This is a genomic window from Rossellomorea sp. SC111 (assembly GCF_024733565.1).
GTDB lineage: Bacteria > Bacillota > Bacilli > Bacillales > Bacillaceae_B > Rossellomorea.
Genome location: NZ_JANIOC010000020.1, coordinates 1 through 57671, shown reverse-complemented (window position 1 = coordinate 57671; position 57671 = coordinate 1). Strand labels below are relative to the sequence as shown.

Here is a 57671-nt window from a genome sequence, read left to right as displayed (position 1 = left end):
CATTTTTAAAGATTCTGTCCATATGTTAAGAAGGAGTATGCGTTCGTTTCATATTCAATCCAACTTGACGTTTACCATTTTAATGAAGATGATAGAAGATCCGAATACGAGCAATAAGCGGAGAAAGCAACTGGATCGAAACGTCAGAAGGCTGAATGAGTATGCGAGAAGCGTGGCAGGTGACATTAATGAGAATGATTTAAAGAAGCTCTGGCCTGGTATCGAAGCTTCACAACTTCGTTTATATGTGTTTGACACAGAAATGCTGATTCAGACGTTAACGGATTCCTTGAAAAAGCTGAAGGATTTGGAAGCATTGGAGGTTATCGAACTCAGGCGTTTATTAGTATGGGTTCTTCGCTCTCTCCGTGACGCCGAGGTATTGGCCCAGGATTATGATCCCCGTTCCCTTGAAGAGGCAGAAAAAGCCATCCAGGCCCTGCGTCTGGTTTTGTCGGAGGTTCTGAATGAAGAAGGGAAAACTGAAGGATGGGTCTATCTCCTGAGACGGATCGAGTCCATTGCGAATCATGTCCTGGAAGCGGCCATTACGATTCAGGAATCATTGAATGTGTCTGAGTACAAGGAGTCCACTGTAGAGAACGATACTGAACCGGAGGAAGAGGACAAAGAAGATGAGTCTGAAGAGAACAAAAGATTAAAACCGTCGACGCGTAAAGCGATACAAGCCCTGGTAGCGGGAACGCTTGCGATTATCGTCGGGGAGCTGATTGCACCTGCACAGCCGTACTGGGTCCTTTTGACGACCTTTATTGTTCAAATTGGTACTGAAACGGTAGGCAGAACGTATATGAAGGCTTTCCAACGGTCGATCGGAACGGTAATCGGGGCCATCATCGGATTCGGAGCCGCCAACCTTGTATCCGGAAATTCACAGCTGGAGGTTGTTCTCCTGTTTGCGGTCTTGTTCCTCGCCTTTTATCTTTTCCCTGTTTCCTATACATTGATGAGCCTATTCATTACGATGCTTATCGCCTTTATGTATGACCTTCTCCTCGGTGGAATCAGCATTCAGCTCATGGGGGCACGTGTCATCGATACGATTGCAGGAGCCGTGATTGCCCTGATTGTCTCCGCGTTTGTATTTCCAAAAAGAACAAAAGACAAAGTTGCCGATAGCTTTGATGATTTCTTTGGGGATCTTCAAGGATATGTTTCTTCCTATATTAAAACCTTTACGGTCCCGGAAGATAAAGCGTTGACAGATCAGGCGTTTGATCTGGATCAGAAGCTCCAGGCGATCAAGGATGAGGCGCAATCCCTTCTGCAAAGGCCCGGATCTTTGACGAGGTCGGGAGTGGGGCGCTGGATCACGGTGGTGACGGCCATTAATTATTACGCAAAGCATCTGCTTGCTTCCTCCCACCGAAAGGTACCGGCCACTGTTTCAGAGGAACTCAGCAGTGCATTTTCAGAAACGGAAGAAAAAATTTCTCAAAACATCGAGACGCTTCGGCGATTATTAAAAGAACAGGAAAGTGCTCCTGTCATGTGGGATTTAAGCCCTGAGAGGGAAAGAATTGAAACCCGGGCTCCAAGCTGGCGTAAGTCCCAGGTGGATCTTATCCACCATTTCTACTATGTGTGGAGGATCAATCAATCGATCGTGGCACTTGGAGTGGAACTAGGGGCAGAGGTAAAGAAAGGGTAAAGCGGAATCTGCTTTACCCTTTTCTATGTTGCTAGCAGTTTTTTGTCAGTTATTGTTTTAACCTGTCAAAATTCGGGAAGAGCATACCATCGACATGAATTTGAGGTGGAAGAATTGACAACGAACAGTTTATTGCTGACAAAAGAAGATATGACAAACCCTGAGCTTGTCCCTCAATGGGTTATAGAAGAATATAAGAACTTTCATGAGGTTGTAACCGACCGCACGTTTCCTTGTTACTTCGGCATGACCGGAGAGAAGAAGGGAGAGCTTCGGTATTCCTATATCAGTCATGACAATTGGGAGCATCTACCCCAAACGATTCAGGAGTTCATCGACTTGTTTGATGTGCCTGAAGGTGAGCGCCTGATCCGTCACGGCTTCTTTTTATTTGTGGAACCCGAGAGCGAGGAGAGGTCCGTCCCTCATTACAGGGATTATTTCTGGAGAATCCTGCAGTTTCTCCACGGTGAGGATAAGGAGGATTGGCCAGAAGATTATCCAGAGGATCCGAATCATCATTTGTGGGCATTTTCCTTTGCTGGGGAACCTTTCTTTGTGTTTGGTAATGCTCCTGCCTACAAGCAGCGAAAGACCAGGGATCTTGGGAATAGTTTAGTACTCGGGTTTCAGCCGAGAAGGATTTTTGAAGGATTGGAAGGCACGTCCAAGGGGGGGATCATGTCCAGGGAAAAAGTAAGGGAGCGTGTCGAGAAATGGGACGGCTTACCGAAGCATCCGAATATCAGTCATTATGGGGACCCGGAACATCGTGAGTGGAAGCAGTATTTTATTGGGGACGACGTGGAACCGATCGAAGGGAAATGTCCATTCCATCATAAATAAATGAAAGAGTGCCGGAATGTTTCCGGCACTCTTCGTTAATATATATCCACATTTCCACTGGACACTGAAACATCAATGGTATATTTCCCAGAGCCTGAGACCCCTGAAATATCCCCATTTTCTATCTTTTGATCTTTTAAAGGAAGATTGCAGGAAATATCCCCGCTGCTTGCCTTCCCATTCAGCTTAAAGCTTGCTTCTTCCGGCAGATCAAGCTTCACTCCTCCTGAGCTCACATCGAAGTTCAGGTCGCCCTTTAAGGAGTCCATGGTGACCGTTAATTCACCTGAGGATAAATCGCCTTCAAGGGGACCTTCAAAGTTTGATAATTCTACATCACCTGAACTGATTTCCACTTTTCCATCCTCTGTAGTTAGGCCGTTTACCACCAAATCCCCTGAAGAGCCATCATGTTCGAACACATTTGTCTCGATGTTTTCAAGCTCCATATTCCCTGATCCCATGTCAATGGACAATTCATCGAGCTTCCATTTCTTTGAATCAGATTCTCTCGCCATCACGAAATTGCCGGAGCCGATATCGACTTCCATGCTTTGGTCATACTCTTTCGGAACATAGACTGTTACGTTTGATTTACGATTGAAGCCGATCCATTCGTACCATTTATGCTTGACCGTAACGTCAATCGTATCTCCTTTCCCGGCTAACGTCATCGTTCCTTTTCCATCAATCTCAACCTTTACCTCATTTTTGTCTGTCGGTATGACTTCTGTGTCGCTGTTTTCCAGGTCAAGGTCGAGATGTTTGATTTTATTTTACTGCAGGGAAACGAATAGGGATTGATAACACAGGGGAAGCCAGGGATTATCCATGGCGGTTTTGGATTAGTGACAATCCATTTGTATCACGGTAGTCTTTCTTTATGAATTTTCTAATAATTTACAAGAAATACACCCCATAAGTACTAGTTATGTGGTATATTTTTCTTATAAGATAAATATCTTTATAAACTGACCATTCGACTGGGGGCTTTGAACCTAAATGATAGATGGGCGCTTACATTTAGGGGAGCCAGTAGCGCAACCGACCACATGCGAACGCGGGTAATGCGTTTTTGTGTGGTTTTTTTGTGGGTAAGACCAAAACTAGAGAGAGAGTATAGGGGTCCTATGAACATCTTTACTATTTTTCAAGACGACTTTATCTACCATGATTTTCAGCCATTGTATGATATGGGTGAACATCGAACCCTCTATGCTTATGAGGGTCTTTTGCGAAATAAGTATAATGAAAATCCTGAAAGTGTATTTCAATCTGCCATGAAGGCCAATATCTTGTACAAACTGGATACGCTGTCCATTTCAAAAGCCCTTGAAAGTTTTTCGGAGAATGGGATCAAGGACTGCAAGCTGTTTCTTAATATTTATATCACCACCATTCTGCATCCCAGCTTTCACACATATTTTTCCGACCTTATGAACCGCCACCCTGACATTAAAGGACGGCTTGTGCTTGAAATTAATGAATCCAGTGCGGAAGAACTATGGCAGAATCCGTTGTTGAAAGAGTCTTTAAAGGAACTGAAGCAATATGGTGTCTGGTATGCGATTGATGATTTCGGGCAGGGGACATCTTCCATCAAGAAATCCATTGAGTATGAACCGGAAATCATCAAGCTCGACCGTTATTTCGCCATGAACCTGGCACAGGATGAAAAGAAACAGCGGTTCCTCTCTTTTTTCAGCCAATTCTACGGAAGTGATACGTTGATTGTCTTAGAGGGAATTGAAACAAAACAGGATATGCAGGTGGCAAGGGAAATCGGAATAACCATTGGACAGGGCTTTTATTTGGGAAAACCGAGCCGGTTGCTGGCGTAGACCGAAAAGAGTGACTCTGACTTAAAAGAGTCACTCTTTTTGTCATTGAATTGTCAGATTTGAAATAAAATTGAAAAATTTTAACATTTCTATTAAACTGAGGAAAAAGAGAATAAAGGGGATTCAATGTATGAAATATCTCACGTTTCCGATCAGGTTCTTCTTTTACTATATTCTCGGTCTAATTGGGATTTTAGCCGTGAGTATCGCGCCTGTAGTGTTCAAGGAGAGAGGGTTATATAATGTTGTAGGCTACTTGGAGGAGTTCATCAAGTTCATCTTTGTTTTCATGGATGGGGCAAACTGGAGTTATTCATATAAGGGGGTTACCGTCGATTTTCTTGATATGCTGTGGGGACCATACCTGTATTCACTTCAAATTATCGTGGGAGCCTTGGGGATAGGGCTTGGTATCGCCTTTATTCTTACCGTCTTCACCGTATTTTTACCCCGGCCGATCACATCGGCACTCAAGAAAGTATTAAATCTCCTGGAGACGGTGCCTGATTTAATGTTCGCGTTCATGCTCCAGCTGATGATTGTCTATGTGTTTAAATATTTCGGTGTAGAACTCATGAATTTCACAGAATTCGGGGAGGAGAAGATCTTTCTTGCCCCGATGATTACGCTGTCCATCATTCCGATGATTTCCTTCTTCCGTATCCTCATTTTCATAATGGAAGAAGAGTTGCTGAAGCCTCACATCGAATTTGCCCAGAGTAAGGGGATGTCGAAAGGGCGAATCCTCTTTTCACATGTTTTGAAAAATATTTCACCCAGTCTTTTCTATCATGGAAAGCTGATCATCTGGGGGATGCTGTCGAGTCTGTTTATCATTGAGACCATTTTTAACATGAGAGGCATCACCTATTACATCATTCAGGATTTCAGGCCGATGGTGATCGCGATTTCATTGATTATGATCTACACACCTTTTTTCATCGTGTATCAAGGTGTCTATCTATGGATTAATCACGAGAGCAGCGAAGATCATACGAAATATAAACGGGATAAAATAAAATGGACGGAATGGAAGATATGGGGATTTCTTTCAACCATCCGCAGGCTGTGGTGGCAGCATATGCATAATGGCAAGTTCGCTATCGGATTCAGTGTGATATTTGGTTTGATTGCTGCCAGTTTCCTCTATTCAGGGTTGAAAGAAGAGCCGATCAAACAAATTCAATTTATGAAAAATGACGAAGGTAGGATCATCAGTGCCCCTCCTCATAAACCATTTGGGGAGATGATCCTGGGATCCGATTTCTTCGGATACAGTATTCTCGATCAGCTTATTGTAGGGGCAAAGTATACTCTGTTGTTTGCCTTGATTGTTGCTTCACTGCGTGTGATCGGCGGATTCTATCTGGGTATTGCCTATCATTTCCATTTGAAAGAAAGCAGGAAGAACTGGCTTGACCGGATAGTGGATTCCATTCATTTTCTTCCTTTGAGTCTTATCGCTTACCTCTTATTAAGACCGGTCCTTTGGGGGCTGCCTGTGTTAGGTTGGGATCACTCGATCTTTGAAAGACTGGTGTTCGAAGCCGTTGTCTTAACGATCCTTGTACTGCCGTTGACGACTGTGTTAATCGGGAATGAACTGAAACTAATAGGAAAGCAGGACTTTGTCCTATCAGCAAAGCTCCTTGGGGGGAGCAATAAGCATTTGCTCTGGACGCATTTATTCCCTCACTTGGCACCGCGGATGTTCATCATATGGGGGCAGCAATTCATCCAGACGCTTCTCATCCTTGTACATCTCGGATTATTTCATCTTTTCCTCGGGGGAACGATCATTACCGGCGGACTGGTTCCGGATCCTCCGAAATCGGGAACATTTGAATGGTCCGGCTTGATCAGTTCCACAAAGAATTCCCTTATGACCGGCAAGTACTGGATTGTCATTGCCCCACTTGTTGCCTTCATGATTGCGATCATCGCCATGCAGCTCATCGTTCAAGGGGTTAAGGAAATCCAGCAAACGAAAGTCGGGGTGCTGGTGAATAACAAACCGATCAAGGTGAAACGTAAAACAGTTAAAAAGAAAACCAACCGTCCAGCGGTGGAAGAATTCCAGTTTGTCCGAAAGCAAACCTTTAAAGGATAAGGAGGAGACGAAAGGTGAGTAGAAAGAGTCCTAAACTTCCATTGACTGATAAGGAGAGGTCTGCCCTCCGCAAAGCAAAGATACGACTCGGGGAGATACATGAATTCTCTCCTGAAACTCTCGGGGAGAAACTAAACATTACGATGGAGAGATCCCGTTACTTAGTCGGCATGTCCATTTTTCAACAGATTCCTTCCATAGGACCCAACATGGCTCATAATGTTGTAGAAGATCTTGGATTTTATACCCTGGAAGAAATAAAGGAAGAGAAGGGTGAAGACCTTATCAACGACTTAGAAAAGAAGTACGGTGTTTGGATGGACCCATGCGTGGAAGACTCACTCAGATGTGTCGTCCACCACGCCAAGCACCCGGGAAGCAGCAAGAACTGGTGGGACTTCACAACACAAAGAAAAACATATCGCCAAACTCACGGCTACCCGGGAGACCGACCCACGAAAGCCTGGGATCAATAGGTCCGTCCCTCCTGAAGCCCAAGCCGGGAAGCATGATCGTGCTTCCCGGCTTTCTTTTTTGCTGATTGGATAGGGACGGACCTCCATTCGTATATCCTCCTCAAAATGGACATCATAAAGGAAAAGGAGTGATGTGAGATGAGAACCTTTGTTATCTGTATTATACTTATGACTTTCTCGATTCAATCGTCAGCATCTGCAAGAAACATTCTTCCCCTCTCCGCCCATCAGAATGAACTCGCGATTGTGATCGATGACCTGGGAAACGATATGAAAGGGACAGAGGAAATTCTGAGCCTTCCTGCCACGTTGACGATTGCCGTCATGCCTTTTCTTCCAACGACCAGGGCCGATGCGGAAAAAGCCCATAAAAATGGACATGAGGTCATTGTCCACCTTCCTATGGAACCGATGTCGGGGAAAGCGAGCTGGCTCGGGCCGGGAGCAATCACGACTTCTCTTTCCAATGAAGAAATCAGGAAGAGAGTGGAGCAGGCCCTGGAAGAGGTTCCTTATGCAGTGGGGGTCAATCACCATATGGGATCGAAGGCTACCGCCGATGAACGGGTCATGAGGATTGTGCTCGGGATATGCAAGGAAAGGGGTTTATTTTATCTGGATAGTAAAACAACAGGGAAGAGTGTCATTCCGAAGCTTGCAAAGGAATTGGGCGTCCCCTACCTTGAAAACGAGTTATTCTTTGATGATGTCTACACCATTCAGCATATCGGGAAGCAGGCGAGGCTCCTTTCAAAGGAATTGGACAGTGATGATGCAACGATCGCAATCGGACATGTGGGAGTAACAGGCATGAAGGTGGCCACCATGTTAAAAGAATTTCTTCCCCTTTATGAGAAAAAGGCATCGATCGTGCCACTATCCGATCTCATACCGGAATACCATTTGATTGATGAAAGCATGCCTTGATGGTGTGCTTTTTTGTGGACTTTTAAAAAAGAAAGGATAAAACGATGCTTAATTTTTTGAGGAAAGAAAACTCTCCTTTATAATCAGTAGGTAAGAAGGAGATGATTCGAAATGGATTATGCAATTGTGACCGGAGCAACAAGGGGCTTAGGTGAGTCCGTCGCCAGACTCTTTATTGAAAAGGGCATCGGCATCCTCAATATTTCCCGTTCAGATAATGACAGCTTACAAAAGCTTGCACGGGAAAAAGAAGTGCCGTATGAGTTCTTTCCCTGTGATCTTTCTCAATCAGGACAAACGGAAGCCGTTTTCCATGAAGTGGGGACAAAGGTTTTTAAATCTGAAGCAGAGAAGATATATATCGTTCAAAATGCCGGAGCGGTAACACCGATTAATCCGTCGGGCGAAGTGGAGAATGAAGCAATGGAAACGAGTGTCAACGTTAATTTGCTGTCCCCTATGATCGCCACCAATGAATTGATCAAAGCAGCCAAAGACTCCGACTCGAAAATGATCATGGTCAACATCAGTTCAGGTGCAGGAAGCCGTCCCGTTTACGGATGGAGTACGTATTGTGCAACGAAAGCCGGAGTCAATATGCTCACCGAAACCGTGAGCCTGGAGCTCTCTAATAAGCATAGCCGTCATCAGGTCATCGCATTCAGTCCAGGAGTGATGGATACGGATATGCAGGGGGAAATCCGTTCGTCCTCCAAAGAATCCTTTGCAGATGTTGAATCATTCCAGCGATACAAAGATGAGGGGATGCTGCGCAGTCCGGATACCGTTGCAGGTGCACTGGTGGATCTCATAACCGAGACCGATATTGAAAATGGAAAACTTTATCATGTGAATGACTTGTTATAGAAGATAAGCAGACTCCTGAAAGGCGGGTCTGCTTTTTTTAGTTCTGCAATAAAGTCTAATAGCGCTGCAATAGATCAAAATCCTCCCTGATAAAAAAGCCAACCAATCACTGACACAAGAAAAGAGACAAACCCATAAGATTTGTCTCTTTTCTACTATATTATGAAGAACGAACAGGATCTCTATCCGTAACGGATCTCCGGGTGAACTTCGGAAGGGCGAATTGAATCGCAATCAACCCGCAAACGGCAATCAGGACAGGATAGAAGGCATATGGGATGATGCTCACCGGTGAGATACCGGCTACTTCCGCCACTAACAGTGCCTGTGCACCGTATGGGATCAACCCTTGAACGGCACAAGAGAAAATATCCAGGATACTGGCTGACTTACGGGCATCAACGCCAAATTTATCGCTGAGCGTTTTGGCCAGTGGTCCTGCGATAATAATGGAAATCGTATTATTTGCTGTGCAAAGATTCGTTGAACTGACTAATCCTGCAGTAGCAAGCTGTGCTCCCTGGGGAGATTTAATCTTACGGGTGGCATGATAAAGGATCGCTTGAATCCCACCATTATGACGAATCAGTTCGACGACTCCACCAATCAGGATGGAAAGAATCACAATCTCTGCCATGCCCGTCATCCCGTCGGCTACACTGCCAAAGTAACTCGATGAGGTGAAGCTCCCATCAGCAAATCCGATAATCCCTGCCAACACGATCCCTCCTATTAGAACGACAAATACGTTCAATCCTGCAAGGGCCCCGATGATGACTCCGAGGTAAGGAATGATTTTAACCCAATTGAAGCTTCCTGCGTCTACAGAGGATGGAGTCCCCATCGTAAGGATAAAAAGGATGACCATGGTGATGACTGCTGCCGGTAATACTATGAAGAAGTTCACCTTGAACTTGTCCTTCATTTCCGTTTTCTGTGTACGTACGGCTGCAATCGTTGTATCCGAAATGAACGACAAGTTATCCCCGAACATCGCTCCTCCAATGACGGTGGCCATAGCAAGGGGCATTGAAATATCTGCTCCTGAACTGATGCCGACTCCGATCGGGGCAAGTGCTGCAATCGTCCCCATGGATGTCCCCATGGATAAGGAAATGAAAGCGGCAATGATGAATAATCCAACAATGATTAGATTACCTGGAAGCACGGATAGGGCAAAGTTGACGGTCGAATCAACGGCACCCATCTTTTCTGCTACACCGGAAAAGGCACCGGCTAATAGGAAGATAAAAACCATGATCATAATATCCGGATGTCCGGCGCCCTTTGCGAACCGTTCCACCTTAGCGGTCAACGTTTCTTTACGATTCATCGCCAGGGCAACAATAGATGCAATGATGATGGATACGAGAACAGGAAATGCATAAAAATCTCCCGAAAGAATTCCTGCTCCAAGGAACAGTGAAACAAATATAATCAAAGGCAATAAAGCCAGTAAATTACCTTTTTCTTGGTCCATGTCAAACACTCCTTTTTCGTGTGAAATCAAATAAAAAAACCTCTTCCAGCCTAAGAAGAGGTTTCATTCAAACGAAACACTCCTCTTATCTTTCAAGCATTACGCTTGCTGGATGTGGCACAGCACTCACTATGAGTCCGCTGCCGAGACATCACAGGGCCAGTCCCTCCGTCTCTCTGGATAAGAAGATATGTTATTTAGTTGATTTAAAATATACTTCCATACTTTAAAGGGTTTAATTGAAAAAGTCAAACGGTAATTTTATGGAAAATGAAATGGAGGTCCTGGCTGTCAAGGCCATAAAACGTGAGACTTTATCCATAAAAAGGCATAAATTCATAGACAATTGAACGGTCAAGGTCTACTATTAGATAGACAAAAAACATCTTGGGGGATACGGTAGTGGAAAGAAATGTACGAAATCAAATTTTTACGTTACAAGGGTTTTATCTATTAACGTTCTTCGGAGTTGGAAGTTTATATCCTCTACTCAGTGTATATTTAAGTGAAAGTGTGGGATTGAATGGGTATCAGATCGGGACCATCATGTCGGTCGGCCCGATCATGATGATTTTCTTCCAGCCTATATGGGGGATGGTCAGTGATACAACCAATAAGCCAACCGTCGTGTTAGGGTTCACTTCCCTAGTTGCAGGGATCTTTGCCCTTGGTTATTTATTCATGGATGTTTACTATGGATTGTTAGTGGTCGCGATTTTAGTTGCGATCTTCCAAAGCGCCATCATCCCCGTCTCCGACAGCATCAGCTTGAAGTATACGAGTAAAGTCCGTTATAACTACGGAAATATCCGTCTGTTCGGCTCATTGGGATTCGGGATTGCCGTGTTCATCATGGGGAGGCTTTCAGAGGGGTTCATCGGACCGACGATCATTTTCTACTCGTTCTTTATCTGCCTGGTCCTTGCCGGATTCCTATCCTTCCGTTTTCCTAAAGAGAGAGCGGCAGCAAAGCTTGATTTGAAAGAAGGGATGAAAGAATTATTCACGATGAAAAAATTTCTGATATTCCTGGCCGTCACATTCTTGGTATTCGGCCCGAATTTAGCCAACAACGTGTATTTCGGATTATTCGTGGAAGATTCAGGTGGTACGTACGCCGGAATTGGTCTCGCATTTCTAATCGCCGTCTTATCAGAAGTGCCGTTTATGAGAATCGCGGGAGGGTGGATTGATAAGTTCGGTCTCTTGACCGTAGCGGCGCTGGCGGGTGCCGCATCCATGATCCGCTGGCTATTTTACTTTACAGAACCAAGTCTATGGCTGGTATATTCTTCAGCAGTGATGCAGGGTCTTGCCATCGGATTATTCATTCCGGCGGGTCTCCGCTACATCAAAGAAATCACGCCGGCACATATTACAGCTACTGCCGTCACCGTCTATTCCGCCATCGGAAATGGCCTAGGGAATTGGTTCAGTACCTTCGTGGGAGGTTTCATCTATGAAACTTACTCCATTTACACGGTATACCTCTTCTTCGCAGTCCTCTCACTCCTTGGCATCTTCCTCTGCTTCGTCCTAATGAAAGAAGAAAAGAAAAATGCATTAGCTTACTAAAAAAACAGGCATCCGCTACCCACGGGTGCCTGTTTTTTATGTGAAATAAACAAAAAGGAAGGATTTTCCATATAAGATGTATAATTATATTAAGAGAAATGATTTTACTATGTAAGTCGTTATCTTAAAAGGCGCTACTAAAAAAGTCCAATAAACTTCACTTTGATGCTGATTGTAGCGGAAGGTGCTCGACTCCTGCGGGAAAGTACGAAAAGCGGAGGCGGCTCGCATAGCCCTGACAAGCATAAGATGAATGGGCCGAGAAGGCGTACTTTGCCTTATTGATTCATTTAGCTTATGACCTCGAGGGGCTAGCCGCCGTAGCTAGACATTGAGACCCTGCAGGGCATAGCCCGAGGAGGCTCAACTCACGCCCCGCGGAAAGCGAGCACCTGAAGCGAAAATCAGCCAGGCATCGCTTTAGTTGCAAAAGATTTCGAAAACAGTTCAAAAAAATATACCAAAAGGTTTTGATTTTATATATTTGTGGTACAAAAAGGATAAGTCATTCATTGAAATTTATATAAATACAAGTTAAAATAATATTATTAGAAAATTCTTTCAAATTAAAAAGAGAACAATCACTTTAACTGAAAAGGGGACTTTAAAAATGGAAAATACATTCGTTTACTCAAAAGAGAATGCAAACCTTGGGGATACGATTCAGTTTAAAAGAAAGAAACATGCCATCAATGGTGTCGTCACAACCTTAAGAGAAAATACCGTTATCGTCAAAATGGATAGGGAGATCGCGAAGAAACTGGACTTACCTGATGATCAAACTGTCGTAGCACATAAAAACTATGTGGTGACAGAGCGAGCAGAGAACGATACACAGCCTGTATTTGTTTATGATGGGTGGAATAGCGCATTAAAAGCTTAAGTTTCCGCCTTCAAATAAAGTAACCCTGAAACGACCTCACCAACAGGATGGATGAAGACGAATCAGGGTTATTTATCATGTAAAGCCTGTGTCAGGCTATCTTATTTTAATCTCGCCACATATTCCTCGACCATTTCCATGGTCACAAGCTTTCTTTGCGGAACGACCCCGCGTCTGGCAAGGACATTGATTTCATTCGTTACTTGATTGATATGATCCGTTGTAAAAGGTTTACCGGCAGAACAAAGCTGAACCGCTTCGTCAATCGCTTTTTCTCTTTGCTCATCCAATATCATAAATTGCTGAACAAGCTGATTTTGCTTGTTGGAATGCTTGGATATTTCTTTATGCACACTCATGATCTCACCCCTCTCCTTTTCTTTCATACAATAACTCTATTATGCCTTTTTCTATCTACAGATGGCAATGTCCAATCATCCCTTCTATAAGATGGGGGACAACAGCCTTGATATGGATTCCTTCACTTTGATCATCAAAGGTCTTTGATGATAATCTTCTAACGTTAATTCCCTGCTTTTTTCAATGTCGTTTCTAAACACAACTCCCAGATTTTCAGAAAGTTTCTGATCATATAAAAAGGCGTTGACCTCAAAGTTTAAACGAAAGCTCCGTACATCGATATTCGCTGTACCTACAGAAGAAATGACTTCATCGACGACAATGGTTTTGGCATGTATAAATCCATTGTCATAAATATAAATCTTCACGCCTGCTTTCAGAAGCTCCCCGATATAGGAATATGTCGCCCAATAGACAAATAAATGGTCCGGTTTATTGGGGATCATGATCCGGACATCCACTCCCGTAAGAGAGGCGATCCTTAAAGAATCGAGCAGGCTCACGTCAGGAATGAAATAAGGAGTCTGAATGAAGATGGATTCCTTGGCAGATGAAATCATTTTGATATAACCGTTTTTTATCTGTTCCCATTCCGAGTCCGGGCCGCATGTGACAATCTGAACCCCTGCATCCCCGGTAAAGGAAGGCGGGGGGAAGTACCGCAGATCATAGGCGATCTTCCTCGACCGGCTTGCCTGATTCCAATCGAGGATGAACCGTGTCTGCATGGCCAGTGCGGAACTGCCTGCGATTCTAAGGTGGGTATCCCGCCAATAACCGAACTTGGGATTCAATCCCAGGTATTCATCCCCAATATTAAAGCCGCCTACATAGCCAACCTTTCCATCGATGATCACCAGCTTTCTATGATTTCGATAGTTTAAGCGGAGATTAATAAAGGGAATCTTCGAAGGGAAAAACACTTCCACCTCTCCACCGGCAGAAAGGAGGTCTTTAAAGAACCTCCTCCTCGTTCGCCGCGATCCCATTTCATCGTATAGGACCCTGACCTTTACCCCTTCTTTCGCTTTTTTCGTAAGGTTCTCCAAGACGCGCTTTCCTAACTGATCTTTCTTGAAAATATAATATTGAATATGAATATGGTCCTCTGCAGCTTTAATATCCTCTATCAACGCTTCAAACTTGTCTTCTCCATGTGTAAACAACTTGACCTCATTATCCTGGGTCAAGAGAGCTTCATTATTGATCAGATGCATATAGATCAGATCCTGATAACGAAAGGAGATGTCATTTTTAAAAGGGAAACGATGTTCTTTCAAGGATTGGATCTGAGTGTGAATCAATCCTTCGATTCCGATCTTCTTCATATCCTCCCAGTCAAATAACCTCTTCCTGCTCAAATTTTGGCCGAACACCAAATAGAGGATGAACCCGAGAAATGGGATGAAGAATAGCACCATCAGCCAGGCCCAGGTCGCTCCCGCATCTTTCCGCTCCAAGAATATGATAACGGAGGCAAGGATCAGGTTAAGAAAAAATAATACCCCTAGAAGAGCAGATAGGATACTCATCATGTTATGGCTCCTTTGACTAACTTTGTATCATTAGTATACCTGAGAATGGAATAGAAAAAAATGACAAGAAAAAAAGAGCAGGGACCTGCTCCTGCTCTTTAGTGGAAGGTTTATTATTCATTTACTGCTTTTTTAGGCATGTCACTTTGGCGTTTTGGCCAGCATTCGACATTCTTTAAACCGGGAATGTCATCTGCATAGAAGACAGGATCCAATCCTTGACGACGCTGGGTCATATAGTTGTCCAAAGCTTTAAAGGCAATCGGGGCGAGAAAACCGATGGCTGCCAAGTTGGTAAGGGCCATCAAGGCCATTGAAAAGTCAGCGAGGCTCCAGACGATATCAAGACTTGCGACAGACCCGAAGATCACCATACCCAGTGCGATGAAGCGATAGATTAGTAGTCCGGTCTTGCTCTTATTTATGAATGGAAGATTGGCTTCCCCATAATAATAACTTCCGATAATTGAACTGAAGGCGAAGGTAAAGATGGCAATCGCCAGGAATATACCGGCCCATGAGTTAAAGTGTTCCGACATGGCTGCCTGGGACAGTTCGATTCCCGTCAAACCTGATCCATAAGCATCCGACGTTAAGATGATGAAGGCCGTCGCGGAACAGACGAGGATCGTATCAAAGAATACCCCAAGTGCCTGGATGAAACCCTGCTTAACAGGATGTGAAACCGATGCCGTTGCCGCCGCATTCGGTGCACTACCCATTCCGGCTTCATTGGAGAATAGCCCACGCTTTACGCCGTTCATGATTGCAGCACCAATTCCACCACCGACGACTTGTTCAAAGCCGAAGGCACTTTTGAAAATCATGGCGATGACGCCGGGCATTTCAGTGATATTCGTAATGACTACAAATAAGGCGAGTACAATATAAAAGCCTGCCATGATCGGTACAATGAAGGATGAAAAGTTGGCTATGCGCTTAACACCGCCAAAGATGATCAGTGCAGTCAAACCGGCCAGCACAATTCCAATGACAAACGTATTGATACCAAATGAATTACTAAACGCGGTTGCGATGGTATTACTTTGAACTGCATTAAAGGTGGTACCAAAGGATAGGATGATGGTAACAGCAAAGATCGAACTCATCCAGGGCTTGCCCAGTTGTTTCTTCATATAGTAGCCGGGGCCGCCCTTGAATCCAATCTTATCCTTTTCTTTATAAATCTGTGCCAATGTACTTTCTACAAAGGCGCTGGCTCCTCCCAGAATGGCGACAAGCCACATCCAGAAGACCGCTCCAGGTCCCCCAATTGCTAAGGCAATGGCTACTCCTGCTAAATTACCTGTACCAATTCGAGTACCTGCTCCAATAAAGAATGCCTGTAAGGAAGAAATCTGCTTTTCCCCTTCTGCTTCGACGACATCTTTATCCCCTAATAATCGAAACATTTCACCTATATGGCGAATTTGAACAAATTTAGATCCGATTGTGAAGTACAATCCTAAAATGAGAAGTACACCGATTAGTATATACCCCCATAATATGGAGTTTGCTTCCGTGACTAAATTGTTTAAAATATCCATGATAACCCCCTCGAAAATTTGTGTTGGTTACATGTATTATTATCTGAAAATTTAAAATGAAAGTCAAGTTATTATCTGAATATTAAAATATTACCAGATTTTATTTAGAGAATCGAACTATTCCATCATAGTAATAAAGGTTTTCTAGATAGGAGTAAGACAAAAGTAATAGGGTAAATTATTTTATTAAAATAATTTATTTACGATTATTTGAATAATGTTTTTTAATTAAATGGGTAGCTCAGCACACAAAAAAAAGCCATAGAAATCCATGGCTGCGATTAAGTGTTCAGACTATTAAAATAGAATAAATAAAAGCAGTAATCATACGATTAGTAAAAATCCCAAAATCCTAATACAAATAATAAAATCCCAGTGATCATTGAAATACCAAATAACATAAATAAAAAATCAAAAATGCTGTCGGCGAAGACTCTTTTGCGGTTCTCACGTTTAAAATGACGAACTTCCTTACGGTACGATCGTGCAGCACGACTCATACAAAACCTCCTCCTCCATTAACACCTTATACATTAATCACATATTCGTCACAAATAAAGAAAATCCTCCCTTTGCATGAAAAAAATGACGATATACCCATCTCTTCGTCAAAATAAGTCGATTGGACCTTTTCACACGCCAAATAAGGGGCAGTACAGCCCCTTATTCAGTGAAAGAAAGCTTTGAAGTCTTTGCTTGTAAGCCTTTATTAGCGAAGGTGATTCTGAGAGATTCCGCTTAAGGCGCTACCGGCACTTTGATCGGATTTCTGTTGTACTGCCAAATCTCCTAAAGCCAGCATCCCGACCAGTTGACCGTTTTCCACAACAGGCAAACGGCGCACCTGATGCTGGGACATCATAGCCGATGCTTCTTCTACGGATGCATCCGGAGATATTGTCACCACTTGCTGTGACATAACCTGTGAGACATTTCCTTGTGCACCTTGAGACAGTCCACGAGTCGCAATATCACGGTCAGTAATCATACCGACAACCTGTCCGTTTTCAACGACAGGAACGGAACCCACATTTCTGGAACTCATCTTGGAAGCTACGCTCTCAAGTGAATCCTGGTTAGATGCCGCTTCCACATTTGTCGACATAATATCACGTACTTGCATGAAAAATTCCCCCTTGATCATAATGGCAGTACACACCTATTATTCAGCATATTTCTCCGCTTTATTCTGAAAATGTATTCCAATACGGTCTCGGGGGACGGACCTTCATCCTGCTTATTTATACGTGCTTTCTGGGGTTGTTTTATGTAGATCAAATAGACTAAAGAAAAGGGACGATATGATGATAACAAGGGATAGTTTAGTGATCATAAGTATAAATTGTGTAATTCGAAATAAATTATTCTACTGAAATGTGTAAAAGTAGGATTATCGTTTCATTTTTAGGGAAAAGGGAAACCATATAACATTCAGTGAAACCTTTTACGGAGTCAAACGTACAAATAGGTAACGATATTTTAAAAAGAGGTGAATAACGTGGTAAAGGAGAACGATCGCTTTAAAAAAGTGATAACGAAATTGTCGAACGTCGGTGTGAATATTTCTAAAACGAAATCAAGACGGGAAATTCTTCATTCACTAAAGCAGTATCAACCATTACCTAAGACGTTAACACAAGATTCATAATCCACGCTTATCAGAAATGTTGGACAGACATAATTACCGATTCTTCCCGATATACTATAGCTAAAGGTAAAGGGGAGGGTTAGGCATGGAGAGAATGATGTTTGATCTACAAGCATTAAAGGAAATCAGAAAGAAGGCAGATGAGATTTCATACTACTGTATGAGCCGGGAACAACCTTCAGATCCTCAACGTGTTAGCATGGCATTAGATCAGGTATGTCGTGCCCTGGCTATGTTTGCAGAAATGGAGCTTCATCGCATGCAGAATCAGCATATTCCCTATGACCCCCAGAGCTATATCAAAGGGCGTCTTGGAATTGCCCATCGATCTGTACTCCAAGTACCCCAGGAAGATTCGAATACGGCATAGTAAAAGAGGTTGACCCAAGATCCATTGGCTTCTAAGCCAAGACTACCACAGATATAGTGAAACACTCTGTACTCATATGGCCTGGTCCGATAAGGATGATAACCACTCATCGTTTTGGGTCAGCCTCTTTTTATGTACCACACTAAATCCATAAGTTAGGTGACGATATTCATGGCGAGATTTTCAGAAGTATTGCTTTTATGCAATGGCAAGGCAGGTCAAGGGACACTCGAGATCCTGTTGAAGGATGCGGTACCCCCTTTATTGGATATATGCAGCGATCTGATCATTCACAAAACAAAAGAAAAGGGAGATGCCGAAAGGGTCTGCAGGGAATCAGGAAGCCGCTATGAGCTGGTGGTGATCATGGGCGGGGATGGTACGATCCATGAAGCCATCAATGGGCTGTCTGTCCTTGAGGATCGCCCGCTGATTGCCATTCTTCCTGGTGGTACATGCAATGACTTTGCACGGTCCCTATATATCCCCATGAATATTGGACAAGCGGTTAGCCTCATAACCGAACGGCCAAAACAACAGGATATCGACATTGTCCAGGCTGGGGATCGGTATTTCAGTAATTTCTGGGGAACGGGATTGGTTGCCCAGACGAGCGACAATATAGATGTCGGATCTAAGAGCGTCCTCGGTAAACTGAGCTATTATATTAGTGCATTCCAATCGATTCAGGATTCACCTATCTTGAGTGTGAAGGTCACTACGGAAAATGAGACAGTGGAAGAGGAGGTCGTCATGCTGCTGGTCGCAAACGGACGATCCATCGGTTCCAATCCTCTGCCGACCTGTATCAATATGGACGATGGATTGATGGACATTTATGTTGTGAAGAAAAGTGGCTTTCCGTTGTTGAAGGAATTTCTTGTCATTAAAAGTACAGGTAATATCAGCGAAGAATATGACGATATCATGCACATTCAAGCAAAAGAAGCCCATATTGAGCTCGGGCAAAATGAGAAGCTTGATATGGATGGGGAACTATATGAAGGCAGCAGGCAGTCCCTGCGCGTGTTACATAAGCATCTGCGCTTTGTAGTGGGATCTTCCGAATAAGAAAGGAGCATGGGGTGATCCCATGCTCCTTTTTGGATCAGCTGATCAAGGAGTTTGCTTTTTCTTTCTAATGATCAAGTAGACGAGATATACGACAATCAGCACAACGCCTGCTGCAAGTGTCAGTAAAGTAAAGTTTTCTTCGATAAAAGGTTTGGCTTTTGCTCCCAGTGTCAGAATGATCGCACCTTCCAGGAAAAAGCGGATCCCTCTGCCGATGATCGACCAGATGACCAATACCCGGATCTTCACACCGGAGACCCCTGCGAATATCGTGAAAATCTTATAAGGAACCGGTGTCAGACCTGCAATCAATAATGCCATTGGACCGAACTTTGTAAAGTACTCTTCTACTTTTTGAATTCTTGCTTCAGAGAATAGCCGTACAAGAATCGGGCGTCCCAGTTTTTTTCCTATCAACCAGCCAAAAAGGGCCCCGATGACGGAAGCGATCGTCGTATAAAGCGCGTAAAGCAGGGCACTGTCAGGGTTGGCAATCGCTAATGGAATCAGTAATACATCAGGTGGAATAGGGAAGAAAGATGAATCTGCGAATGAGACGATGATCAATCCCCATACACCGTAATCCAATAACCATGCTTCGAACGTGTGAAGTAGTTCAGACATAAGTAATCTCCTTTATGAATAAAGCGTTAGTTTCGAATTTAATAGAACATAAGAAAGTATATCACTTTTCATAAAAGGAGTCATGAAATATCCTATTCCTCCTGGACTTAAAGAAATAAATCGTCATCAATCTATTTCTCGGGAAATAGTGACAGTATTCTTTAGGATTCTACATTTCGGCAGGGGATTTCATCCCCAATAATCGCAATCCTTCGGAGAGGACAACCCCCACGGCATGAACCAGGGCCAGCCGGGAACTTTGCTGGTTGTCATCCGAAATGATTTTGGTTTTAGCATAATAACGGTTGAAGCTTTGTGATGTGACGATTAAATATTTGGCAATGATAGATGGCGCATAATGCTGCCATGATTTTTCGATGATTTCCGGAAATAATCGCAGTTGCTTTATCACTTCCCAGCTTTCGTCATCTTCAAGACCTTCAAATGTCAGTGGAGCTATCTCACCTGCTTTTCTGAGTAGGGATTGAGCTCTCGCATACGTATATTGAATATAAGGACCGGTTTCTCCTTCGAACGTGATCATGTGTTCCAGGGAGAATTCAATATCATTTAGCCGGTCATTTTTCAGGTCATGAAAAATGATGGCCCCAACCCCGACATCCCTTGCAACCGCGTAAGCATCTTTTAAGTCAGGGTTTTTCTGCTTGATGTTGTCCTCCGCCATTTTGATTGCTTCCTGAAGCACTTCTTCAAGAAGGATGACCCTGCCTTTACGTGTAGACATCTTCTTCCCATCCTTTAAATACAGACCGAATGGAATATGCTTCATTTCATCCGCCCAAATGTACCCAAGCTTTTTCAACACGTTCATCACTTGCTTGAAATGAATGGTCTGCTCCTGACCCACAATGTAGAGGGCTTCATCAAAGGCATATTGACGCTGACGATAAAGGGCGGCAGCCAGGTCCCGTGTGGCATAAAGGGTTGCTCCATCAGATTTCTTAATCAGGCAGGGTGGCAGATTCCCATCATCCATCCGAACGACTTGAGCCCCTTGGGATTCCTCAAGAAGATCGTGTTTCTGAAGCAAGATCACAACTTCTTCCATCTTGTCATTGAAGAACGCTTCACCGTTATAGGAATCGAACTCGACCCCAAGTAGTGAGTAAATCGTTTTAAAGGCTTGGAGTGATTCATCCTTAAACCATCTCCATAGCCCGGTTATTTCTTGATCCCCGTCTTCAAGGAGCTTAAAGGCTTTTCTACCTTCTTCCTCAAGGGAAGCATCGAGTTCTGCCTCTTCATGAAACTTTTTATAAAGAATAAACAATTCGGCAATGGGATTCTCTTTGACCTTTTCCGGGTCTCCCCATTTTTTGAAAGCGACAATCAGTTTCCCGAATTGTGTCCCCCAATCCCCGATGTAATTGATTTTCTCGGTACGATAGCCGCATTTTTCGGCAATGGAGGCAATGGCATTCCCAATGACCGTCGAGCGGAGATGTCCCATGGAAAACGGTTTGGCGATATTAGGTGAGGACATATCTAATACGACGGTTCTGTTTTCTCCAAAGGTGTGGGTTCCATAGTCTTTTCCTTTCGTCAAAATTTCTGTCACGATTTCTCTCCCTATTTTTACCCCGTCAAAGTGTATATTGATATAAGGTCCAACAGCCTCCACCTTGGTGAAAAGGGGAGAGGTTATCGCAGCGGCCATTTCATTGGCGATTTGTGCAGGGGCTTTTTTAATGGTTTTCGCCAACTGGAAGCAAGGGAAAGCCAAGTCCCCTAAATGACTATGTTTCGGGGTTTCTATCAAATCGTATAAATCTTTCTCACTCCAGCCCGGCAAGAACTGAGTCTTCAATTCTTGAGCAAGTATCGATTTCAAGTCCATCTTGTTACACCTCCCATTAGTATGAAACACAAAAAAACCCGTCTCTGCACAGAGACGAGTTTAGCTCGCGGTACCACTCTTATTCCCGATTAAGGACACTCATTGTATAACGGGAGATCCCGGTTCTTCCCTACTGATTTCAAGAAGAACTTCTCAGAAGTGCGGTTCATCCAGGGCTTCATACCGGGCTCCCACCGCCCCCGGCTCGCTATGATCCACGTCGGGATTACTCTCTTCTTCACAGAATATTCCATATCTAATTACTACTATTTTACACATATCAGGGATGAATGCAACCTGTAATTAAGAATCTTCTGAAGAAAACATATACGTTTTATGATGAAACCTCATACTGAACACAAGGCCGAGGGCCAGCATATTCCCCATGAGGGAGCTTCCCCCATAACTGATGAACGGAAGGGGGATACCTGTGATCGGCAGTAATTGGATCGTCATTCCGATGTTCTGGAACACATGGAACGTGATCATACTGATGATCCCTGCACAGACATAAGCGTTGAAAGGCTCTTTCGTATCAAGTGCCGTCTTGGTTAGATGATAAATCAGCAGAAAGTATAAACTGATGACGACACTTGCGCCGATGAATCCGTACTCTTCACCGATGACACTGAAGATAAAGTCTGTATGGTTTTCCGGAATATACACTTCCCGGTCACTGTATCCCTTCCCGAAAATCTGTCCCGAACCAATGGCGTTAAGGGAGTTGATCAAATGAAATCCTTCTAATTTCGCATAATTGTACGGATCGAGCCATGCATAGATCCGCCCGAATTGGTAAGGTTTCACGTTTAAGTATTTCTCCAATAATTGTGGTGCCCATATTACCAGTGAAAGGATGCCCGCACCTAAGACTCCGATAGAAGCATAGATAGGCACAATCAGCTTCCACGTAATGCCTGAAACAAGGATGATACCCGTCATGATGGCCAGTATGACCAATGATGTCCCTAAATCCGGCTGCTGCATGATGAAAGCAAGGGGAAGAAGAGTGGTCAAGCCGATTTTAATTAATAACTGAAAGTCTGTCTGCACTGTTTTTCTTGGATTAAGTTCATGATGATTGGTGATGACACGTGCCAAAGCAAGGATTAAGAATGTCTTCATGAACTCTGAAGGCTGTATCGATCCAAGCGGTCCCAACATGAACCAGCTTTTGGCTCCATTCCGGTGAGGTGCAATGCTTTCTGGAGAAATCAATAATAAAACGAGCAAGAAGATTCCTGCACCGTATATGTACCAGGCAAGCCGTTTATACTGATCTGAGTCGAGAAATAACGCAGCGCCGATGATAATACCGCCCACTACGTACCAAAAAGCCTGTCTAATCACAAAGTTTGTCCCATATTGCCCTGAAGTCTGGGCACTGCTGATTCCCATTGCACTTACAATGAAGAACAGCATTAATAAAAAGAGAAGACCCCAATCGATCTTATCAGCAAATCGCTGGCGAGTTTCCATAATCTATTCACCTGAATTTCTAAAGATTTCACATTCCTAGTCTAATAGAAATGAAAGGAAATTTCTACTCATGACCCAAGAAATTCGAGAACTTCAGTCGGCATATGACGGGTATTTGGAACAGGTGAACAATTGAATTCATGGAAAATGTTGATGGCAGAAGGGCTCGGGAGAAAAATAGAGAGGGGATATTCCATTTATTACATGTTTATAGTGGGTATTTGACTTTGAAATAGATTATATTCATAAAGATGTGGTTTAGAAGCTGAAAACGACGCTAGTCTTAAACACATAGTACTGAAATATGACTAATATCGACAATTACCTGCGACTTTTGTCATCATTTTGAAATGAAATAGAAAAGAACAAGTTTGTACTATATTTGATAAAATAGAAATTATGAACTGTGCACCGTGTTAATCAGATGGAGGGAATGTTCTTGAAGGCAAATAACCAAGTTAAAGATATCATCTATGTTCACAAGAATCCGGATCGCCAATATGTCGTTTCTTACGGAATCCATTTCAACGAGTTTGCAATGAACGCCCGTAAACCTTTAAAGAACTTACTTCTTATCAAGCATCAGTACGAGCATGGTGCTTTCAATATACATACCCATATGGAATATGTAGAACAGGACGAAATGAAGAAGATCATCGATGACGGGGTTCAGAGCTACGGAGACTTCTGTTGGATCGATTTCGAAGAAGAGGTCGGAGTCGATGAGTTGAACGGGCAGGAAATTGCAGAACTCCTTTATATGGGGCATATCAAACAGCCATTAAATCCTCCATTTTATTCTAAGCTGAATAACCGCTATGCCTATCTTTCCCATGAGGACGGCTGGTTCAATAAAGTTTATTACCGGGACTTTGAGGACTTCTATCAAATGCTGGGAGCAACCCTCTCATCCAAACTCAGTACGGTCAAGAGTGGGAAAGGCCTCTTCGGTATGAAGAAGGAGAAACCCTACCCTGTGATCGGGAAGGAAGTCATTCATTCCTTCCGGGATAAGTTAAAAGAAGGAATGGTCATCTCCCTTGAAAAAGCAGTATTAACGAGAGGGAAGATCGAGATTCCCATATGGGTGATCGGTGATTATTATGACATGGATGAAATGACAGAGGATTATAAGCAGATCCGCAAATTACCTGCGAACGGATTATTGTCATATGACCGTAAAACGAAGAGCTGGAGCGCCTTATTAAAATGAGGGACCGTGAAGTTTTCGCAAGTATCCCATTCCATGACACTCTGGTTCAAGCCGTCTTTCTTGAACGGCTCAATCGGTTTGTGCTGGAGTGCGAGCTTCCTTCAGGTTCAAAAGAAAAAGTCCACTTACCCGATCCTGGGAGGCTGAAGGACTTGCTGGTACCTGGAGGGCCGATTTGGCTAAAGGAATCCAAGGACCCAAAAAGGAAAACAAGGTGGTCAGCGGTCATGACCCATGATCCCGTAAACGATATGTATGTTTCCTTGAATACTCAATATCCAAACCGGTTGGTACTGGAAGCCCTGCAGACGGAAGTACTGGAGGAGCTGAAGGATTGGCGCCTGGAAAAAGCCGAATATAAGGTGGGAGGTTCACGCTTTGACTTCCTGCTCCAACATAAACAAAATGATGAAAAGTTACTACTCGAAGTCAAAAGTGTCACGATGGTCGAGGACGGAATAGGTAAATTTCCCGATGCCGTCACAGCAAGGGGAGCGAGGCATGTAGAGGAATTGACCTATTTGCAGATGAAGGGAAGCTATCAAACAGCGGTCTTATTCATTGCCCAGCGTACAGATCTGCGGGGAATCACTTCCGCTCCTGAAATCGATCCTCATTTTTCCCTGGTCATGGAAGAAGCCGCAGTGCGCGGTGTCAGGTTTTTCGGAAGAAAGTGCATCGTGACGCCTGAACGCATCTCTCTCAGTGGATCTATCCCCGTTTACACAGAAAAGGATTAATCTCGCCGTGCCCCGCCCGAGATTAATCCTTTTTTGTATCCTTATTCCACCACTACCTTTGCCGTCGTTTTATAGTCCTGATCTCCCTTGGCGGTCATCCAGACGGTCAATGTATAAGAGCCGCTTTCAACCTTCGGGAGGACAATTTCACGAGAAAACGCTTCCCCTTGCTTCACAGTGATTTCCTGTAGTGCCTGTGTGTACATTTTATTCTTTGAATCTTTATAAACGATTTCGCCTTTTTCGTTTCGCAGTTCATAGTCGATTGTCTGGCCAGAGGAGAAAGAAAATGTTTTCTCCTGCTCTGTTTGGTTTTTCACACTATATACATATACACTTTGACCATCAGCATCTTTCTTGGTTAATGAAGGTTCCATTTCGCCTGCTACAATTCCTTTCTGTACAGAAATATCTTCACCCGCTCCCTGTTCGGTCTCTTTTTTTACCGGCTGGCTGTCGTTTTCATCAGCTGTTCCACAGCCGGCCATTCCCGCTATTAGAATGATTATCATCATCATGAATCGCTTCACGCTAGAGTCACCTCCTTACTGTATTAGACAGAGTTTGATCAAAAAGGTTACAAGCCTCCTGAGAATATGAGCTCGGAAGGCATGGGGGACGTGCGCTTCTAGTTTCTCTCACTCACAATTCGAACATTCATTTACATATGTAAGGCAGATTACTTTTTTATATTATACGGTTTAGTACTATATAATTATAGAAAAGCGCAGAGGAGCATGATGGATGAGAATATGGTTAGCGATTGTAAGCGCATTTTCCTTACTATTAGTATCGGCTTGCGGTTCGTCAAATGCAAATGGTAGCGTGAAAATTCCTGATGAAGAGTGGGAAACGATCACGTCGAAAGCAAAAGGGACCAAAGTGAATATGTTTATGTGGGGAGGAGACGAGGGGATCAACCGATATATCGATGAAGTCATGGCCCCCATGTTAAAAGAAAAGAACAATATCGAACTGAACCGGGTACCTTTAGACACGCCTGAAATCCTGCAGAAGCTGCAAACCGAGAAACGGGCAGGAAAAAAAGAGGGGACGATCGACATCGTCTGGATCAACGGTGAAAATTTTAAAAATGCGAAAGAACAAGATCTGTTGGCAGGTTCCTTCACGGACAAACTGCCTAACTACAACGAATACTATGATATGGACAGCGACGCCTTTCAATATGACTTCGGAACGGAAACAAAAGGGTTTGAAGCCCCTTGGGGTAAAGTTCAATTCGTTTATTTCTATAATAGTGAAAAAGTGAAAAATCCACCGGCTACCTTTGAAGATTTGAAAACATTCATGAAAGAGAATCCCGGGAAATTCACCTATCCGAATCCAAGTGATTTCACTGGGAATGCGTTTCTTAGACATCTTCTTTATGCCAAAACGGATTCGAATCTGGCCAGGAACGGGTTTGATGAAGAAAAGGCGGAGGAGATTGGAGCGGATGTGTGGGACGAATTAAACTCCATGAAGCCTTACCTGTGGAGAAAAGGGGAGACGTATCCATCCACCTTGACGGATCTTGATAAGCTGTTCAGTCAGGAAGAGGTGTGGATGACGATGGGATATAACGAAGCAAGGGCGGAACATCTGATCAAGGATGGCGTGTTTCCGGAAAGCACGAAGTCGTTCATATTAAAGGACATAGGGTCGATCGGGAATACTCATTTCCTTGCCATTCCTTTCAATAGTCCCAATAAAGAAGGTGCCATGGTTGCCATTAATGGGTTCCTGTCCCCGGAAGCGCAGTATGAGAAGCTGAAACCGGATTATTGGGGGGAGAGTTCAGCTATTTCCTATGACAAGCTTGATGAGGAGTGGAGGAAGAAATTCATGGAGATCGATCGCGGTGAAAGCGTATTGGAAGCCTCAAAGCTTGAAGAAAACTTCAAGGGTGAGCTTGATGCTGCTTATGTTGAATGGCTGAAGGAGAATTGGATCCGTGAAGTGGCCAGCCAATAACGCACTTCTTCTCCTGCCTGGAGTCCTCTTTTTCCTCCTGATTCCCGGCCTCGGGATCGTCCTTGCGATTTTGGAAAGTGTAAGGGGCGGGGGAAGCTTTACATTCGAACATTACCGGGAATTGTTTGAACAAAATCGTTTTATCGCATCCGTCCCGTTCAGCCTGACAGTGACCGTGGTCTCGACGATCCTGTCCCTTTTCATTGGCTTGGGTATCGTCAAGGCATTCTCTCCATTGTTAAAGGAAACCGGACATAAACTGCTGGTGTGGATCCCGATGCTCGTCCCCCATTTTGTATGGGCGTATCTCGTCTACTTACTCTTTAATCAGAGCGGCTTTTTCTCACATATTGCCGGGATGATCGGTTGGATTGACGACCGCAGTCAATTTCCCATATTGGTACAGGACCGGAATGGGCTCGGAATCATGTTGACGTATGTGTGGAAAGAAGTTCCCTTTGTGACGTTGATGCTGTTACCCGTGTATGCGACTATGCCCAAAGGGTATAAAGAGGTCGCTTCTTTGTTGGGAGCTGGCTCCTATCAAACGTTCAGAGTGGCAGAATGGCCATTTATCTATCCTGTCCTCATCGAAACCGGGGCCATTCTTTTTGCTTTTATTTTTACCAGCTTTGAAGTTCCACAGTTGCTGGGGGTAACGTCTCCACAGATGCTTGCAATCCTTGCATACGACTGGTTTTATAGCGGTAACTGGAGTGACCGTCCATTAGCGTTTGCCTCACTTGTCATGACCGGACTCGGCATCGGGGTCTTCATGTGGATCGTTCTTTATATCACGAACAAGAAACGGATGCACATCACGAAAGGAATTGGGAATTAGAGGTGTCATGATGAGAAAAACGTTATTTTATAGCATATCTTTTATCCTTTTTATCTTTCCCATCTTCTTTTTAGTGTATAAAAGCTTTTACGGGAAAGTGGCATGGGGGAGCTCTACTCGAGGTGAACCAAGCGTAAGGGCGTGGGAACTCTTGATGAACGAAGGAGAATTTCTGAATTCAGTAGGGGTGTCGGTGTGGATTGCAGTAGTCGTGTTGAGTCTCAATCTTCTGATCGGTATCACTGGGGGGAAAGTGCTTTCCTTTTCTTCATTCAGGGGGAAATCGGTGATTGAAGCGCTCATGATGCTGCCTCTGTTCATTCCCGTTTTGGTCGTGGCCATCGGACTTCATATTACCTTTATACGTTATGGCCTCTCCGATCACTGGATCGGGGTTGCCCTCGTTCATTTAGTACCGACGATTCCTTACAGCATAAAAATGTTTAAAACAGGCTATGAGCGGATCGGATCGAAATTACTCGAACAATCAATCATCCTTGGAGGAAGTGCTATCAATCGCGTATACCATATCGAATTACCCCTGCTCCTTCCAAGCATCCGCAGCGTATTGTTCCTGACGATTGTCATCTCTTTAAGTCAATATGTCCTGACGGCAATCATAGGCGGTGGGAACGTCGTAACCCTTGCAATGGTCTACTACCCATTTACCGATACGGCAGATGAAGCGGTCATGGCGGCATTCTCCATCGTGTTCGCCCTTATTCCCATCATCTTATACATCATACTTGAGGGGTGTTTGAAATTAACACTCCCTTACCAGCATCTAAGAGGGAGGAAGAAGCAATGAGTTCATTTATAGATATCCAGGGAGTGTCGAAAACCTTTAAAGAGAAAGAGATTTTGAAGGATGTAACCTTCTCCTTGAAAAAGGGGGAGATCCTCTCATTCGTAGGGGCATCGGGTTCAGGGAAATCAACCTTTTTGCGGATTCTCGCAGGCTTAGAATCTGCTACAAAGGGAAAGGTATTAATAGATGGTAACGATATTTCTTTAACCAAACCTCAAAACAGACCGATCGGAATGGTCTCTCAGCAGCCCTTGTTATTCCCTCATATGAATGTTCTTGAAAACGTCATGTACGGGTTGGAAATGAGGGGGAATAAGAAACATGAAAATAAAAGGAGTGCGAAAGACTATATTCAAAGAGTCGGTTTAGGTGAAGTCATGCATCATTATCCCTCTGAGCTGTCGGGCGGCCAGCAGCAGCGGGTTTCCCTTATTCGCTCCCTCATTCTGAAGCCGAAGCTGTTACTCTTAGACGAACCATTCAGCAGTCTCGACTTGCAACTGAGGAAAGAGTTGAGGAGGTGGGTCTTGAACGTATTTAAAGAAGAAGGGACCACAGTCTTGTTCGTCACCCATGACCGTGATGAAGCATATGAGATGGGAGACCGGGTGGCAGTGTTACACGAAGGCCGGTTCCAGCAAATCGGGACACCGGACGAAATCTATTACCGCCCCGGGACTTCCTTTGTCGCTTCTTTCATGAGTGATGGACTCACCCTGCCCCGAAGACAATTCATTCATGCTACCCATCTGTGTGTAAGTTCCTCCAGACATGATCTACCTTATCCGAATTGGGAGGGGACGGTGCTGCAAAAGCTGTTTGTGGCAGGAACCAATATCCATGAAGTATGGATGGAAGAGCTGCAACAGAAGCTCAACCTCCCCCTTGAAGGAGCCTCTTCCCACGAAAAGATTTGGCTATATGCCAAGGGAGAGAACATTCAAACGTTTCAGAATGAGGAATAGGAGGGAAGAACATTGAAGAAGAAGGAAATCGGCAAGATCTTTCTATTCATCGCGATATTACTGTTCCTCATGTGGCTCAGCCGTAACTTCTTTCATGTAAAGCCCCATGATATCAGGGATTGGATTGTGTCATTCGGCATTTGGGCCCCGATTGTCTTTATTGTCGTCTATACCGTCCGCCCCTTGATCCTTTTCCCGGCTTCCATCCTATCGTTCTCGGCAGGTCTTGCTTTCGGTGCCATGGAAGGCTTCTTTTATATTGTATTGGGGGCACTGGGGGGTGCGACGGTTGCCTATTATGCAGCAAGCATACTGGGGGCGAAACTGTTAAAAAGACCATCGCCACGCATCGTGAAAATACGGGAAAAGATGGAGGAGAGCGGCTTCATCTATGTCCTTGTTTTGCGTCTGGTGCCGTTCTTGAACTTTGATTTGATCAGTTACCTGGCCGGAATGGGGAAAGTGAGATACCTTCCATTCATTCTCGCCACAGCCATCGGAATATTACCAGGAACGTTTGGCTATGTCTTTCTGGGGTCAAGCTTGGTAGGAGAAGATCGGACGAATTTATATATTGCCATTGCGTTTTTCCTGGCCATGATCATCGTACCACTCATTTTTAAGAAGAAGATGAAAGCATGGCTTGGATTATCGGGCAAAGAAGATAAGTAAAGGATGGGAAGTACATGTTAGACACGCATGCCCGTAAGTGGGTGCAGCCAAGTATAGAGGGGACGGCGCGTCTGTTCCTTAACAAAGGATTAACGGCCAATCAAGTGACGGTCACCGCCTTCATCGTGGGTTCTATGACAGGTCTGGTCTATTACCTGGGTTTCCCGAGCATGGCCGTCCTCTTATTATGGCTGTCAGGATTCCTGGACGCCGTGGATGGAACCATGGCCCGATTGACGAAACCGTCTCCCTTTGGAACGGTCATGGATGTAACGTTTGATCGGATCGTTGAAATCAGTGTCATCCTCGGAGTTGCCTTCTTGCACCCTGACATCATGTGGGCCCTCCTTTTACTCAGTGTCTCCATCATCATTTCCATGACCATTTTCCTGACCGTGGGAGCTGTATCAGAGAAGCAGGGCATGAAGTCATTCTATTATCAGGCAGGACTGGCCGAGAGAACGGAAGGATTCATCCTGTTCAGCCTCATGATGATATTTCCATCCATTGTCCTGTGGACCACTCTCCTGTTTTTTGCAGTGGAGTTATACACGGGTATCCAACGATTTCTAGAAGCGAAACGATTACTTTCATAAGGAGAGATTCAGATGGAACAATACGATTTAATTGTCATAGGAGGAGGGGCCGGCGGATTGACCGTCGCTTCAGGTGCCGCTTCCCTGGGAGCTAAAGTGGCACTAATTGAAAAAAGCGGCCTCCTGGGCGGGGATTGCCTTCACTTTGGCTGTGTCCCGTCCAAGGCTTTCATCCAATCTGCAAGAGAAGTGGCGACCATACGTGCCGGTGGGGATTATGGATTTGATACAAAGGGTACTGTCGATATGAAGAAGATAAGAGAAAGAGTCAAAGGAGCCATTTCTCACATCCAGCAGCACGATGATCCCGACCGCTTCCTGGAACTCGGGGTCGATATTTATTTCGGAGGAGCCGAGTTCCTTGATCCCCATACAATATTGGTGGAGAAAGAAGACAGGATCTCCGGGAAGAGGATTGTGGTGGCAACAGGATCAAGTCCCCTTATCCCGGAAATCGAAGGACTGGAAGATGTTGAATACCATACGAATGAAACCGTATTTGAAGTGGATGAATTGCCTCGCAGGGTGATATTCATAGGTGGAGGCCCCATCGGTCTTGAACTGGCACAGGCTTTCTCCCATTTAGGTTCTGAAGCCATTGTACTTGAGCAGCACGATGAAGTCCTGGTGAAAGAAGATAAGGAAATTCGTGAAGTGGCCACCGGGTTATTGGAAAAGGATATTCAGTTTATATATGGAGCGGAAATCAAACGTGTGGCAAAGCGGGATGGACAGAAAGTGGTTCATTACGTGAAAGATGGAGAAGAGCAATCGGTTAAGGGGGACCTTTTATTCCTCGCGACAGGTCGCAAGCCGGGTACGGAATCCTTGAATCTTTCTGCTGCAGGAGTGGAGACCGACGACCGGGGATTCATCGAAGTGAATGATGAATTAAGAACGAATCAATCCCATATTTTTGCGATAGGAGACGTGAATGGACGATATCCTTTCACACACGGTGCCGGAATGGAAGGGAAGCTCGTCGTTCAAAATGCCGTATTCGGATTGAAACGAAATGTTTCCTATAACAAGCTGCCGTGGACAACCTATACGACACCTGAGATCTTTCATATCGGCGTGACGGAGGAAGAAGCGGCGGAAAAAGGAATGGAATACAAGGTCTATAAGAAGACTTTAGATGAGGTCGACCGGTTCGTGGCAGACCAGCGGACGGAGGGACTCGTCAAAATCATCACAGACCCAAAAGGCAAGATCCTTGGTGCTCACGCAGTCGGTTCCGGTGCAGGTGACTGGATGCAGCCGGTCGTGTTCGCAATGGAAAAGGGAAGCAGGATCGGTGCCCTTTCCAATATGGTCTACCCTTACCCGAATCACGCAGCGGCCGTCCAGCAGACAGCGGACCTGTACTGGAGAGAGAAACTGTTCGATGGGGTATTGCCTGTGATTAGTAAGAAGTATGTGGAATTGTTTAGATAAGGTGTTTAGAGCGCACGACTGCTGGGAGGCAGTCGTGTTTTTTGTGGGTAAGCTGCTTAACGCTCACTCCCCATATTTTCCTACAAACCGCCGATCGATCCAGTTCTTTAACAGCCACGCCCAACCACTGACCAAAGAAAAGGATCCGTAGGTTAAGAAGCCGCGCTTATCCCCAATAGACAGAATCGCCAGATATCGTTTCTGTGGTTCAAAGGGGACAATCTTGCCACCAGCCGCTGCACCGGTCAGATTTCTCCATAATACAGGTCCTTGCCTGACAGCCGTGACCCCGTTTTTGGGGAGGTGGGGGAAGTCTTGTAAAGTCGCGCAGTCCCCGGTTCCAAACACGTTTGGGTATTCCACTGATTGAAGGTAGCTGTTCACGAGCAGATATCCTTGTTCATCTGTCGGCAATACACTGCTTCCGAATAGGGGCGGTGCTTTGGGTCCGCCTAAGAAAATCACTTCTTCAAAATCGAGGATCTCACTTTTATCTGTATACAGTTGGGCCCCTTCTACCTTCATCACACGTCCCTGATGCAAGTCGATGCCTTTTGAAAGGGCGATACCCGTCATCTTTTTAGACGAAAAGGAACCGGCTTTTTCTAAAAGTGGAGAAGAGTGAACGACCGTAATCGAATGATCTCCATAACCCTTGTCCACCTTCCATGCTTTCAAGGATAAAGCCATTTCAATACTCGCTGCTCCACCCCCGATAAAGACAGTCTTCCTGCTATTATGCAGTTTCCCGATTTGCTCGGGGAACCGGTAATTTGGTTTGATTGGCAGATTGTGCTCCTGTAAGCCTTTGATCTCCATCGAGTCATTTCGGGAGCCGATGTCGAATGAAACAAAGTCGTAGGTGAAAATCTCCCCTTTGTCTGTTAACAGATGCTGCTGATCGGGATCGATGGAGAGAACCGTGCTTTCGATAAAGTCACATCCGGCGTCCTTACACAAGTTCTTTAAATCAATCCGGGTTTCTTCCAATGAATAGATTCCTTCTGTATACCCGGAGAACATTCCTGAATAATATTGATAACGGGAAGGTGAGATGAGGACCCATTTCACGTTTTCCTCCTGGTGTTGACACTTTTTTATGCAGTGGAGGTGGCTGTGTCCACCACCGACTAAGATGATTGTTTTCATAGTGGATCTCCTTTTAGTGAGAGCGCTTTTCTTCCCATTCTTCCCGTATCATACCCATACGGATGGAGTCGTAATAGACGCCATTGTAATACCGGCATTTTCTCATGCGTCCTTCAAGCTGCATCCCGATTTTCTCGGCTGCCTTCATCATCCGTTCATTCCCTGACCACGTCGTGATGCCGACCCGTCCGATTTCCTTCGTAGTGAAGAGGTGATCGACCCAGAGGGATAAGGCTTCGGTTCCATATCCACCGTTCCAGTATGCCGGATCGTATATGACGATTCCTGCTTCAAGCCATCTGGTGGGCTCGTAATCCCAGTAGTATCCGACCGTTCCGATGATGGTCCCGTCGACCTCGATGATCCGTTGGAACTCATCGCTGCGACTTTTATTCCGGATGGATGACTCCATATACTCTTCAAGGGGGACGTATTTATGTTCAAAATAAGGGGCGTCCCATTTTTTCCACTCTGGAGAAGGCTCTCCGTAAATATAGTCCCAAAGACGGGGAAGGTCTCTCTCTTCTATTTTTCTAAGTGTTACACGCTGACCGGTTGATTTCAATTCATGAGCACTCCTTTCATGTGTTATTATTTCCATTATACAGAAAATAGCCGGAATTATCAGAATAGATCATGGGAAAAACAGAGGTCCGTCCCTCTGATGTGAGGGACGGACCTCTGTTTGGTTAACTTGCTTTGATTGAGGATACCCGTGCTTTTTTCTTTTGGGTCAATTTGTCGACGATGGATGTGATGGCACCGTCACCTGTTACGTTGCAGGCAGTTCCGAAGCTGTCCTGTGCAAGGTAAAGGGCAATCATGAGGGACGTCATAGTCGGTCCGAATCCAAGCATCGTTTCAAGTAATCCAAGGGCTGCCATGACGGCTCCCCCGGGTACACCAGGTGCTGCAATCATCGTGATGCCGAGCATCAAAATGAACGGGAACAGCTGAGTGAACTGCAGTGCTTCACCCTGGATGAACATAACGGCCATGGCACAGCTTACAAGGGTGATAGTGCTTCCTGATAAATGAATCGTGGCGAGAAGCGGAACAGAGAAGTCGGCGATCCGTTCTCTCGCACCGATTTTCTTCGATCGCTCAAGGGTCACCGGAATCGTTGAAGCAGAAGACTGCGTTCCGAGTGCCGTGAAGTAAGCAGGGAGCATCCCTTTCATCATGGAAAGCGGGTTTTGCTTTCTCAGTGTACCTGCGGCTGTATATTGAACGACTAAAAAGACAAGGTGTAAAAGAATGATCATTATAAATACTTTCGCGAATACAGACATAATGGCACTGACTTGTCCACCTTGGGTCATATTGGCAAAGATGCCAAGGATATGAATCGGTAAAAGCGGGATGATGATCTTTTCAATGACGAGTTCTACGATGTTTCTGAATTCATCCATACCTTTTTGAAGGGTATCCCCTTTAATGGCGGCCATCCCCAGTCCAATGGTGAATGCGATGAGAAGTGCTGACATCACGCCCATGATCGGGGGCATGTCCACAGTGAAGAAACCTTTAAGAAGAGCTTCTTCGGGATTTTCAAATGATTGGGACGTTTGATTAGCGAGTAAAGTTGGGTAAATAGACTTCGCAACTGTAAAGGCGAGTAAACCGGCTAACACAGTGGAACCATATGCAAGGGCAGTGGTCAATCCCAGGAGTTTTCCTGCGCCTTTACCCATGGAGCCAATCCCCGGAGCGATAAAGCCGATGATGATCAATGGAATCGCAAATCCGAGGAAATTACCGAACAGTCCATTAAATGTAGCAAAGATTTTGACAAACCATTCTGGCGCATATGCTCCAATGACAATACCTAACGCAATACCTAATAGGATCTTAGGCAGTAGACCGAACTTTCTCATCTGGGTGTCCTCCTTAAAAGTACAAATGTTTTTAATACGAGGATTATACACCTAATAGTGTGATAACTTAATAGCTTTTCAAATAGGCGAAATCTTAAGTGTATTCTGAATAATAATTGAAAGAATTGTCGCCGGACTGGTTTTCGTTTGCATACATATATAATGGGCAATCTTCCCGGATGCCATTTGAATCAAGACAAATGTGGTAATTTTTATTTTCCAAAGGAATCATTCTTTCCCTTTCCGGTGAAAGTGATAAAATAGAAACATCTATTGTGAATATTGGAGGTAACGAAATACATGAAAACGAAGTTGTGCTTACTGTACGGCGGTAAATCTGCCGAACATAATGTATCCCTGCAAACAGCCAAGGCCGTAATAGGTGCCCTGGACTTAAATAAATATGAAATCCACCCTATTTTTATTTCGACGGAAGGTAATTGGATAAAAGGACCACAATTGAATGCTCCCGTTGAAGATGTGAAAGCATTGCAGTTTAAGCATGGCGAAGAGATCTCTCCTAATGCGTTGAGTACGTCCATCGCTCCTTCTGAATCTGAAGGATATGACATGATCTTCCCATTGCTTCACGGACCAAATGGTGAAGACGGTACGGTTCAAGGCATGCTTGAGCTGTTGAATCTTCCATACGTAGGAAACGGTGTCCTTGCTTCATCTGCCGGAATGGATAAAGTCATCATGAAGAATCTATTTGCTCAGGCTGGCATTCCTCAAGTCAACTACACGTGGTTCATCCGCAGCACGTGGAAGGGGAACCCGGAATCTGCATATAAACAGGTGGAAGAAGTGATTGGTTACCCATGCTTCGTGAAACCTGCCAACTTAGGTTCATCTGTCGGGATCAGCAAGTGTACGTCCCGTGAGGAATTAGCGGCTGCCTTCAGAGAAGCGTTCCAATTTGACCGTAAGATCATCATTGAAGAAGGCGTGAAGGCACGGGAAATCGAGCTTGGCGTACTTGGTAACGATCAGCCGGAATGCTCCGTGGCAGGAGAAATCGTACCTAAGAAAGATTTCTACGATTATAAAGCCAAATATGAAGATGGGGATACAGCCCTCATCATCCCTGCAGAAGTAGAAGGCGGCATCTACAATGAAATGAAGGAAATTGCGATTCAGTCATACAAAGCCCTGGATTGTTCAGGGCTTGTACGTGCGGACTTCTTTTTAACGGAAGATGGTCAAATCTATATGAACGAAGTGAACACGATGCCAGGTTTCACACCGTACAGCATGTTCCCGCTTCTCTGGAAGCATACGGGAGTTGATTATCCTACCCTGATCGGGAAACTCGTGGAGCTTGGATTGGAACGCTATCAAGACAAACAAACGATTAAACATACAATGTAGGCAACGCAGGAGTGGGACTGACCAGGGGATTCACCGTCTAGGGGCAGTCCCTGCTCTATTTGGACGGAAAAATGTGTAAAAGGAGAAAGCGAATGTTCGAGAAGACGATTAGAGAAATATGTACTATGCTCGATGTGAAAAATGATCTTTCTACATTTGACTCAGTAGTCGTGAAAGGCGTTTCCATCGATACAAGAAAAATTGAGAGTGGCAACCTGTTTGTTCCTTTTAAAGGAGAAAATGTCGACGGTCACCAGTTCGTCCGTCAGGCGATCGACAATGGAGCCTCCGCTGCCTTATGGGATATCAATGTCCCTGAACCCCCGGAGGATATTCCGGTCATCGTGGTGGAAGACCCGCTTGTTGCTCTTCAGTCTTTAGCAAACCAGTACCGTCACGAGCTTGACTTAAAGGTAGTCGGGATTACGGGAAGCAATGGCAAAACGACCACCAAGGATATTGTGGCCAATCTTCTTTCCGTGAAATATCGTGTTCATAAAACCCAAGGGAACTACAATAACCATATCGGTCTGCCTTTAACGATCCTTTCTCTTCCACAGGACTCTGAAGTGGTGGTACTTGAAATGGGGATGAGCGGATTCGGGGAAATTGAACTTTTGTCTAACATCTCACAGCCTGATGCTGCCATCATCACGAACATCGGAGAATCTCATCTTCAGGATCTCGGTTCACGGGAAGGCATCGCCAAAGCCAAGCTTGAAATTGTAAAAGGTCTGAAGCCGGATGGGTTATTTGCTTATTTTGGAGATGAACCGCTGTTGCAATCACGCGTCCGGGAACTAGACCTGAATCACGTGGAGACATTCGGAAGAAGTGAATCCAATACGATTTACCCGACAAAAATCGAAATGAATAATCAAGGAAGTTATTTTGAAACTTCTGTCGCTGAAGGTGAGACTTTCTTCCTGCCAGTATTGGGACAGCATAATATCCATAACGCCCTTGCAGGGATTCTGATCGCACGTCATTTCGGACTCAGCGTGGAGGAAATGAAAGAAGGCCTGCAGTCATTGAAGCTGACTCAGATGAGGATGGAAATGTTGGAAGGGAAGAAAGGCGAAAGCATCATCAACGATGCTTATAATGCGAGCCCGACTTCCATGAAAGCGGCCATCGGACTTGTGTCAGAGCTCGAAGGATTCCGTACAAAAATCCTCGTCCTGGGTGATATGCTCGAACTTGGAGATGACGAAGAAGAATTCCACCAAGAGATTGGACGCTTGATCGATCAGGAAAAGGTTCAGCAAGTGTTTACATTTGGACGGCTTGGAGCGTTCATCGCAAAAGGCGCTCTCGAGAATTTCCCAGAAGAACGCGTTCACTCTTTTATGGATAAAGAAAGTTTGACAACTGAACTGTCTTCCTTGATAAAAGGGGATGAATTAATTCTATTTAAGGCTTCAAGAGGAATGAAACTGGAAGAAATCATTGAAGGATTAAAGGCATAAGTTTAAACTTTTATACAAATGAGCAAAATGAGCTTGTATATGTCGGGAGCGTGGCTCGCTCCCTACCTTTTACTAAGTAAGTGGGGATAACATGATCGGTTGTTTACTAATCCATGGTTTCACAGGGAGTCCTTTTGAAGTAGAACCCCTGGCTGAATTCCTCCAGGACAGAACCGATTGGGAAATCGTCGTGCCGACTCTTCCGGGTCATGGGGAAACTCTTGAGCTGAAAGGGATTAAGCATATCGAGTGGATTGAACATGCTGAGTCCGAGCTGCAAGCCCTGTTGGATACATGTGACGAAGTATACGTAATCGGTTTTTCAATGGGTGGATTGATTGCCTCCTATCTTTCCGTGAAGTATGATATAGATAAGCTCGTGCTGTTAAGCGCGGCAGCTTACTATATAAATGTTAAACAGTTACTGAAAGATATTGGAAGTTTGATCATAGAAGGAATACAAGGAAATATAATGGAAAACGAGCTGTACAAACGGTATAAATTCAAAGTGACCCAAACCCCGATCCTGTCGACATACGAATTCAGGAAAGTCGTCCGTATCGCTCGTCCGCTCCTCCAAAAGGTGAGCATCCCAACCTTTATCGCCCAAGGAGAGAATGATGGAATAGTCCCCCCTAAAGCTGCGAAATATATATATGAGACTATTTCCTCAAAAAAGAAAAACCTATTTTATTCCCCTGAAGCCAAACACTTGATATGTCATAGTGAAGATAAGCACGATCTTTTTGATAAGATCTACCAATTCCTGCAAAGTGAATAGATTGACTATTTGACATTAGATTGAAATTCATTTCTAGAAGTGGTAACATAACTACAACATAGTTCTTATTTTGTTGGACGTGCTAGCTCTTCTATTTTGAAGAGTGTATTTTTTTGTACCAAACATAAAACTAAACATCTCATATAGACGGTTTTAGATTAGATACCGAAGTCTTTCGGTGGGTAAGATTTCGTTCCGACCTAAAAATATAATCAGATATTGATTAGTTATAAAAGATGTAAATTAAAGGAGAATGTAACATTGACTAAGTTTGCAGATTTAAACTTAAGCGCAACTACGTTGAAATCAATTAAACGTATGGGCTTTGAAGAAGCGACACCAATTCAGGCAAGTACGATTCCAGTAGGTTTAGAAGGTAAAGATATTATCGGTCAGGCACAAACTGGAACAGGTAAAACAACAGCATTCGGAATTCCGATGATCGAGAAAATCGACGTAAAAAATCCTAACGTTCAAGCTCTTATCATTGCACCAACTCGTGAACTTGCGATCCAAGTTTCTGAAGAGTTATATCGTATCGGCGCCGACAAGCGTGCTCGCGTGTTATCTGTCTATGGAGGAAGTGACATCCAACGTCAAATCCGCGCGATGAAAAAGAATCCTCATATCATCGTGGGTACACCAGGTCGTCTACTTGACCATATCAAACGTAAAACACTCAAACTTGAAAACGTTGAAACACTAGTACTTGACGAAGCAGACGAAATGCTGAACATGGGCTTCATCGAAGACATCGAAAGCATCCTTGAGACTGTGCCAAGCACAAGACAAACACTTCTATTCTCTGCAACAATGCCGGATCCGATCCGTCGCATTGCAAATCGCTTTATGACAGAGCCGGAAGTAATCAAAGTGAAATCAAAAGAAGTAACGGTTTCGAATATCGAACAATACTTCACTAAAGTAAGTGAAAAAGAAAAATTCGACACACTTTCACGTTTAATCGACGTACAATCACCGGAACTTGCGATTGTATTCGGCCGTACAAAACGTAGAGTAGACGAATTAGCGCGTGCTCTTAGCATCCGCGGCTACCTTGCAGAAGGTATTCACGGAGATCTTTCTCAAGCCCGTCGTATGACGGTCCTTAAGAAATTCAAAGAAGGACGCATCGATATCCTGATCGCAACAGACGTTGCTGCCCGTGGATTAGATATCTCAGGCGTAACGCATGTTTACAACTTTGATATTCCTCAAGACCCTGAAAGCTACGTTCACCGTATCGGACGTACAGGTCGTGCAGGTAAGAAAGGTATGTCCATCACTTTTGTTACACCAAGAGAAATGGGTTACCTGAAGATCGTTGAACAAACAACGAAGAAGAAAATGACGGCCCTTAAGCCACCTAGCATAAACGAAGCACTTGAAGGTCAGCAACGCCTGGCACTAGAGAAGCTGGTTGAAGCTGCGAAGGAAAGCGATCTTAAAGAATACTATCCATTAGCGGAAGAATTCCTTGGAGATCACGATCCTGTTCAAGCAGTAGCTGCAGCGATTCGTGTATTGACGAAAGAGCCGGATACTACTCCTGTAGAAATCACGGAAGAGCGTCCATTACCATCAAGAGGTGGAAATCGTGGCGGCGGAAATCGCGGCGGTGGATACAAAGGTGGAGCTCGCAGCGGAAGTCGCGGTGGATCTTCACGCAGCGGCGGTGGAAATCGCGGAGGCGGAAGCCGTGGCGGAGATCGCAACCGTACAGGCGGCGGCAGACCACAATCTTCAAGCAAACGTAAATCTTATAACAATTCATGATTAGATAGATAGAACACGATGACCTTTAGGGGTTGTCGTGTTTTTTTTGTTGGTGTACGTTTGGGAAGTGGTATGGGTGGTCGGAGGGAGAGTGTTGAACTCCAATTTATGTAACAAGACGGAAATTACACCGGATCCCCGGCGCCGGAAGACCCCTATAAACAGATTATCCATGCTCAAAAAATCATCGATAAGATAAAGGAATTGAATGAAAAACATCCAACCTCGACCGTGACAGATAAAGAACTTCTAAAAATGAAGAGGCTCATATTGAAGTATCATCATGACCCTGACATTGACATCTTAACTGCCTACTCCCTGACAAAAATCGACATCCTCACCGGTGTACGCTGTGGAAACTGCCCCCACATCCCCATGATCAGAGTCAGTGCTTCCTGGTCCTGCCCTAAGTGCCGCTACTCCTCTAAGACTGCGCACATCAAAGCAATCCACGAATACTTCTTACTCCTAAACAACCACCTAACCAATAGCGAACTAAGAAATTTCCTCCATCTTAACTCAAGAAATACAGCCTATAAAATGTTAAAATCCCTTCAATATGAAACTCAGGGAGGGACGAAATCTGTGAACTATTCAAAACCCAAAAGATAATTCCCCACCAGAGCGCACATACTAATCCAAAAAAAGGAGTCCTATCCATGACACTCGTAAAACTCGGCTATGTAGCCATGAGCATGAACCTTCAAAATGCTTCCCCCTCCCAAACGATGACCTATAAGCAGTTCGCAGGCATAAAGGATAGGGAGGCAGCAATTCATAAATTAGAGCGGATTGCCCGGTCCAATTTACAAAACTGCCTTAGGCTTTTAAAGCATAATGTCCTGAATGAAATCCATTTCTTCCGCTTCAGTTCAAAGTTGATCCCCCTTGCGAATCATCCTGAATTGAAGGGATGGGATTTCATTTCTCCGTTAAAGGAAGAGCTAGGAGCGATAGAAGAGTACCTGAAGCTTCATCCAATGAGGGTGGGTTTTCATCCTGATCACTTTGTTCTGCTGAATTCCAGTGATGTCGATGTTCTGAAAAATACGTTGAAGACGCTTAAGATGCATGAGGCTTTGTTGAAGGGGATGGGAATTGATCCGACCCATCGCTGTGTTTTACATGTAGGTGGAGCTTATGAGGATAAAGAAAAGGCCCTTGAACAATTTATACATAATTGGGGGCTGACGCCGGTATCTCTTCAGCGGATGATCATTCTTGAGAATGATGACACGGTGTTCAGTGCAGCGGATGCCCTATATTTGTGTGAGAAACTTGGCATCCCACTTGTGTTTGATTATCATCACCATCTTGCCTATAACGAAAGGGATTGGCTCCTGGATTGGGAAAGAGTGGTCGGGACATGGAGTCACTCCCTGTTGCCGGTGAAAATGCATATATCCAGTCCACGGTCCCTGGAAGAATACAAGGCTCATGCTGATTTCATCGATCCCGGGATGTTCATCGACTTTTTACATGGAATCAGAGGTTCAGTAGATGAAATTGATTGTATGATCGAAGCGAAGAGAAAGGACGATGCGTTGTTCAAGCTAGTAGAGGACCTGCAAGGAATGGAAGGTATTGAATGGGTTGATAAAAGTTCTTTTATAGTGAAGTAGGTGTAATGAAATTTTATTCTCCCAACAATCTGAAACCATCTCTGTTCCAAAACGTATATTTACTGTAAGATTTAGTAAAGAGAGAAGGGGGATTTGAATGATTGGGGAACCGCAAAAGAGAATATCGCCATTGGCTTTGAAAGTTTGGAAAATATACGGGGTATTGGAATCGTTGATCGTGGCTGCCTTGGCAGTGGGAGCCATAGTTTTGACTTTTATATTTGACTGGTCCCAATGGGTGACCGCAATATCAGTCGTTGTGTTAATCCTTTTTACATATGTATTCGTGTTTTTACTTCCGACCATCAAATGGAAGAGGTGGCGGTATGAAGTGAGGGAACAGGAAATTGAATTGCAGAGGGGAATCCTGATTGTGAAACGGACCCTGGTTCCGATGGTGAGAGTTCAGCATGTTGATACAGTGCAGGGGCCGATCTTAAAAAGATACGGGCTATCGTCGATTACCATATCCACTGCAGCAACCGTCCACGAGATTCCTGCTTTGGACATGGAAGAAGCGGATGACCTGAGGAATTCGATATCGCAGCTGGCGAGGGTGGCGGAAGATGATGTCTGAACATAAAAGGCTTCATCCAATATCGGCAGTGGCGAGTTTTGTTAAACAGCTGAAAGATTTGATTGTTCCATTCGTATTTTTGTTTGTCATAAACAATCGGGGGGAGAAGAATGGATTTTGGGACTATTTGCCCCTTCTTTCCATGGCTGCTGTCCTTGTCATCGTTCTTGTTTTCGGAATTATTAAGTGGCTCCGTTTTACCTATCGGCTTGAAGAAGGCGAACTGAGGATAGAGTATGGGCTGTTTGTGAAAAAGAAGCGGTATATCCCGATTGAACGGATCCAGAGTCTGAACTTCTCGGAAGGTGTTTTACACCGTCCCTTTGGGCTTGTAAAGGTGAAGGTCGAAACAGCGGGCTCTTCAAATGCCAGAGAGTCGGAAGCTGAACTGACCGCGATTTCAAAAGAGGAAGCGCTGGAGTTAGAACAGATGATTTATCGGGAGAAGAAGGGTCAGAGCGTGACGGAGGATTCTTCTCTAGAGCAGGCTCCAATTCAAGAAGGTGAACCATTTTTCACCCTTGGAACCAAAGACATCTGGGTTCTAGCAGCAACCTCGGGAGGAGTAGGGGTCATTATTTCGGGGGTTGCGTTATTTTTATCGCAATTTAATGAACTCATTCCATATAAAGATGTATATGAAGAAGTGGCCGTGTTTATAAAAAGTGGCGTGTTCATTGTTGCATTGACGGTATTTTTAGGGCTGATCCTTGCATGGCTCCTCTCAATCGTGTGGACGTTTATCATTTATGGCGATTTTAAGATCAGAATAGTGGATGATCATATCGTCATAACGAGAGGACTGCTTGAAAAGAAGCAGATGACGGTCCCGTTAAACCGGGTTCAAGGGATCCGGATCGTGGAAAATCCCATCAGGCAGCTGATTGGGTATTGCACAGTGCATATTGAGAACGCAGGTGGATCTGTTTTAGAGAAAGACAGTGCGAGTATTAAATTATTCCCGATCATAAAGAAGGAAAGGGTACCGGAGTTGTTAAATGGATTGTTTCCTGAATATATCCTCCAAGATGATTTTAACGGACTGCCGGGCCGTTCCATGAGAAGATATGTGTTCAGACAATCTGCCTGGGTGCTGGTTCCTGTCGCTGCTGCCAGCTATTTCTTCTGGCCGTACGGTCTTTGGGCAGCCCTCTTGATCCTGCCTCTTGGTGTACTCGGATACTATCAATACCGAGCAGGTGGATTCAGAATCGATGGGGGACAATTATCTTTGCGGTATCGAGGGGTATTGAAAAATACGATGTATATGAAGAAAAATCGGATTCAGTCCCTTGATACGAAAGAGAGCTGGTTTCAGTCGAGAAAAGGATTGGGGAGTTTGACGACTACGGTAAAATCAGGAGCAGCGGGTTATGCAAGCCAGGTGAGAGACCTTAAGAAAGAAGATCTGAAAAGGATTGCCTCCTGGTTCTCCCATAGTATATAAAATAAAGAAGCGGCCAGTTGATCCTGGCCGCTTCTTGCATGTTTCTTATTTCCTGCCCGATATCCATCCGATGACAAATCCCGCGATCAATCCGAAGATATGAGCGGTGATGTTAATGCCTGATTGCATAAAGGTCATGACGACCCCGATGATCACGATGGGAAGGATGATTTGCCTGCTTTCTCTGGTGATGAAATGATTTTTCAGGACGATCATGGCAATATAGAAGCCGAATAGCCCGAAGATGGCCCCAGATGCACCGACGTGGCTATAGGTAAGCGGCTTGATCAGGTAGGTAATGATATTGGCAAATACACCACATGCTAAGTAAAGGGCAAGGAACTTTGCTTTTCCAAGGTGTTTTTCCAGAGGCGGCCCGAATAGGACAAGAGAAAACGAGTTGAATAATAGATGGGCAAACCCCATATGCACGAAGATCGGAGTGATCAGTCTCCACCATTCCCCTTCCCTTATGAATACATTCACACCAGCGAGTTGTTCGTACACCCACAATTGAGGGAAGATCGGAAGGGCGCTGACGGTGTATAAGACGATATGAATCAATACGATCAGGGAGATAATAGGATAGTATCGTAGAAATTGAGAAAAACTTTCCGTTCGTACAAACATAGTGTATCCTCCTAAATGGGCTTGTTTCGTCCCATAAAAATAACCGTTAGTACTATAGTATAAGAAAATGATGAAAATCACGAGTAGAGTTTATTATTAAAATATGCAGGACAGGACAAGAGTAGAAGGGGAGTCGCATATGATAAAAGGAATAGGGTTGGATATTGTAGAGATCGGACGCATCCGGGAATTATTGGGTCGGCAGCCGAAGTTCGTGAAGAGGATCCTCACGGAAAGAGAAGAGGATACGTTCTTTTCTTTGAGTGAAGGGCGCAGGATTGAGTATGTGGCTGGGCGTTTTGCGGCTAAAGAAGCTTATGCCAAAGCAAACGGGACCGGGATCGGGACGGTGCTTTCGTTTCGGGATATTGAAATCAGTAAGGACGGGAACGGCAAGCCTTATTTTTCAAAACCGGAAGGAACCCAGGCCCATCTATCCATCACTCACAGCAGGGAGTTTGCGGCAGCCCAGGTCGTCATTGAAGCGTAATTAAATTTCATGCTTGTCATCTTCACTAGCATAATCCCTCAGGTTGTCTCATATATTCAGTAGTGCAATAGGAGAGACAAGGCCAGTTGTTTAACAATCGCGGTTCGTTGGCGAATGGAACCGGGCATTCTTTCAAGGATCGTCCATTCTTTGACAGGTGGCCTTCCCCTCTCTCAATTACGTTTATCCTGGGACAAAAGGGGTTGAAAAAATGAAGAAAAAGCTAGTGATATTAGTGATGGCCGTGTTGGCAGTGCTTGCACTCGCTGCTTGCGGAGAACAATCGAAAGAAGATGTAACCAAGGACCTTAAGGCAAAAGTAGAAGATATGAAGGGGTACAAAGCAGATGCAAAGATGACCCTGCAGGTGGGAGAAGAACCGCAAACCTATGATGTAGAAGTATGGCATAATGACCCTAATTATTATCGTGTAGCTTTAAAGAATGCTACGAAAGATCAAAGCCAAATGATCCTGCGTAATGATGAGGGAGTCTTCGTCCTGACACCGGCTCTGAATAAAAGCTTCCGCTTCCAAAGCAACTGGCCAGAAAACAGCAGTCAGGCATACTTGTATGAATCCCTGGTCAAAGATGTGTTAGAAGACAAAGATGCGACCTTCAAAGAAACGAAGAGTCACTATGTCTTCACGACGAAAACACGTTACCAGAACAGTCAGATGCTTCCTACACAGGAGATTGCTTTCAACAAAAAAGACCTGACGCCTGCTTCTGTAAATGTCATGGATTCAGATCAAAACCCGCTTGTAAAAGTGGAATTTTCAAAGATGGACATGAAAGCCGCGTTCGATAAAAAAGATTTCGATATGAAGAAAAATATGACCGGTGCACGGCTTGAGGTTCCAGTAACAGCTGCAGTAGAAGATACGGAATTCACCGTTCTTTACCCGATGTCAGAAATCACCGGTACTGAATTAATAGAAGAAAAAGAAGTGGCGACGGATACAGGGAAACGAGTCATCTTAACCTATGATGGTGAAAAATCCTTTACGATCGTTCAAGAAAAGACGACTGTAGTCCCTACGATGACCGTGTCTACATCCCTTAAGGGGGAATTGGTGGATCTCGGTTTCACTGTAGCGGCCATGACAAATCAATCCATCAGATGGACGAATAATGGTGTGGATTATATGCTTGCTTCAAATGACCTGACTCCTTCCGAAATGGTCATGGTGGCACAATCGGTGCAAGGTTCAATGGTGAAATAATATTTATGATCGGGGCGGTCCTATCAGGGTCGCCTCTTCATGTTATAAAGCAATTCCCACCACAAATTGACCGCAAAGTCCCCTCTCCAATCATAAATCGCCCCATTTTCCCATTAAACCCCATGTCGATGTGTTCCTTCCTGCTAAAAATCCAAAATCTATTCACCACAATCAATGATAATATGAATAATACATGGTATTCTTGAATAGAATGACAATGTTTTGTGTAACGATATGAGGAAGTGAACAGAGTGGAAACCCAGACGCATTTTTTTCGAGATACATGGGCTGAAATCAATTTGGATCATTTATATGAAAATGTAAAAAATATTAAAGGGCATATCCCGGATGACGTTAATGTATTTGCCGTTGTAAAGGCAAATGCATACGGACACGGGGATGTTCAAACATCTCTCACTGCCCTCGCTGCAGGGGCGCATGGATTGGCCGTTGCATTCCTGGATGAAGCGATTTCTTTGAGAAGGGGAGGCATCACCGCTCCGATTCTTGTCCTGGGGGCGACACGGCCAAAAGATGTGAAGATTGCTTCTCAATTGGACATTTCATTAACGGTCTTCCATAAGGAGTGGCTTGTGGAAGCTGAAAGACAGTTGTCGAAAGAAGATCATTTAAACCTCCACATCAAGTGTGATACCGGTATGGGGAGGATAGGCGTTCGCACCTCCGAAGAATTAAAGGGTATCGAGGAATATATCTGTTTCCATCCCCAATTCAAGCTTGAGGGGATCTTTACCCATTTTGCTACGGCGGATGAACTGAATGATGACTATCTTGACGAGCAATTGGGGCGCTTCGAGTATATGCTTGAACAACTGGAAACACTTCCTGCATATATCCATTCTTCCAATAGTGCTGCTACTCTAAGGAAAACGAACACCCTTTTTAATGCCGTCCGGGTGGGGATCGCCATGTATGGTCTCACACCATCGATTGAGATGAAACCGGAACTTCCATTTCCGTTGAAGGAAGTCTTTTCCCTTCATTCCAGACTCATTCATACAAAGGAACTCGCAGCCGGGGAAAAAGTCAGTTATGGAGCTACGTATGAAACGGGCGAATCGGAGTGGATCGGGACGATTCCGATTGGATATGCTGATGGCTGGCTGCGGAAATTACAGGGTCAGGACGTATTAGTGGACGGAAAGAGAGTTCCAATTGTTGGAAGGATCTGTATGGATCAATGTATGATCCGCCTACCTGAATCCCTGCCGATCGGAACCCGTGTCACGTTGATCGGCAAGCAGGATGAAGGCGCCATAACGATGGATGAAATCGCCCGAAAGCTTGATACCATCAACTATGAGATCCCTTGCATCATCTCGACAAGAGTGCCGCGCATTTACATCCGGAACGGGGAAGTGACGGAAGTGTCGAATAAGCTCTTATCGACAGGTATGGACGGTCAACAGGAAAATAACGCCCCGTTTAATGAATAAATAGTATTCTAACTGGTGGATAATAGAAGAGATTGATAAATTAACTTTTCATTCCCTGTGTTTGATGGTATGATAAATATGTTAATGAACAGAAACGGTATGTAGTGATTGGTGGAGGTGTAGTTTGTGTCTGAATCCAGCGCAACAACAGAAATCTTAATTCGTCTACCGCAACAGCTCGTTACAGAATTAGACGGCTTTGCAGATCAAGAAAATGTGAATCGCAATGAGTTTATTTATCGTGCAACCAAAATGTATTTAAGAGAGCGTAAGAAGAGACAATTACGTGAATCTATGAGACGCGGCTATATGGAAATGGCGAAGATTAATCTGGCAATCGCTTCAGAAGCGATTCAAGCAGAATATGAGGCAGAACATACAGTCGAACGCTTAGTAAGCGGAGGTTAATCCTTTGATTGTAAAGCGTGGTGACGTATATTTTGCAGACCTTTCTCCTGTTGTAGGTTCAGAACAAGGCGGAGTTCGGCCGGTGCTTGTTATTCAAAACGATATAGGGAACAGGTTTAGTCCCACAATTATTGTAGCTGCCATTACCGCACAAATTCAAAAAGCAAAACTGCCTACTCATGTTGAAATTGATGCAAAACGTTATGGCTTTGAACGTGATTCCGTTATCTTGCTTGAACAGATTCGAACAATTGATAAACAACGTCTTACCGATAAGATTACACATTTGGATGATGAGATGATGGAGAAAGTGGACGACGCCCTGCAGATCAGTGTGGGTCTGATCCAGTTTTGACTCATGAGTCCGTCCTTCGTGTGAATCCATTATCACGTATGCTATAGAGACAATATTACTGCAAACCAGAAGGCTTGCTGATCAACAAAAGCTTGATCATTGAGCCTTTTTGTTTTGCTTTTTTTATTTCCAATACCCTTTGAAGCCCGATTTTATCGTGAAAGAAGAAACTGGATAATGGAAAAATAGACAATTTTATGACAAAACAAGGCAAACAATTTATAATGGGAAAGGAAAGAAATAAAAATACCCGAAAAGGCATAGTTTTTTTCTTTTATATATTTATTTGTTACTATTAAAGTAATTACGTCATTTTTCGTTCATGGTTGTAAACTACTTTAAGATTGGGTTACATCAATCGCCATAAATACTGAGGATAAATTTCATATGATAGAATGGAGAGAACTAAATGTTTAGTGAAGTCACGGATTATATTCACGACAATAAATCAGAAATCACTAGTATTTGGATGGAACGGATGAGGAATGAAGCGGATGAGAAGTTTCTTCAAGTCGTTTCAGATCAGGTTTTCACTAAGACAAGCCATGAGTTTGTTGAAATGATTGCTTCAAACTTAAGAGATTCCAAAGAATTCAATAGCCGCTTGGAAGATTTCGCTGAAAAGGTTGTCAGGTTAGGATGGCCACTTACATTTGTGACAACAGCTTTAGGTACATTTGGTAAAGTGGTTTACGAAGGTATGACGAATGACCAACTGATCACAGATGAAAATCACGCTGCTCAGGTTGAGAAATTCGATCAATGGCTGACACCAATGTACAACAAAGTGGTTAAAGCTTATACAGAATCATGGGAAAGAACGGTTTCTCTTCAGAAGATAGCATTACAGGAATTATCAGCACCACTCATACCGGTATTCGAAAAGATTTCCATCATGCCTCTTGTGGGTACAATAGATACTGAACGGGCCCGTTTGATCATGGAAAACCTTTTAAACGGTGTGGTAAAGCATAGGGCGGAAGTCGTACTGATTGACATTACCGGAGTACCGGTCGTGGATACCATGGTTGCCCATCATATCATCCAGGCTGCAGAAGCCGTGCGTTTGGTGGGGGCGAAGTGTATGCTCGTGGGTATCAGACCCGAAATCGCTCAGACCATCGTTAATTTAGGAATCGATCTTAATCAGTTCAGTACAAACAGTACGCTCCGAAAAGGAATCGAAAAGGCTCTTGAAATGACAAATCGAAAAATAGTTTCGGCGGAGGGATTAGAGTGAGAATACCAATTTTAAAGCTGCATGATTGTTTGTTGATTTCCATTCAGTGGGAGCTGGATGATCAAACTGCCCTTCAATTTCAAGAAGATCTTCTGCAGAAGATTCACGAAACGAGTGCAAGAGGAGTAGTAATCGATATTACTTCCATCGATTTTATAGATTCATTCATCGCTAAAGTACTTGGGGATGTGATCAACATGTCCAGGCTGATGGGGGCAAAAGTTGTCATTACAGGCATCCAGCCTGCTGTAGCGATTACGTTGATCGAGCTGGGGATCAGGTTAGAGGATGTCCTAACCGCTCTTGATCTGGAAAAAGGTCTGGAGAAATTACAATTGGAACTGGGGGACTAGGTATGGATAGCCAATCCTGCGTGAAGATCACGAATGAATGGGACATCGTTGCTGCCCGCCAGTTAGGGAGGAATGTAGCGAAAGAGCTCGGATTCGGCACAGTTGACCAAGCTCGTATCACTACGGCTATCAGCGAATTAGCAAGGAACATCTATTTATATGCTGGCTATGGTCAGATTTGTATTGAAAAATTATTCGACGCCGGTAAAAAGGGTGTGCGCATCATCGCATTAGATGAAGGCCCTGGCATTGCCGATATCAGAAAAGTAATGGAAGATGGATATTCCACATCAGGCGGATTAGGAGCAGGTTTGCCTGGAGTTAAGCGTTTAATGGACGAATTTAACGTCGAATCTGTACCGGGTGAAGGGACAGATATAAGGGCGACCAAGTGGCTCCGCTAGGGGGAGTTATTATGAATTTCAGAGAATTGATGGATTCAAAATATAGAGAAATTATTGAGCACTATCTAAACGACCAAGATGAGAAAGCTCTTTATTTGGGACAGAAATTCAGTCGTAAATCAATTGAGCATAACGTATCACCGGAAGAAATCATCAGTCTCCATAAGAATGTCATCCTGGAAATGGAGCCAAACATACCGCATCAGGTGTTGCATTCTTTCGATATCCTCTTGGAAGTCATGATAGGTTATGGTTTTGCCTATCGTGAACATCAAAGCTTGAGAACGAAACAACAGGAATTGAATAATGAAATAGATGTGGCATCCAATATGCAGCAAACCCTTCTCGGGACCGTAATCCCTTCAATCGAAGGGCTGGATATTGGTGCGGTGAGTGTACCTGCAAAGAAGATGAACGGTGATTACTACCACTTTGTCCAGGATGAAAATGACAGTGTAAGTGTGGCCATTGCGGACGTAATAGGGAAGGGCATACCAGCGGCTCTTTGTATGTCCATGATTAAATATGCGATGGATAGTTTACCGGAGTATCGTAATGAACCGAATGCGGTTTTGGAAAGCTTGAATAGAGTAGTCGAACAAAACGTGGACGCCAGTATGTTCATAACCATGTTCTACGGCGTGTATAACTCTGAGAAACATCTTTTTTCATACTCATCAGCTGGGCACGAACCCGGCTTTTTTTATAGAGCGTCAACCAATGAATATGAGGACCTTGATGCCAAAGGCCTTCTATTGGGTGTCGATAAAAAGGCGAAGTACAGACAATACGAAAGACGTGTGGAAGTGGGGGATATGATCATCCTCCTTTCCGACGGAGTAACAGAATGTCGTACGGAAGAAGGTTTCATCGAGAGGGAGGATCTGGTCCAGTTAATCAGCCGGTATGCACATCTCCCTACTCAGGAGATCATCAATAATGTGTATAAGCAGCTTGAGAAACTCCAGCACTTTGAGCTTAGGGACGATTTCACCTTAATCATCATAAAAAGAAATTCATAATGTTGTTTATTTTTATCGCAAATAGGGTAAATGAATAGAGTCGTATTATAATGTTGCCAAAAAGGTGGTCTTTTTATGAACTTATCAATAGATATGAAAGAAAAAGAAAACGAGCTGCTCGTTAAAGTAGCCGGTGAAATTGATGCATATACAGCTCCAAAGCTTAAAGAAACCCTTCAGCCGTCTGCTGAAGCTGACAATAAAGATATTACAGTCGATCTTTCCGAAGTGTCATACATGGATAGTACGGGGCTCGGAGTGTTCGTCGGTCTGTTTAAAACAGTTAAGGCCCGTGGTGGGCAGCTTAATCTAATCGGACTATCTGACCGTTTGCAAAGGTTGTTTGATATTACAGGTTTAGGGGATATTATGAATATCAATTCCAAAGTAGAAGGTGGAGTGGAATGATGCAAGCTTTTGATTACATCGAGATGAAGATCCCCGCTAAGCCGGAATATGTCGGGGTCATTCGTTTGACGCTTTCGGGAATTGCAAGTCGTATGGGGTTTGATTATGATGCAATTGAGGATTTGAAGATTGCCACAAGTGAAGCGATCACTAATGCGGTTCAGCATGCGTATAAAGACAATGACGGAGAAGTTGTGGTCGGATTCGCATTGTACGAGGATCGTCTTGAAGTGATGGTGGCTGATCACGGAGAAAGTTTTGATTTCAAAGAAATCCGCAGTGCTGTTGGTCCTTATCATGCCGATCATTCCGTTGAGTTCTTAAGAGAAGGTGGTTTAGGCCTTTACCTTATTGAGAGCCTTATGGATGATGTAAAAGTGCATCACAAGGAGGGAGTGACAGTCTTCATGACTAAATTCCTATCAGGGGAGCAGGTGGAGAGGGATGAAAAAACTATCTCAACCTAACCAGCAGGCTCAAAAAGAAAAAGTACTCAAGTGGATCAAGGATTATCAGGAAACCCAGGATGATGATGCCCAAAGCCAGCTCATTTTGCACTATCAGAACCTTGTTGAATCCATTGCGAGGAAATATTCAAAGGGCAGGTCTTTTCATGAGGATATTATCCAGGTAGGGATGATTGGACTGCTTGGTGCAATCAGGAGGTACGATGAATCGTTCGGCAGATCATTCGAAGCCTTTGCGATTCCCACCATCATCGGAGAGATTAAAAGGTTTTTAAGGGATAAGACGTGGAGTGTCCATGTTCCCCGTAGAATAAAGGAACTTGGCCCGAAAATTAAATCGACGGTTGAAGAGTTAACAAATAAATTGGAACGCTCTCCCCAGGTTCATGAAATTGCTGAGTACCTGGAAGTAAGTGAAGAAGAGGTTCTGGAAGCGATGGAAATGGGCAGGAGTTATCAGGCTTTGTCTGTGGATCACTCAATAGAGGCAGATTCAGAAGGAAGTACGGTAACGATACTGGATATCGTAGGAGATCAGGATGAAGGTTATGAAAAGGTAAATCAGCGACTCGTTCTGGAGAAAGTCCTTCATGTCCTTTCCGACAGGGAAAAAGCTATTATACAACACACTTATTTAGAAAATCTAAGCCAAAAAGAAGCTGGGGAAAAGCTCGGTATTTCACAAATGCATGTTTCCCGCCTGCAAAGAAGAGCGATTAAAAAGCTTCGGGAAGCCATCCAAGAAGAGATGAACGATCCGGAGAGTCGTTATTAATGGCTTATCTTCAACAAAATGAGATAGAGCTTTATGCAGAGCAAGTATCGAAAAATGGGAATCCCTTTTGTGGTGATAGTTATTTCTATACTTCCACAAACGATTACTTTATCTGTGCCCTGGCCGATGGTTTAGGCAGTGGTAAGTATGCCTATGAATCGTCACATGCTGTCGTTGAGATTGTTGAAAAAAATCATCATGAAGATGTTGAGACCCTTATGAGTCTTTGCAATGATGTCCTTCAGAAAAAACGTGGAGCTGCTGTGGCGATTATTAAAGCATATTATCATTCCAAAGAATTTGTGTATAGTTGTGTAGGTAATATCCGTTTTTATATGTATGCACCAGAAGGTAAGATGACCTATCCCTTACCTGTCACAGGCTATCTCTCCGGAAGGCCTCAAACGTATAAAACCCAACGTTTTCATTATAATACCAACTCAAGATTTCTCATTCATTCAGATGGATTGAGCATTTCCGGCGTAAAGAATATCCTTCAAAGATATCCGACCCTTCATGGGGCGCTAGGTGATATTCAATCCTTAGTAGACGGCACTTCAGATGATACAACATATATCATTGGAAACTTACTCTAACAGGCTTAGGGTAAGTTTTTTTGTTTATAAGTCCAATTTCCGCCCAAAGGAAAGCGGGCACCTGGAGCAAAACTCAACCATTACCAGCTATTTAGTCAAGCGATCCATCTATCACCTAGGTCGTCAGCGTTTCAATCCCCACAGACAGATATGGTAAAATAAATGAGAATCCTATATATGGAGGTAATACAATTGGCTGCAACATTGACAAAGCAAGAACCATTACTTCATCAAGTATCAAAAGAATTGAACTTATCAATAAAGAATGTAAAAAACGTCATTTCACTTCTGGAGGAAGGGAATACAGTTCCTTTCATCGCACGCTATCGAAAAGAGCAAACTGGCGCACTGGATGAAGTCCAGATTCGTAATATTATGGATAAATGGAATTATCTTCAGAATCTAGAGCAGCGAAAAGAAGAAGTCATCCGTCTGATAGAAGAACAGGGGAAGTTAACGGAAGAATTAACCCGGTCCATTCAAAAAGCGGATAAGCTGCAAATGGTGGAAGATTTATATCGACCATATAAACAAAAGAGGCGTACCAAAGCAACCGTAGCAAAAGAAAAAGGCTTGGAGCCCTTGGCCGAATGGATTCTTACCTTCCCAATAAAAGGAGACCTTACTGGTGAAGCTTCAAACTACATCTCTGAAGAGAATGAAGTAACAACAGTCGAAGAAGCCCTGGGTGGAGCCCGGGACATCATTGCTGAATATATTTCTGATGAAGCCTCTTACCGGGATTACATAAGAAAATATACATTCCGTAAAGGATTAATTGAATCAAAGGTAAAAAAAGAAGAGTTAGACGAAAAAAAAGTGTTTGAAATGTATTACTCCTATCAGGAACCCATTCATAAAGTTGTCCCCCATCGTGTCCTGGCAATGAATAGAGGGGAAAAGGAAGACATTCTCAAAGTGAACATCCAGCCAGATACAGAAGGTATTCAAAACTATTTGGAAAAGCAGGTCATAAAGAATATCCACTCCATTTCCGTACCCCTTGTGAAAGAAGCAGTGGAGGATAGTTATAAAAGGCTCATCCAGCCATCAGTGGAAAGAGAAATCCGCAATGAGTTAACAGACAAAGCGGAAGATCAAGCCATTCATATTTTCTCTGAAAACTTGCGTAAATTATTGCTCCAACCTCCAATGAAAGGGAAGATGGTATTGGGTGTCGATCCTGCATTTCGGACTGGCTGTAAGCTTGCTGTCATTGATGATACAGGGAAAACCCTCGATATCAATGTGATCTATCCACATACATCTCAATCTCAACGAAACAAGGCGGAAGACGCTTTTAAATCGATTTTGACGAACTATTCGATTGAGGTTGTTGCGATTGGTAATGGAACTGCGTCGAGAGAAACCGAACAATTTGTTGTTGATTTATTAAAAGAAGTAGGCGGGAATATTTCTTATTTAATAGTAAACGAAGCGGGGGCAAGCGTATACTCTGCATCGGACGTGGCGAGAGAAGAGTTCCCGGACCTTCAAGTAGAAGAAAGAAGTGCTGTCTCCATTGCTCGGAGATTACAGGATCCATTAGCTGAATTAGTGAAAATCGATCCTAAATCAGTAGGGGTCGGACAATATCAACACGATGTTTCCCAGAAGAAGTTGAACGAATCGCTAACTTTTGTAGTGGAAACGGCTGTAAACCAGGTGGGTGTGAATGTAAATACCGCCTCCTCCTCCTTATTGCAATATGTAGCAGGACTTTCTAAAACAGTGGCCAACAATATCGTGAAAAAGCGGGAGGAAGAAGGAAAGTTTCTTTCCAGGGCACAATTAAAAAAAATTCCAAGACTTGGCGCGAAAACGTTCGAACAATGTATCGGCTTCCTGAGGATAATGGATGGGAAAGAGGTGCTTGATAGGACTTCCATTCACCCTGAGAATTATAACGATGTAAAGAATCTCCTTTCTAACGTGGGGATGAGTGTAAATGATATCGGGTCAGATAAACTCAAACAGTCTTTGGAACAATTGAATATAGATGAAGTGTGTGAAGAGTTGGAAATAGGGAAATTGACCTTGAAGGATATTATCGATTCACTGATTAGACCTGGTCGAGATCCCAGGGATGAGTTTCCTAAACCGTTACTGAAGAAAGATGTTCTGAAGCTTGAAGATCTATCGGAAGGAATGGAGTTACAAGGAACCGTTCGAAATGTAGTCGATTTTGGTGCCTTTATTGACATTGGTGTGAAACAAGATGGGCTTGTCCATATATCAAAGCTGAAAAATGGTTTCGTGAAGCATCCTTTAGATGTGGTTTCAGTCGGGGACGTTGTGACCGTTTGGGTTGATAGTGTAGATGTCCAAAAAGGCAGGGTCGCACTGACAATGGTTAATTAAGAAATGAATAGGAGCTGACTGAATGATAGTGAGCTATCTGGAGGTCAGCTCTTTTTTATATACGCTGGAATTCATTAAGAGCAGTTCTTCTTTCTGTAAAAATTCCAACATTGATTAAGGAGTTTGATCTGGTATCGATCTTTCTCAAGATAAGCTTTTCTCAATTGATTGACAAGCCAATTTGGCATCGTTGAACCTCCTTATCCCTTTGAAGGTGCCGCTAAATTGAAAACGGTCCCTCTCCGGGTAGTTTGTCAGTTTAAAACAATAAGGGTGATACCTAGTGTATGCTATAATGGGTTGTCATGTTCTAATTAAGAAAGAAGGATTTGTATGACAAATGCTGAGCTGCAGCAATTAGTTGAAAGAATTTCAATTCAATCATTCCGCAAGCCATTTCAACATAAGGCGTATTTCAACCCAAGACTACGCAGCACCGGTGGAAGATATATGTTGGGCAGCCATGATATCGATATTAATCGAAGATATCTGGACGAGCATGGAATGGAAGAACTGATCGGAATTATAAAGCATGAGTTATGTCATTACCACTTGCATATTGAAGGAAGAGGATACAAACACGGGGATCAGGACTTTAAAAGCCTGCTCAAACATGTCGGGGGACCAAGGCATTGTTCTTCATTGCCAAGTGTAAACAGGAGGAGACGGGTGTTACACTATGTCTGTTCTCAGTGCGGTCTGAATTTCGAAAGAAAAAGAAAAATCAATACAGGGAAATATGTGTGTGGTCGCTGTAATGGAAAACTTCGCCTCGTAAAGGAAGTCGTGATTGAAAAAGGGTAATTGTAAGAGGTGTTTTTCTTGTGGGAAAAGTGCCTGAAAGTAGTTGACAAGAAATCGATGAGTCATTATAATCTAAAGAGTCGATAAGACGAGTAAGCGTAAGAATACTTCACGTTCCGCAGTAGCTCAGTGGTAGAGCTATCGGCTGTTAACCGATCGGTCGCAAGTTCGAATCTTGCCTGCGGAGCC

The 57671-nt window shown here is 43.9% G+C and carries 60 protein-coding genes, 1 tRNA gene, 1 pseudogene, 2 riboswitches and 1 other annotated feature (1 of these 65 running past the window's edge); of the genes and pseudogenes, 45 read left to right on the top strand and 17 right to left on the bottom strand.

Annotation, left to right across the window (positions count from 1 at the left end; genetic code table 11):
• Together NQ095_RS20285 and NQ095_RS20280 are read left to right on the top strand one after the other, a co-directional pair.
• Nucleotides 1-1672: the 3' portion of an FUSC family protein gene (locus NQ095_RS20285; RefSeq protein ID WP_258265235.1), read on the top strand. The gene continues 512 nt to the left of window position 1, outside the view; the window shows 1672 of its 2184 coding nt (coding positions 513-2184); its start codon lies beyond the left edge, outside the window; its stop codon occupies nt 1670-1672.
• Nucleotides 1673-1822: 150 nt separating this feature from the next.
• Nucleotides 1823-2518, top strand: a complete 696-nt coding sequence (locus NQ095_RS20280) for a YqcI/YcgG family protein (RefSeq protein WP_258265245.1) — start codon at nt 1823-1825, stop codon at nt 2516-2518.
• A gap of 35 nt (nt 2519-2553) precedes the next feature.
• On the opposite strand, the gene NQ095_RS20275 is transcribed toward NQ095_RS20280, so the two are convergent.
• Nucleotides 2554-3288, bottom strand: coding sequence for a DUF4097 domain-containing protein (locus NQ095_RS20275; protein WP_258265244.1), 735 nt, complete (start codon nt 3286-3288; stop codon nt 2554-2556).
• Nucleotides 3289-3296: 8 nt separating this feature from the next.
• Here NQ095_RS20275 and NQ095_RS20270 point away from each other — a divergent pair.
• The 6 genes and pseudogenes from NQ095_RS20270 to NQ095_RS20245 all read left to right on the top strand — a co-directional run.
• A pseudogene (locus NQ095_RS20270) lies at nt 3297-3392 on the top strand (DNA-3-methyladenine glycosylase); the annotation flags it as partial.
• A gap of 104 nt (nt 3393-3496) precedes the next feature.
• A riboswitch (cyclic di-GMP riboswitch) is annotated at nt 3497-3577 on the top strand.
• A gap of 71 nt (nt 3578-3648) precedes the next feature.
• Complete coding sequence (locus tag NQ095_RS20265) at nt 3649-4359, top strand: EAL domain-containing protein (protein ID WP_258265234.1); 711 nt, start codon at nt 3649-3651, stop codon at nt 4357-4359.
• A gap of 130 nt (nt 4360-4489) precedes the next feature.
• Complete coding sequence (locus NQ095_RS20260; RefSeq protein ID WP_258265233.1) at nt 4490-6469, top strand: ABC transporter permease subunit; 1980 nt, start codon at nt 4490-4492, stop codon at nt 6467-6469.
• Between the two features lie 14 nt (nt 6470-6483).
• Nucleotides 6484-6945 carry a helix-hairpin-helix domain-containing protein gene (locus NQ095_RS20255; RefSeq protein ID WP_258265232.1) on the top strand — a complete coding sequence of 154 codons (462 nt, stop codon included), beginning with the start codon at nt 6484-6486 and terminating at the stop codon, nt 6943-6945.
• 138 nt (nt 6946-7083) lie between these two features.
• On the top strand, nt 7084-7872 hold the full coding sequence (locus tag NQ095_RS20250) for a divergent polysaccharide deacetylase family protein (RefSeq protein WP_258265231.1): 789 nt from the start codon (nt 7084-7086) through the stop codon (nt 7870-7872).
• Between the two features lie 111 nt (nt 7873-7983).
• Nucleotides 7984-8739 carry a (S)-benzoin forming benzil reductase gene (locus tag NQ095_RS20245; RefSeq protein ID WP_258265230.1) on the top strand — a complete coding sequence of 252 codons (756 nt, stop codon included), beginning with the start codon at nt 7984-7986 and terminating at the stop codon, nt 8737-8739.
• A 160-nt stretch (nt 8740-8899) separates the two neighbouring features.
• On the opposite strand, the gene NQ095_RS20240 is transcribed toward NQ095_RS20245, so the two are convergent.
• Nucleotides 8900-10219 (bottom strand): Na+/H+ antiporter NhaC family protein, encoded by a 1320-nt coding sequence (locus NQ095_RS20240; RefSeq protein WP_258265229.1) that lies wholly within the window; start codon nt 10217-10219, stop codon nt 8900-8902.
• An 82-nt stretch (nt 10220-10301) separates the two neighbouring features.
• Nucleotides 10302-10406: riboswitch (SAM riboswitch) on the bottom strand.
• A gap of 215 nt (nt 10407-10621) precedes the next feature.
• Between NQ095_RS20240 and NQ095_RS20235 the strand changes: the two genes are divergently transcribed.
• Together NQ095_RS20235 and NQ095_RS20230 are read left to right on the top strand one after the other, a co-directional pair.
• Nucleotides 10622-11794, top strand: a complete 1173-nt coding sequence (locus NQ095_RS20235; RefSeq protein WP_258265228.1) for an MFS transporter — start codon at nt 10622-10624, stop codon at nt 11792-11794.
• A 610-nt stretch (nt 11795-12404) separates the two neighbouring features.
• The gene (locus NQ095_RS20230) at nt 12405-12677 is read left to right on the top strand and encodes a YkvS family protein (protein WP_258265227.1); all 273 of its coding nucleotides are present in this window, start codon (nt 12405-12407) and stop codon (nt 12675-12677) included.
• Nucleotides 12678-12778: 101 nt separating this feature from the next.
• Here the strand turns inward: NQ095_RS20230 and NQ095_RS20225 are convergent, their stop codons facing one another.
• The 5 genes from NQ095_RS20225 to NQ095_RS20205 all read right to left on the bottom strand — a co-directional run bounded on the left by NQ095_RS20225 (nt 12779) and on the right by NQ095_RS20205 (nt 17242).
• Nucleotides 12779-13036, bottom strand: coding sequence for a YpbS family protein (locus tag NQ095_RS20225; RefSeq protein WP_258265226.1), 258 nt, complete (start codon nt 13034-13036; stop codon nt 12779-12781).
• A gap of 84 nt (nt 13037-13120) precedes the next feature.
• Nucleotides 13121-14569, bottom strand: a complete 1449-nt coding sequence (gene cls / locus NQ095_RS20220; protein WP_258265243.1) for a cardiolipin synthase — start codon at nt 14567-14569, stop codon at nt 13121-13123.
• Nucleotides 14570-14685: 116 nt separating this feature from the next.
• On the bottom strand, nt 14686-16119 hold the full coding sequence (locus tag NQ095_RS20215) for an alanine/glycine:cation symporter family protein (RefSeq protein WP_258265225.1): 1434 nt from the start codon (nt 16117-16119) through the stop codon (nt 14686-14688).
• A gap of 332 nt (nt 16120-16451) precedes the next feature.
• Nucleotides 16452-16619, bottom strand: a complete 168-nt coding sequence (locus NQ095_RS20210) for a hypothetical protein (RefSeq protein WP_258265224.1) — start codon at nt 16617-16619, stop codon at nt 16452-16454.
• A gap of 209 nt (nt 16620-16828) precedes the next feature.
• Nucleotides 16829-17242 carry a CBS domain-containing protein gene (locus NQ095_RS20205; protein WP_060673866.1) on the bottom strand — a complete coding sequence of 138 codons (414 nt, stop codon included), beginning with the start codon at nt 17240-17242 and terminating at the stop codon, nt 16829-16831.
• Between the two features lie 375 nt (nt 17243-17617).
• Here NQ095_RS20205 and NQ095_RS20200 point away from each other — a divergent pair, with 375 nt between their 5' ends.
• The 3 genes from NQ095_RS20200 to NQ095_RS20190 all read left to right on the top strand — a co-directional run bounded on the left by NQ095_RS20200 (nt 17618) and on the right by NQ095_RS20190 (nt 19208).
• On the top strand, nt 17618-17767 hold the full coding sequence (locus NQ095_RS20200) for an Lmo0850 family protein (RefSeq protein ID WP_098351100.1): 150 nt from the start codon (nt 17618-17620) through the stop codon (nt 17765-17767).
• Nucleotides 17768-17852: 85 nt separating this feature from the next.
• Nucleotides 17853-18137: a hypothetical protein gene (locus NQ095_RS20195; RefSeq protein WP_258265223.1), complete on the top strand. Its 285-nt coding sequence runs from the start codon at nt 17853-17855 to the stop codon at nt 18135-18137.
• A 171-nt stretch (nt 18138-18308) separates the two neighbouring features.
• Nucleotides 18309-19208: a diacylglycerol/lipid kinase family protein gene (locus NQ095_RS20190; protein ID WP_258265222.1), complete on the top strand. Its 900-nt coding sequence runs from the start codon at nt 18309-18311 to the stop codon at nt 19206-19208.
• Between the two features lie 45 nt (nt 19209-19253).
• Here NQ095_RS20190 and NQ095_RS20185 read toward each other — a convergent pair whose 3' ends face one another.
• The 3 genes from NQ095_RS20185 to NQ095_RS20175 all read right to left on the bottom strand — a co-directional run bounded on the left by NQ095_RS20185 (nt 19254) and on the right by NQ095_RS20175 (nt 23172).
• Nucleotides 19254-19835, bottom strand: a complete 582-nt coding sequence (locus NQ095_RS20185; protein ID WP_258265221.1) for a YqaA family protein — start codon at nt 19833-19835, stop codon at nt 19254-19256.
• 169 nt (nt 19836-20004) lie between these two features.
• The gene (gene argS / locus NQ095_RS20180; RefSeq protein ID WP_258265220.1) at nt 20005-21693 is read right to left on the bottom strand and encodes an arginine--tRNA ligase; all 1689 of its coding nucleotides are present in this window, start codon (nt 21691-21693) and stop codon (nt 20005-20007) included.
• A 47-nt stretch (nt 21694-21740) separates the two neighbouring features.
• Nucleotides 21741-21944 (bottom strand) — a binding site (T-box leader).
• A gap of 52 nt (nt 21945-21996) precedes the next feature.
• Nucleotides 21997-23172 carry an FtsW/RodA/SpoVE family cell cycle protein gene (locus tag NQ095_RS20175; protein ID WP_034763125.1) on the bottom strand — a complete coding sequence of 392 codons (1176 nt, stop codon included), beginning with the start codon at nt 23170-23172 and terminating at the stop codon, nt 21997-21999.
• 439 nt (nt 23173-23611) lie between these two features.
• Here NQ095_RS20175 and NQ095_RS20170 point away from each other — a divergent pair, with 439 nt between their 5' ends.
• Both NQ095_RS20170 and sfsA read left to right on the top strand, forming a co-directional pair.
• Nucleotides 23612-24385: a hypothetical protein gene (locus NQ095_RS20170; protein WP_258265219.1), complete on the top strand. Its 774-nt coding sequence runs from the start codon at nt 23612-23614 to the stop codon at nt 24383-24385.
• Nucleotides 24382-25125 (top strand): DNA/RNA nuclease SfsA, encoded by a 744-nt coding sequence (sfsA, locus tag NQ095_RS20165; RefSeq protein WP_258265218.1) that lies wholly within the window; start codon nt 24382-24384, stop codon nt 25123-25125. The genes NQ095_RS20170 and sfsA overlap by 4 nt, the downstream gene beginning before the upstream one ends.
• 41 nt (nt 25126-25166) lie before the next feature.
• Here the strand turns inward: sfsA and NQ095_RS20160 are convergent, their stop codons facing one another.
• Nucleotides 25167-25655, bottom strand: a complete 489-nt coding sequence (locus tag NQ095_RS20160) for a BsuPI-related putative proteinase inhibitor (RefSeq protein ID WP_258265217.1) — start codon at nt 25653-25655, stop codon at nt 25167-25169.
• A gap of 214 nt (nt 25656-25869) precedes the next feature.
• Here NQ095_RS20160 and NQ095_RS20155 point away from each other — a divergent pair, with 214 nt between their 5' ends.
• From NQ095_RS20155 to NQ095_RS20125, 7 genes are all read left to right on the top strand, one after another.
• A complete protein-coding gene (locus tag NQ095_RS20155; protein WP_258265216.1) occupies nt 25870-27099 on the top strand; it encodes an ABC transporter substrate-binding protein in 1230 nt (409 codons plus the stop codon).
• Nucleotides 27080-27940 carry an ABC transporter permease gene (locus NQ095_RS20150; RefSeq protein WP_258265215.1) on the top strand — a complete coding sequence of 287 codons (861 nt, stop codon included), beginning with the start codon at nt 27080-27082 and terminating at the stop codon, nt 27938-27940. The genes NQ095_RS20155 and NQ095_RS20150 overlap by 20 nt, the downstream gene beginning before the upstream one ends.
• Before the next feature lie 154 nt (nt 27941-28094).
• Entirely contained in the window at nt 28095-28748 is a 654-nt protein-coding gene (locus NQ095_RS20145) for an ABC transporter permease (RefSeq protein WP_258265214.1), read from the top strand.
• Entirely contained in the window at nt 28745-29713 is a 969-nt protein-coding gene (locus tag NQ095_RS20140; protein ID WP_258265213.1) for an ABC transporter ATP-binding protein, read from the top strand. The genes NQ095_RS20145 and NQ095_RS20140 overlap by 4 nt, the downstream gene beginning before the upstream one ends.
• Before the next feature lie 12 nt (nt 29714-29725).
• Nucleotides 29726-30385, top strand: coding sequence for a TVP38/TMEM64 family protein (locus NQ095_RS20135; protein WP_258265212.1), 660 nt, complete (start codon nt 29726-29728; stop codon nt 30383-30385).
• A gap of 14 nt (nt 30386-30399) precedes the next feature.
• Nucleotides 30400-30981, top strand: coding sequence for a CDP-alcohol phosphatidyltransferase family protein (locus NQ095_RS20130; protein WP_258265211.1), 582 nt, complete (start codon nt 30400-30402; stop codon nt 30979-30981).
• Between the two features lie 12 nt (nt 30982-30993).
• Nucleotides 30994-32418 (top strand): dihydrolipoyl dehydrogenase family protein, encoded by a 1425-nt coding sequence (locus NQ095_RS20125; protein WP_258265210.1) that lies wholly within the window; start codon nt 30994-30996, stop codon nt 32416-32418.
• A gap of 63 nt (nt 32419-32481) precedes the next feature.
• On the opposite strand, the gene NQ095_RS20120 is transcribed toward NQ095_RS20125, so the two are convergent.
• From NQ095_RS20120 to NQ095_RS20110, 3 genes are all read right to left on the bottom strand, one after another.
• Nucleotides 32482-33567 carry an FAD-dependent oxidoreductase gene (locus NQ095_RS20120; RefSeq protein WP_258265209.1) on the bottom strand — a complete coding sequence of 362 codons (1086 nt, stop codon included), beginning with the start codon at nt 33565-33567 and terminating at the stop codon, nt 32482-32484.
• 13 nt (nt 33568-33580) lie between these two features.
• A complete protein-coding gene (locus tag NQ095_RS20115; protein ID WP_258265208.1) occupies nt 33581-34132 on the bottom strand; it encodes a GNAT family N-acetyltransferase in 552 nt (183 codons plus the stop codon).
• A 124-nt stretch (nt 34133-34256) separates the two neighbouring features.
• Nucleotides 34257-35444: a dicarboxylate/amino acid:cation symporter gene (locus NQ095_RS20110; protein ID WP_258265207.1), complete on the bottom strand. Its 1188-nt coding sequence runs from the start codon at nt 35442-35444 to the stop codon at nt 34257-34259.
• 300 nt (nt 35445-35744) lie between these two features.
• Between NQ095_RS20110 and NQ095_RS20105 the strand changes: the two genes are divergently transcribed.
• The 4 genes from NQ095_RS20105 (at nt 35745) to cshA (ending at nt 40841) form a co-directional block, all read left to right on the top strand.
• The gene (locus NQ095_RS20105; RefSeq protein ID WP_258265206.1) at nt 35745-36815 is read left to right on the top strand and encodes a D-alanine--D-alanine ligase; all 1071 of its coding nucleotides are present in this window, start codon (nt 35745-35747) and stop codon (nt 36813-36815) included.
• 92 nt (nt 36816-36907) lie between these two features.
• Nucleotides 36908-38284 carry a UDP-N-acetylmuramoyl-tripeptide--D-alanyl-D-alanine ligase gene (locus NQ095_RS20100; protein WP_258265205.1) on the top strand — a complete coding sequence of 459 codons (1377 nt, stop codon included), beginning with the start codon at nt 36908-36910 and terminating at the stop codon, nt 38282-38284.
• Nucleotides 38285-38375: 91 nt separating this feature from the next.
• On the top strand, nt 38376-39065 hold the full coding sequence (locus NQ095_RS20095) for an alpha/beta hydrolase (protein ID WP_258265204.1): 690 nt from the start codon (nt 38376-38378) through the stop codon (nt 39063-39065).
• Between the two features lie 261 nt (nt 39066-39326).
• Nucleotides 39327-40841, top strand: coding sequence for a degradosome RNA helicase CshA (gene cshA, locus NQ095_RS20090; RefSeq protein ID WP_258265203.1), 1515 nt, complete (start codon nt 39327-39329; stop codon nt 40839-40841).
• Nucleotides 40842-41144: 303 nt separating this feature from the next.
• Here cshA and NQ095_RS20085 read toward each other — a convergent pair whose 3' ends face one another.
• A complete protein-coding gene (locus NQ095_RS20085) occupies nt 41145-41294 on the bottom strand; it encodes a hypothetical protein (RefSeq protein ID WP_258265202.1) in 150 nt (49 codons plus the stop codon).
• Nucleotides 41295-41500: 206 nt separating this feature from the next.
• On the opposite strand from NQ095_RS20085, the gene uvsE reads away from it, so the two are divergent.
• The 3 genes from uvsE to NQ095_RS20070 all read left to right on the top strand — a co-directional run bounded on the left by uvsE (nt 41501) and on the right by NQ095_RS20070 (nt 44487).
• Nucleotides 41501-42463 (top strand): UV DNA damage repair endonuclease UvsE, encoded by a 963-nt coding sequence (gene uvsE, locus NQ095_RS20080; RefSeq protein ID WP_258265201.1) that lies wholly within the window; start codon nt 41501-41503, stop codon nt 42461-42463.
• Nucleotides 42464-42560: 97 nt separating this feature from the next.
• Complete coding sequence (locus NQ095_RS20075; protein WP_258265200.1) at nt 42561-43040, top strand: PH domain-containing protein; 480 nt, start codon at nt 42561-42563, stop codon at nt 43038-43040.
• The gene (locus NQ095_RS20070; protein WP_258265199.1) at nt 43030-44487 is read left to right on the top strand and encodes a PH domain-containing protein; all 1458 of its coding nucleotides are present in this window, start codon (nt 43030-43032) and stop codon (nt 44485-44487) included. Before NQ095_RS20075 ends, NQ095_RS20070 begins: the two co-directional genes overlap by 11 nt.
• Nucleotides 44488-44532: 45 nt before the next feature.
• Here NQ095_RS20070 and NQ095_RS20065 read toward each other — a convergent pair whose 3' ends face one another.
• Entirely contained in the window at nt 44533-45117 is a 585-nt protein-coding gene (locus NQ095_RS20065; RefSeq protein WP_258265198.1) for a rhomboid family intramembrane serine protease, read from the bottom strand.
• A 139-nt stretch (nt 45118-45256) separates the two neighbouring features.
• Here NQ095_RS20065 and acpS point away from each other — a divergent pair, with 139 nt between their 5' ends.
• The 14 genes from acpS (at nt 45257) to NQ095_RS19995 (ending at nt 56678) form a co-directional block, all read left to right on the top strand.
• Nucleotides 45257-45607, top strand: coding sequence for a holo-ACP synthase (acpS, locus tag NQ095_RS20060; RefSeq protein ID WP_258265197.1), 351 nt, complete (start codon nt 45257-45259; stop codon nt 45605-45607).
• Nucleotides 45608-45818: 211 nt separating this feature from the next.
• Nucleotides 45819-46832, top strand: coding sequence for a LolA family protein (locus NQ095_RS20055; protein ID WP_258265196.1), 1014 nt, complete (start codon nt 45819-45821; stop codon nt 46830-46832).
• A 251-nt stretch (nt 46833-47083) separates the two neighbouring features.
• Complete coding sequence (gene alr / locus NQ095_RS20050; protein WP_258265195.1) at nt 47084-48289, top strand: alanine racemase; 1206 nt, start codon at nt 47084-47086, stop codon at nt 48287-48289.
• A gap of 126 nt (nt 48290-48415) precedes the next feature.
• Nucleotides 48416-48697 carry a CopG family ribbon-helix-helix protein gene (locus tag NQ095_RS20045; protein ID WP_032085355.1) on the top strand — a complete coding sequence of 94 codons (282 nt, stop codon included), beginning with the start codon at nt 48416-48418 and terminating at the stop codon, nt 48695-48697.
• Between the two features lie 4 nt (nt 48698-48701).
• Complete coding sequence (gene ndoA / locus NQ095_RS20040) at nt 48702-49052, top strand: type II toxin-antitoxin system endoribonuclease NdoA (protein WP_034763063.1); 351 nt, start codon at nt 48702-48704, stop codon at nt 49050-49052.
• A 409-nt stretch (nt 49053-49461) separates the two neighbouring features.
• Nucleotides 49462-50292, top strand: coding sequence for an RsbT co-antagonist protein RsbRA (locus tag NQ095_RS20035; protein WP_258265194.1), 831 nt, complete (start codon nt 49462-49464; stop codon nt 50290-50292).
• On the top strand, nt 50289-50645 hold the full coding sequence (locus NQ095_RS20030; protein WP_034763058.1) for an STAS domain-containing protein: 357 nt from the start codon (nt 50289-50291) through the stop codon (nt 50643-50645). The genes NQ095_RS20035 and NQ095_RS20030 overlap by 4 nt, the downstream gene beginning before the upstream one ends.
• A 2-nt stretch (nt 50646-50647) precedes the next feature.
• Nucleotides 50648-51049 carry an anti-sigma regulatory factor gene (locus NQ095_RS20025; RefSeq protein ID WP_034763056.1) on the top strand — a complete coding sequence of 134 codons (402 nt, stop codon included), beginning with the start codon at nt 50648-50650 and terminating at the stop codon, nt 51047-51049.
• 11 nt (nt 51050-51060) lie between these two features.
• Nucleotides 51061-52071 (top strand): PP2C family protein-serine/threonine phosphatase, encoded by a 1011-nt coding sequence (locus tag NQ095_RS20020; protein ID WP_258265193.1) that lies wholly within the window; start codon nt 51061-51063, stop codon nt 52069-52071.
• A gap of 75 nt (nt 52072-52146) precedes the next feature.
• On the top strand, nt 52147-52479 hold the full coding sequence (locus NQ095_RS20015) for an anti-sigma factor antagonist (protein WP_098351067.1): 333 nt from the start codon (nt 52147-52149) through the stop codon (nt 52477-52479).
• Nucleotides 52479-52946, top strand: coding sequence for an anti-sigma B factor RsbW (gene rsbW / locus NQ095_RS20010; RefSeq protein ID WP_044340442.1), 468 nt, complete (start codon nt 52479-52481; stop codon nt 52944-52946). Before NQ095_RS20015 ends, rsbW begins: the two co-directional genes overlap by 1 nt.
• Entirely contained in the window at nt 52924-53721 is a 798-nt protein-coding gene (sigB, locus tag NQ095_RS20005; protein ID WP_258265192.1) for an RNA polymerase sigma factor SigB, read from the top strand. Before rsbW ends, sigB begins: the two co-directional genes overlap by 23 nt.
• Nucleotides 53721-54317: a PP2C family serine/threonine-protein phosphatase gene (locus NQ095_RS20000; RefSeq protein ID WP_258265191.1), complete on the top strand. Its 597-nt coding sequence runs from the start codon at nt 53721-53723 to the stop codon at nt 54315-54317. The genes sigB and NQ095_RS20000 overlap by 1 nt, the downstream gene beginning before the upstream one ends.
• 177 nt (nt 54318-54494) lie before the next feature.
• Nucleotides 54495-56678, top strand: a complete 2184-nt coding sequence (locus NQ095_RS19995) for a Tex family protein (RefSeq protein ID WP_258265190.1) — start codon at nt 54495-54497, stop codon at nt 56676-56678.
• A 74-nt stretch (nt 56679-56752) separates the two neighbouring features.
• On the opposite strand, the gene cmpA is transcribed toward NQ095_RS19995, so the two are convergent.
• The gene (gene cmpA, locus NQ095_RS19990) at nt 56753-56866 is read right to left on the bottom strand and encodes a cortex morphogenetic protein CmpA (protein ID WP_094075192.1); all 114 of its coding nucleotides are present in this window, start codon (nt 56864-56866) and stop codon (nt 56753-56755) included.
• 145 nt (nt 56867-57011) lie between these two features.
• On the opposite strand from cmpA, the gene NQ095_RS19985 reads away from it, so the two are divergent.
• Both NQ095_RS19985 and NQ095_RS19980 read left to right on the top strand, forming a co-directional pair.
• Nucleotides 57012-57482 carry a SprT family protein gene (locus tag NQ095_RS19985; RefSeq protein ID WP_258265189.1) on the top strand — a complete coding sequence of 157 codons (471 nt, stop codon included), beginning with the start codon at nt 57012-57014 and terminating at the stop codon, nt 57480-57482.
• A 115-nt stretch (nt 57483-57597) separates the two neighbouring features.
• Nucleotides 57598-57669 (top strand) — tRNA-Asn (locus NQ095_RS19980).
• Nucleotides 57670-57671: the final 2 nt, after the last annotated feature.

Bases quoted from the DNA above. Each gene is read 5' to 3' on its own strand.
- NQ095_RS20280 (WP_258265245.1), top strand. From the start codon at position 1,823: ATGACAAACCCTGAGCTTGTCCCTCAATGGGTTATAGAAGAATATAAG.
- NQ095_RS20265 (WP_258265234.1), top strand. From the start codon at position 3,649: ATGAACATCTTTACTATTTTTCAAGACGACTTTATCTACCATGATTTT.
- NQ095_RS20260 (WP_258265233.1), top strand. From the start codon at position 4,490: ATGAAATATCTCACGTTTCCGATCAGGTTCTTCTTTTACTATATTCTC.
- NQ095_RS20250 (WP_258265231.1), top strand. From the start codon at position 7,084: ATGAGAACCTTTGTTATCTGTATTATACTTATGACTTTCTCGATTCAA.
- NQ095_RS20245 (WP_258265230.1), top strand. From the start codon at position 7,984: ATGGATTATGCAATTGTGACCGGAGCAACAAGGGGCTTAGGTGAGTCC.
- NQ095_RS20240 (WP_258265229.1), bottom strand. From the start codon at position 10,219: ATGGACCAAGAAAAAGGTAATTTACTGGCTTTATTGCCTTTGATTATA.
- NQ095_RS20230 (WP_258265227.1), top strand. From the start codon at position 12,405: ATGGAAAATACATTCGTTTACTCAAAAGAGAATGCAAACCTTGGGGAT.
- NQ095_RS20225 (WP_258265226.1), bottom strand. From the start codon at position 13,036: ATGAGTGTGCATAAAGAAATATCCAAGCATTCCAACAAGCAAAATCAG.
- cls (WP_258265243.1), bottom strand. From the start codon at position 14,569: ATGAGTATCCTATCTGCTCTTCTAGGGGTATTATTTTTTCTTAACCTG.
- NQ095_RS20215 (WP_258265225.1), bottom strand. From the start codon at position 16,119: ATGGATATTTTAAACAATTTAGTCACGGAAGCAAACTCCATATTATGG.
- NQ095_RS20210 (WP_258265224.1), bottom strand. From the start codon at position 16,619: ATGAGTCGTGCTGCACGATCGTACCGTAAGGAAGTTCGTCATTTTAAA.
- NQ095_RS20205 (WP_060673866.1), bottom strand. From the start codon at position 17,242: ATGCAAGTACGTGATATTATGTCGACAAATGTGGAAGCGGCATCTAAC.
- NQ095_RS20195 (WP_258265223.1), top strand. From the start codon at position 17,853: ATGGAGAGAATGATGTTTGATCTACAAGCATTAAAGGAAATCAGAAAG.
- NQ095_RS20190 (WP_258265222.1), top strand. From the start codon at position 18,309: ATGGCGAGATTTTCAGAAGTATTGCTTTTATGCAATGGCAAGGCAGGT.
- NQ095_RS20185 (WP_258265221.1), bottom strand. From the start codon at position 19,835: ATGTCTGAACTACTTCACACGTTCGAAGCATGGTTATTGGATTACGGT.
- argS (WP_258265220.1), bottom strand. From the start codon at position 21,693: ATGGACTTGAAATCGATACTTGCTCAAGAATTGAAGACTCAGTTCTTG.
- NQ095_RS20175 (WP_034763125.1), bottom strand. From the start codon at position 23,172: ATGGAAACTCGCCAGCGATTTGCTGATAAGATCGATTGGGGTCTTCTC.
- sfsA (WP_258265218.1), top strand. From the start codon at position 24,382: ATGAGGGACCGTGAAGTTTTCGCAAGTATCCCATTCCATGACACTCTG.
- NQ095_RS20155 (WP_258265216.1), top strand. From the start codon at position 25,870: ATGAGAATATGGTTAGCGATTGTAAGCGCATTTTCCTTACTATTAGTA.
- NQ095_RS20145 (WP_258265214.1), top strand. From the start codon at position 28,095: ATGAACGAAGGAGAATTTCTGAATTCAGTAGGGGTGTCGGTGTGGATT.
- NQ095_RS20140 (WP_258265213.1), top strand. From the start codon at position 28,745: ATGAGTTCATTTATAGATATCCAGGGAGTGTCGAAAACCTTTAAAGAG.
- NQ095_RS20130 (WP_258265211.1), top strand. From the start codon at position 30,400: ATGTTAGACACGCATGCCCGTAAGTGGGTGCAGCCAAGTATAGAGGGG.
- NQ095_RS20125 (WP_258265210.1), top strand. From the start codon at position 30,994: ATGGAACAATACGATTTAATTGTCATAGGAGGAGGGGCCGGCGGATTG.
- NQ095_RS20120 (WP_258265209.1), bottom strand. From the start codon at position 33,567: ATGAAAACAATCATCTTAGTCGGTGGTGGACACAGCCACCTCCACTGC.
- NQ095_RS20110 (WP_258265207.1), bottom strand. From the start codon at position 35,444: ATGAGAAAGTTCGGTCTACTGCCTAAGATCCTATTAGGTATTGCGTTA.
- NQ095_RS20105 (WP_258265206.1), top strand. From the start codon at position 35,745: ATGAAAACGAAGTTGTGCTTACTGTACGGCGGTAAATCTGCCGAACAT.
- NQ095_RS20100 (WP_258265205.1), top strand. From the start codon at position 36,908: ATGTTCGAGAAGACGATTAGAGAAATATGTACTATGCTCGATGTGAAA.
- NQ095_RS20095 (WP_258265204.1), top strand. From the start codon at position 38,376: ATGATCGGTTGTTTACTAATCCATGGTTTCACAGGGAGTCCTTTTGAA.
- uvsE (WP_258265201.1), top strand. From the start codon at position 41,501: ATGACACTCGTAAAACTCGGCTATGTAGCCATGAGCATGAACCTTCAA.
- NQ095_RS20075 (WP_258265200.1), top strand. From the start codon at position 42,561: ATGATTGGGGAACCGCAAAAGAGAATATCGCCATTGGCTTTGAAAGTT.
- NQ095_RS20070 (WP_258265199.1), top strand. From the start codon at position 43,030: ATGATGTCTGAACATAAAAGGCTTCATCCAATATCGGCAGTGGCGAGT.
- NQ095_RS20065 (WP_258265198.1), bottom strand. From the start codon at position 45,117: ATGTTTGTACGAACGGAAAGTTTTTCTCAATTTCTACGATACTATCCT.
- acpS (WP_258265197.1), top strand. From the start codon at position 45,257: ATGATAAAAGGAATAGGGTTGGATATTGTAGAGATCGGACGCATCCGG.
- NQ095_RS20055 (WP_258265196.1), top strand. From the start codon at position 45,819: ATGAAGAAAAAGCTAGTGATATTAGTGATGGCCGTGTTGGCAGTGCTT.
- NQ095_RS20035 (WP_258265194.1), top strand. From the start codon at position 49,462: ATGTTTAGTGAAGTCACGGATTATATTCACGACAATAAATCAGAAATC.
- NQ095_RS20025 (WP_034763056.1), top strand. From the start codon at position 50,648: ATGGATAGCCAATCCTGCGTGAAGATCACGAATGAATGGGACATCGTT.
- NQ095_RS20020 (WP_258265193.1), top strand. From the start codon at position 51,061: ATGAATTTCAGAGAATTGATGGATTCAAAATATAGAGAAATTATTGAG.
- NQ095_RS20015 (WP_098351067.1), top strand. From the start codon at position 52,147: ATGAACTTATCAATAGATATGAAAGAAAAAGAAAACGAGCTGCTCGTT.
- rsbW (WP_044340442.1), top strand. From the start codon at position 52,479: ATGCAAGCTTTTGATTACATCGAGATGAAGATCCCCGCTAAGCCGGAA.
- sigB (WP_258265192.1), top strand. From the start codon at position 52,924: ATGAAAAAACTATCTCAACCTAACCAGCAGGCTCAAAAAGAAAAAGTA.
- NQ095_RS20000 (WP_258265191.1), top strand. From the start codon at position 53,721: ATGGCTTATCTTCAACAAAATGAGATAGAGCTTTATGCAGAGCAAGTA.
- NQ095_RS19995 (WP_258265190.1), top strand. From the start codon at position 54,495: ATGGAGGTAATACAATTGGCTGCAACATTGACAAAGCAAGAACCATTA.
- cmpA (WP_094075192.1), bottom strand. From the start codon at position 56,866: ATGCCAAATTGGCTTGTCAATCAATTGAGAAAAGCTTATCTTGAGAAA.
- NQ095_RS19985 (WP_258265189.1), top strand. From the start codon at position 57,012: ATGACAAATGCTGAGCTGCAGCAATTAGTTGAAAGAATTTCAATTCAA.